This is a genomic window from Acinetobacter sp. BSP-28 (assembly GCF_044130285.1).
Taxonomy (GTDB): domain Bacteria; phylum Pseudomonadota; class Gammaproteobacteria; order Pseudomonadales; family Moraxellaceae; genus Acinetobacter.
In genome coordinates, this window is record NZ_JBIQOB010000021.1 from 1 (window position 1) to 57671 (window position 57671).

The 57671-nt window shown below is 41.8% G+C and carries 45 protein-coding genes and 4 pseudogenes (1 of these 49 running past the window's edge); 30 read left to right on the forward strand and 19 right to left on the reverse strand.

Translation table 11 applies throughout. The features are described from left to right. Both ACE01R_RS14005 and ACE01R_RS14010 read right to left on the reverse strand, forming a co-directional pair. Positions 1-131 (reverse strand): annotated as a pseudogene (locus tag ACE01R_RS14005) (electron transfer flavoprotein subunit beta/FixA family protein); the annotation flags it as partial. 1 nt (position 132) lies between these two features. Further along, positions 133-1488, reverse strand: coding sequence for an MFS transporter (locus ACE01R_RS14010; protein ID WP_395551917.1), 1356 nt, complete (start codon positions 1486-1488; stop codon positions 133-135). A gap of 296 nt (positions 1489-1784) precedes the next feature. On the opposite strand from ACE01R_RS14010, the gene ACE01R_RS14015 reads away from it, so the two are divergent. The 3 genes from ACE01R_RS14015 to ACE01R_RS14025 all read left to right on the forward strand — a co-directional run bounded on the left by ACE01R_RS14015 (position 1785) and on the right by ACE01R_RS14025 (position 3908). Beyond that, positions 1785-2552 carry an enoyl-CoA hydratase/isomerase family protein gene (locus tag ACE01R_RS14015; protein WP_395551918.1) on the forward strand — a complete coding sequence of 256 codons (768 nt, stop codon included), beginning with the start codon at positions 1785-1787 and terminating at the stop codon, positions 2550-2552. A gap of 64 nt (positions 2553-2616) precedes the next feature. Beyond that, the gene (locus ACE01R_RS14020) at positions 2617-3114 is read left to right on the forward strand and encodes a MarR family winged helix-turn-helix transcriptional regulator (RefSeq protein ID WP_395551919.1); all 498 of its coding nucleotides are present in this window, start codon (positions 2617-2619) and stop codon (positions 3112-3114) included. A 95-nt stretch (positions 3115-3209) separates the two neighbouring features. Next, positions 3210-3908, forward strand: a complete 699-nt coding sequence (locus ACE01R_RS14025) for a nitroreductase (RefSeq protein WP_395551920.1) — start codon at positions 3210-3212, stop codon at positions 3906-3908. Positions 3909-3946: 38 nt separating this feature from the next. On the opposite strand, the gene ACE01R_RS14030 is transcribed toward ACE01R_RS14025, so the two are convergent. The 9 genes from ACE01R_RS14030 to ACE01R_RS14070 form a co-directional block, all read right to left on the reverse strand. Next, positions 3947-5170 (reverse strand): CaiB/BaiF CoA transferase family protein, encoded by a 1224-nt coding sequence (locus ACE01R_RS14030; protein ID WP_395551921.1) that lies wholly within the window; start codon positions 5168-5170, stop codon positions 3947-3949. Positions 5171-5792: 622 nt separating this feature from the next. After that, positions 5793-5957 carry a hypothetical protein gene (locus tag ACE01R_RS14035; protein WP_237788169.1) on the reverse strand — a complete coding sequence of 55 codons (165 nt, stop codon included), beginning with the start codon at positions 5955-5957 and terminating at the stop codon, positions 5793-5795. 251 nt (positions 5958-6208) lie between these two features. After that, positions 6209-6826, reverse strand: coding sequence for a cytochrome b/b6 domain-containing protein (locus ACE01R_RS14040; protein ID WP_395551922.1), 618 nt, complete (start codon positions 6824-6826; stop codon positions 6209-6211). A gap of 240 nt (positions 6827-7066) precedes the next feature. Then, positions 7067-7402, reverse strand: a complete 336-nt coding sequence (locus tag ACE01R_RS14045) for a carboxymuconolactone decarboxylase family protein (protein ID WP_092819707.1) — start codon at positions 7400-7402, stop codon at positions 7067-7069. 47 nt (positions 7403-7449) lie between these two features. Further along, entirely contained in the window at positions 7450-7845 is a 396-nt protein-coding gene (locus ACE01R_RS14050; RefSeq protein WP_395552030.1) for a rhodanese-like domain-containing protein, read from the reverse strand. 246 nt (positions 7846-8091) lie between these two features. Beyond that, the gene (locus tag ACE01R_RS14055) at positions 8092-8871 is read right to left on the reverse strand and encodes a sulfite exporter TauE/SafE family protein (protein ID WP_395551923.1); all 780 of its coding nucleotides are present in this window, start codon (positions 8869-8871) and stop codon (positions 8092-8094) included. Between the two features lie 68 nt (positions 8872-8939). After that, positions 8940-9812, reverse strand: a complete 873-nt coding sequence (locus tag ACE01R_RS14060; RefSeq protein ID WP_395551924.1) for an MBL fold metallo-hydrolase — start codon at positions 9810-9812, stop codon at positions 8940-8942. 2 nt (positions 9813-9814) lie between these two features. Continuing rightward, a complete protein-coding gene (locus tag ACE01R_RS14065; protein ID WP_395551925.1) occupies positions 9815-10231 on the reverse strand; it encodes a DUF6691 family protein in 417 nt (138 codons plus the stop codon). Then, positions 10232-10648: a YeeE/YedE family protein gene (locus tag ACE01R_RS14070; protein WP_395551926.1), complete on the reverse strand. Its 417-nt coding sequence runs from the start codon at positions 10646-10648 to the stop codon at positions 10232-10234. Between the two features lie 112 nt (positions 10649-10760). Between ACE01R_RS14070 and ACE01R_RS14075 the strand changes: the two genes are divergently transcribed. Beyond that, positions 10761-11075 (forward strand): metalloregulator ArsR/SmtB family transcription factor, encoded by a 315-nt coding sequence (locus ACE01R_RS14075; RefSeq protein WP_395551927.1) that lies wholly within the window; start codon positions 10761-10763, stop codon positions 11073-11075. A gap of 151 nt (positions 11076-11226) precedes the next feature. Then, entirely contained in the window at positions 11227-11928 is a 702-nt protein-coding gene (locus ACE01R_RS14080; protein WP_395551928.1) for a VIT family protein, read from the forward strand. 161 nt (positions 11929-12089) lie between these two features. Here the strand turns inward: ACE01R_RS14080 and ACE01R_RS14085 are convergent, their stop codons facing one another. From ACE01R_RS14085 to ACE01R_RS14110, 6 genes and pseudogenes are all read right to left on the reverse strand, one after another. Beyond that, complete coding sequence (locus tag ACE01R_RS14085; RefSeq protein ID WP_395551929.1) at positions 12090-13217, reverse strand: ABC transporter permease; 1128 nt, start codon at positions 13215-13217, stop codon at positions 12090-12092. Position 13218: 1 nt separating this feature from the next. Next, the gene (rbbA, locus tag ACE01R_RS14090; RefSeq protein ID WP_395551930.1) at positions 13219-15975 is read right to left on the reverse strand and encodes a ribosome-associated ATPase/putative transporter RbbA; all 2757 of its coding nucleotides are present in this window, start codon (positions 15973-15975) and stop codon (positions 13219-13221) included. Continuing rightward, positions 15972-17033: an HlyD family secretion protein gene (locus tag ACE01R_RS14095; protein ID WP_395551931.1), complete on the reverse strand. Its 1062-nt coding sequence runs from the start codon at positions 17031-17033 to the stop codon at positions 15972-15974. Before ACE01R_RS14095 ends, rbbA begins: the two co-directional genes overlap by 4 nt. A gap of 178 nt (positions 17034-17211) precedes the next feature. Further along, a complete protein-coding gene (locus tag ACE01R_RS14100) occupies positions 17212-18126 on the reverse strand; it encodes a cation diffusion facilitator family transporter (protein WP_395551932.1) in 915 nt (304 codons plus the stop codon). 582 nt (positions 18127-18708) lie between these two features. Then, positions 18709-18930: pseudogene (locus tag ACE01R_RS14105) on the reverse strand (hypothetical protein); the annotation flags it as partial. A 476-nt stretch (positions 18931-19406) separates the two neighbouring features. After that, entirely contained in the window at positions 19407-20576 is a 1170-nt protein-coding gene (locus ACE01R_RS14110; RefSeq protein WP_395551933.1) for a RepB family plasmid replication initiator protein, read from the reverse strand. 949 nt (positions 20577-21525) lie between these two features. Here ACE01R_RS14110 and ACE01R_RS14115 point away from each other — a divergent pair. From ACE01R_RS14115 to ACE01R_RS14190, 16 genes and pseudogenes are all read left to right on the forward strand, one after another. Then, positions 21526-22232 (forward strand): annotated as a pseudogene (locus ACE01R_RS14115) (IS5 family transposase). A gap of 89 nt (positions 22233-22321) precedes the next feature. After that, complete coding sequence (locus ACE01R_RS14120) at positions 22322-23107, forward strand: ParA family protein (RefSeq protein ID WP_395551934.1); 786 nt, start codon at positions 22322-22324, stop codon at positions 23105-23107. An 18-nt stretch (positions 23108-23125) separates the two neighbouring features. Next, positions 23126-24025 (forward strand): ParB/RepB/Spo0J family partition protein, encoded by a 900-nt coding sequence (locus ACE01R_RS14125; RefSeq protein ID WP_395551936.1) that lies wholly within the window; start codon positions 23126-23128, stop codon positions 24023-24025. Positions 24026-24695: 670 nt separating this feature from the next. Beyond that, complete coding sequence (locus tag ACE01R_RS14130) at positions 24696-24902, forward strand: hypothetical protein (protein ID WP_395551937.1); 207 nt, start codon at positions 24696-24698, stop codon at positions 24900-24902. A gap of 754 nt (positions 24903-25656) precedes the next feature. After that, on the forward strand, positions 25657-26391 hold the full coding sequence (locus ACE01R_RS14135) for a thermostable hemolysin (protein ID WP_395551938.1): 735 nt from the start codon (positions 25657-25659) through the stop codon (positions 26389-26391). A 45-nt stretch (positions 26392-26436) separates the two neighbouring features. After that, positions 26437-27945, forward strand: coding sequence for an AMP-binding protein (locus ACE01R_RS14140; RefSeq protein ID WP_395551939.1), 1509 nt, complete (start codon positions 26437-26439; stop codon positions 27943-27945). Positions 27946-28007: 62 nt separating this feature from the next. Next, positions 28008-28859, forward strand: a complete 852-nt coding sequence (locus tag ACE01R_RS14145; protein WP_395551940.1) for a TauD/TfdA family dioxygenase — start codon at positions 28008-28010, stop codon at positions 28857-28859. Between the two features lie 48 nt (positions 28860-28907). Then, entirely contained in the window at positions 28908-29717 is an 810-nt protein-coding gene (locus tag ACE01R_RS14150; RefSeq protein ID WP_395551941.1) for an SDR family oxidoreductase, read from the forward strand. Positions 29718-30064: 347 nt separating this feature from the next. After that, the gene (gene ribA / locus ACE01R_RS14155; protein ID WP_395551943.1) at positions 30065-30667 is read left to right on the forward strand and encodes a GTP cyclohydrolase II; all 603 of its coding nucleotides are present in this window, start codon (positions 30065-30067) and stop codon (positions 30665-30667) included. A gap of 652 nt (positions 30668-31319) precedes the next feature. Further along, positions 31320-34277 (forward strand): EAL domain-containing protein, encoded by a 2958-nt coding sequence (locus ACE01R_RS14160; RefSeq protein ID WP_395551944.1) that lies wholly within the window; start codon positions 31320-31322, stop codon positions 34275-34277. A gap of 381 nt (positions 34278-34658) precedes the next feature. Continuing rightward, positions 34659-35918, forward strand: coding sequence for an MgtC/SapB family protein (locus ACE01R_RS14165; protein ID WP_395551945.1), 1260 nt, complete (start codon positions 34659-34661; stop codon positions 35916-35918). Between the two features lie 441 nt (positions 35919-36359). Beyond that, entirely contained in the window at positions 36360-38537 is a 2178-nt protein-coding gene (locus tag ACE01R_RS14170) for a TonB-dependent siderophore receptor (RefSeq protein WP_395551946.1), read from the forward strand. 349 nt (positions 38538-38886) lie between these two features. Further along, positions 38887-39954, forward strand: coding sequence for a maleylacetate reductase (locus ACE01R_RS14175; RefSeq protein WP_395551947.1), 1068 nt, complete (start codon positions 38887-38889; stop codon positions 39952-39954). Positions 39955-40290: 336 nt separating this feature from the next. Further along, positions 40291-40875, forward strand: coding sequence for a nitroreductase family protein (locus ACE01R_RS14180; protein WP_395552043.1), 585 nt, complete (start codon positions 40291-40293; stop codon positions 40873-40875). A gap of 121 nt (positions 40876-40996) precedes the next feature. Further along, positions 40997-41096: pseudogene (locus tag ACE01R_RS14185) on the forward strand (3,4-dihydroxy-2-butanone-4-phosphate synthase); the annotation flags it as partial. Between the two features lie 362 nt (positions 41097-41458). Then, entirely contained in the window at positions 41459-42700 is a 1242-nt protein-coding gene (locus tag ACE01R_RS14190) for an amidohydrolase (protein WP_395551948.1), read from the forward strand. A gap of 309 nt (positions 42701-43009) precedes the next feature. Here ACE01R_RS14190 and ACE01R_RS14195 read toward each other — a convergent pair whose 3' ends face one another. Then, positions 43010-44470 carry an MFS transporter gene (locus tag ACE01R_RS14195; RefSeq protein WP_395551949.1) on the reverse strand — a complete coding sequence of 487 codons (1461 nt, stop codon included), beginning with the start codon at positions 44468-44470 and terminating at the stop codon, positions 43010-43012. A gap of 748 nt (positions 44471-45218) precedes the next feature. Here ACE01R_RS14195 and ACE01R_RS14200 point away from each other — a divergent pair. After that, positions 45219-45803, forward strand: coding sequence for a TetR/AcrR family transcriptional regulator (locus ACE01R_RS14200; RefSeq protein ID WP_395551950.1), 585 nt, complete (start codon positions 45219-45221; stop codon positions 45801-45803). 15 nt (positions 45804-45818) lie between these two features. Here the strand turns inward: ACE01R_RS14200 and ACE01R_RS14205 are convergent, their stop codons facing one another. Further along, positions 45819-46175: a MarR family winged helix-turn-helix transcriptional regulator gene (locus ACE01R_RS14205; RefSeq protein ID WP_395551951.1), complete on the reverse strand. Its 357-nt coding sequence runs from the start codon at positions 46173-46175 to the stop codon at positions 45819-45821. Positions 46176-46398: 223 nt separating this feature from the next. Between ACE01R_RS14205 and mhpT the strand changes: the two genes are divergently transcribed. The 8 genes from mhpT to ACE01R_RS14245 form a co-directional block, all read left to right on the forward strand. Continuing rightward, positions 46399-47616 (forward strand): 3-(3-hydroxy-phenyl)propionate transporter MhpT, encoded by a 1218-nt coding sequence (gene mhpT, locus ACE01R_RS14210; protein ID WP_395551952.1) that lies wholly within the window; start codon positions 46399-46401, stop codon positions 47614-47616. 69 nt (positions 47617-47685) lie between these two features. Next, on the forward strand, positions 47686-49755 hold the full coding sequence (locus ACE01R_RS14215) for a 3-hydroxyacyl-CoA dehydrogenase NAD-binding domain-containing protein (protein WP_395551953.1): 2070 nt from the start codon (positions 47686-47688) through the stop codon (positions 49753-49755). A gap of 91 nt (positions 49756-49846) precedes the next feature. Continuing rightward, positions 49847-51502 (forward strand): long-chain-fatty-acid--CoA ligase, encoded by a 1656-nt coding sequence (locus tag ACE01R_RS14220; protein ID WP_395551955.1) that lies wholly within the window; start codon positions 49847-49849, stop codon positions 51500-51502. Beyond that, positions 51499-53289 carry an acyl-CoA dehydrogenase gene (locus tag ACE01R_RS14225; RefSeq protein WP_395551956.1) on the forward strand — a complete coding sequence of 597 codons (1791 nt, stop codon included), beginning with the start codon at positions 51499-51501 and terminating at the stop codon, positions 53287-53289. Before ACE01R_RS14220 ends, ACE01R_RS14225 begins: the two co-directional genes overlap by 4 nt. A gap of 5 nt (positions 53290-53294) precedes the next feature. Next, entirely contained in the window at positions 53295-53699 is a 405-nt protein-coding gene (locus tag ACE01R_RS14230; RefSeq protein ID WP_395551957.1) for a PaaI family thioesterase, read from the forward strand. Between the two features lie 224 nt (positions 53700-53923). Beyond that, entirely contained in the window at positions 53924-55183 is a 1260-nt protein-coding gene (locus tag ACE01R_RS14235; protein WP_395551958.1) for an OprD family outer membrane porin, read from the forward strand. Between the two features lie 374 nt (positions 55184-55557). Beyond that, positions 55558-56814, forward strand: coding sequence for a DcaP family trimeric outer membrane transporter (locus tag ACE01R_RS14240; protein WP_395551959.1), 1257 nt, complete (start codon positions 55558-55560; stop codon positions 56812-56814). A 148-nt stretch (positions 56815-56962) separates the two neighbouring features. Continuing rightward, positions 56963-57671 carry the 5' portion of an MFS transporter gene (locus tag ACE01R_RS14245; protein WP_395551960.1) on the forward strand. Its footprint extends 605 nt past the window's final position, so the window shows 709 of its 1314 coding nt (coding positions 1-709); its start codon is at positions 56963-56965; its stop codon lies beyond the right edge, outside the window.

The following is a 57671-nucleotide window of genomic DNA, read 5'->3' on the forward strand; positions in this document are numbered from 1 at the left end:
TCCACTGCGATTTCACAGAATGGGTTAATTGACATTTTAACGTTAGTAAGGTCAACCCCACTATTGTCCGGTTTAACGCGAACTTTAACGTTGGCATCAACCACACGTTTTACAGCAACCACTGCTTTCATTTTACGCTTCCTCAGCTTTTAAATTAAAATTGGTTTTACTCTGTATTTGCGCCATATCTGCACGTCTATGATTAATTAAAGATAAAGCCACAGCGCCAATTAAACCTGCTAAAGCAATCACAAAGAAGTTTTGCTGAATTGGTAAATTTAAAGCCACAATAAAACCAATTAATAGCGGTGCGCCAATCGCGCCTAAACGTCCAACACCTGATGCCATGCCAATTCCTGTTGAACGGATCACGCTTGGATAAAATTGACCGCAGTATGAATATGCAACGATTTGCGCACCTGTTGAACAAGCGCCCACAACAGCAATAATGAAATACAGCATGGTAATCGGCATAGGTAAGGTCATTAGATACAGAAAGACACTGCCCAAGGCATACATAATGACCAGCACCCATTTAATGTGGAAGCGATCTGCTAACCAGCCACCGCCGACTGCACCAACAATTGCGCCAATATTCAGAGCTATCACAAAAGTAAGTGCTGAACCTAATGAATAGCCAGACATTGCCATTAACTTTGTGAGCCAAGTGCTTAACGCATAAACCATAAACAGGCAGGTAAAAAATGCCACCCAAAACATCAGAGTACTGAAAGCACGTCCGTCACTGAATAACAGCCCCACCGTTGGTTTTAAATTATTATTTGATGAACCATTAACAAAAACTGCATCCGCAGGGAATTGTGCTTGCGGTGTAATTTGCTCTGCAATCTTACGTAGTTCGGCCTGTTTATTGTGTTTCACCAAATAAACCACAGATTCCGGCATAGATTTTAAGATAAAGGGTAGCAAAACGACTGGTAGACCTGCAGCATAGAACACCACCTGCCAGCCATGTTGCACAATAAACTGCTTGCCTAAAACCGCCGCTAAAATTCCGCCTACAGCATAACCCGAAAACATCAAGGAGGTCATAACATTACGCACTTTCTTCGGTGAATATTCCGTCATTTGCGCAACCACATTTGGCATCACACCTCCGATGCCTAATCCCGCAATAAAACGCACAATACTGAATGTCACGGGATCATCAGTTAAACCTGCTATCGCAGTAAAAGCACTGAATAAAAATACACAAATGGCAATGGTTAAGCGGCGGCCAATTTTATCGGCAAGACCACCAAAAAAAATAGCACCAATCATCATTCCAAATAGCGCTGAACTCGCCATAAATCCAGCAGTTGAAGCACTTACATTCATTTGTTCCATAATCGAAGGTAAAGCTGCTCCTGCAACAGAAATATCATATCCATCGAGAATAATAATCAGCATACACCACATTAAAACTTTGGCATGAAAACCGTTGAATTTAGCTGCACTCGCTAAACTCTGCATATCGACTTGACTCATCAATCAACTCCTTGATTGTTATTGTTGTTTTAGTTCATTACTGTTTTTAGCACTCCGTCAGCCATACGTATCCAATTGTAGTCTGGATATTTCTGACAGAAATCAAAACCCGAACTTGTTGAATAAACAGCCAGCTCAGATTAGTGAATGATTTTTTTTATGTCAATACCATTACATATATATAAATATAAAACCCTAATAAATGGTATTTTTTAAATTAATTTATATTTATATATTGACATAAAAACGATTCAGCCTATGCTTTTTATAAATTTGATTTTCCAAGGAAATGGGACATGCCTGTTAAACTTCACTATGAAAATAATATTGCGGTTATTCGATTGCACCGCCCTGAAGCAAGAAATGCATTAAATGCAGATATGATTGAAAATTTACAAAAAATTGTGTCGGAAATTTCAACACTGAATCTACGTGCCGCCATTTTCGTGGGTGAAGGCAAAGCCTTTTGTGCGGGTGCAGACATTACAGAATTACTGAATAAAAGTCCTGCAAAACATCTGCATAAAATACAAATAGGTCAGGCCTTATTCCAGCAAATACATGAATTAAAATTTCCAACACTAGCCTGTATTCATGGCATGGCTTTGGGCGGCGGACTTGAACTGGCTTTGGCTTGTACATTTAGATTATGCAGCCCTGATGCAGGTCTTGGACTTCCTGAAATAAAACTCGGTTTAATTCCTGGTTATGGCGGAACACAGCGCTTACCGCGTTTAATTGGGGTATCAAAAGCGCTTGAAATGGTTGCCAGTGGCAAAATTGTGTCTGCAGAAGAAGCCTATAACATCGGCTTGGTGAATCAGATTATAGACATGCAAGATCCGATTGAAAGCGGAAAAGCCTATTTAGATTCATTGGCAGCACAATTTCCAGCAGCGATTCAGCAAATTATTCAAGCGGTTCAATCCGCAACCGATTTAAATATCTATAAGGGGCTTGAATTGGAAGCCAAACTTTTTGTGGAATGCAGCCAAAGCGCTGATGCTGCTGAAGGCATACAGGCATTTTTAGAAAAACGGAAAGCGAATTTTTCTCAAAAATAGCTGTACTTATGTTTTGAGCCGATATACTAGCTGCAAATATCAATAGAAAACGTGCTTAATAACTATGTCTGATTCAAAACTTGGAATTTACGATCAATCTTTATATATGATTCATAATCGGCTGTTTTTCCGATTATTTCAGGTAGGCAATAGTCTTGATCGCCAATGTTTAAATGAACTTGGTATTTCACCCGTTCATTGGGCTGTGATGGGCGCTCTTTCACGCCCGCACCTCAATAATGCAGGCATGTCATTTTCCGATTTAACCGAATACTTAGGGGTTAGCCGGCAAAGTTTAGACAATGTTTTAAAACGATTAGAGCGTGAAGGCAGTGTACAACGTGTCACCTCTCATCAAGACAAACGGGCTAAAAATGTAGCTCTCACGCTATCCGGACAACAAAGCTGGCTCGACTTACAGGAACAATTTTTTCAGTTCTACCGTCAAGCAATGTCTGGCTTTGCCTTAGATGATTTAGCCAGTTTAATCCACTTACTCAACAAGTTGAATACAGGCCTCAAACAGATCCACCTTGCACAACCTGATGCTGACACGAATTAGTACGATTTTTATTTCTAGCAATGCACAAGGTTTTGGACTGATAAAATTTATGAAGTTACATAAAATCAAAATATGAAGATTAAAAGGAGTTTCAAATGCAGCAACATACCTTGGTGGATCAAGCCATTACCTCAAGGCATTCTGTACGTGCTTTTAAAAATACCCCACTTGATAAACAGACCATCAAAGATATTTTAAACATCGCCTGCCGTGCACCGTCAGGCAACAATATTCAGCCTTGGAAAGTTTATGTCGTGACTGGCCAAAAACGCAAAGAGCTGATTCAGCAGGTCTGTGCAGCGCAAAGCCAGATTTTTGAGCAGCCTGAAATTACAAGCCATCATCAAGAAACGTTTAAGTATTATCCCGAGCAATGGACATCGCCATTTATTGAGCGCCGCCGTGAAAACGGCTGGGGACTTTACGGTTTGCTAGATATTAAAAAAGGTGAACAGCAGAAAATGCAGCAGCAACATTTACGTAATTATCAGTTATTTGATGCTCCCGTAGGCCTATTTTTTACTTTAAGCACGACTTTAGAAACTGGCTCAAAAATGGACATTGCGATGATGATTCAAAATGTCATGATCGCAGCCAAAGCACGTGGAATTGATAGCTGCCCTCAAGCCGCATGGAACCCATTTCATCAAATTGTAGCCAAGGTTCTTGACATTCCGGAAAATGAAGAATTAGTTTGCGCTGTGGCGTTGGGATATGCCGATCAAACTCAAGCAGTGAATCAATTACATACACCGCGTGTTCCTGCCGAAGAGTTTGCTGTTTTCTGTGATTAAAATCAAAAGATTAAAAGGCACATAGCGTGCCTTTTACTTTAGCCTTGCTGAATGATATTTTTAAGCTTTAAAGCTTTCAATTCATCTTCAGAAACAAAACGGTTTAAAATTTTGTCAGTATCCTCACCCAAATAAGGGGGTGCTTTAACATATTGGACTGGGGTTTTAGACAATTTAATGGGTGAACCAATTGAAAGATAATCGGAACGTAATGGATGCTCCATCCTGACGAGCATTTTACGGGATATCACCTGCTCTTCTTCTAATGCTTGCTGTAAATCATTAATCATACCAACCGGAACCTTCACCGCATGAATACGTTCGACCCAATACTTTGCGGGTTGAGTCATAAAATGCTGCTGCAATAACGCGGTAATTTCTTCACGATGGGTCACACGGCCCATATTTTTTACAAATTTTGGATTTTGAGAAAGTTCTGGTAGGCAAATACTGTCACATAACATCTGAAACTGCTGGTCATTACCGCAAGCGATAATAAACTCACCTTGCTTCGCCTTAAAGACTTGGTACGGGACAATATTGGCATGTGCATTCCCTAAACGGCCCGGTATTTTTTCTGACGTTAAATAATTCATTGCTAATACCGAAAGAGAAGCAACTTGAGAGTCTAAGAGCGCCATATCAATATGCTGACCTTCACCAGTACTCACTCGTGAAAGCAATGCGGCCTGAATGGCAATTGCAGCATATAAGCCTGTAGTTAAATCTGCAAATGCCAGACCCGCCTTCTGCGGCCCACCTCCGGGTAAATCATCACGCTCACCTGTAACACTCATCATGCCGCCCATGCCTTGAATAATAAAGTCATATCCCGGTTCAATGGCGCGTGGACCTGTTTGTCCAAAACCTGTGATTGAACAGTAAACTAATTTCGGATTGAGTTGACTCATGCTTTCATAATCCAGACCGTATTTTTTTAATGAACCAGCTTTATAATTTTCAATCAGCACATCACAGTCTAAGACCATTTTTTTAATCAGCGTTTGGCCTTCTTCTGTTGCCATGTCAATGGCGACTGAATACTTTCCTCGATTCGCAGATAGATAATAAGCAGATTCACCAGTCTCATCACCCTGATTATTTTTTAAAAAAGGAGGTCCCCAAATACGGGTATCATCTCCCTGAAAAGGTCTCTCAACTTTGATCACCTCTGCACCCAGATCTGCTAGTATTTGACTACACCACGGCCCTGCTAGAATTCGACTTAAATCAAGAACTTTAAATCCTGTTAAAGCACCCATAATTTTCCTCAATTTTTCTAGTTAGTTTTTAGACTTCCATTCATTAGGTGTACTGAATCCCTAATTTACCATTAAAATTATAAAATTGTTTGAAAAAAAACTAACTGGCATAATCACTTAAATTGTGAAAACACATTAATTTATCAGGAATTAGATCAATAGATGATACAGTATAAGTACCTATTATTACTGCTAAATTTTTTATAAAACTGGATGTTTATTTATCTTTTGCAATGAGCCAGATAACTAAAATGTCTTTTTTTAATTGATTTAGCCCATTGCTTGATTCTTTGATACCTACTGGATATTAAAAAGCCATCGAGATCTAATCCTAAGAGAGTTTTCTTAAATGGATATATTTTTTGTTTTTTATTAAAAATTTATAAAATTAACACAATAGCTGTTATCTGAAATTCAATGGCTGGAAACCATTTAAAAACAATATATGCAGAATTTCCCACGTTTTAATGTAGGGATAGCCCATGCAGACCAACGGATTATGAGTGAATTCTGTCACAGCAGCGTACATGCAGTATTGTTGCTGTGGCTTCACCAATCCATAGCAGCAGACAGCGCAGATGGGGCGTGGCTTCAGACCCGTCATGCTACGAGTTAGGAGCGATCAATGATCAAACAGAGTATATAAAAGAATAATCAGGCCCATCAAAATGTACGGACATAAGTACAATGCCAAAGCCGCAGGCCAAGTCCAATCCCATCCATAATGTACCCCAAGCACACCTACAGTCGTGCCAACAACAGGAATCCCCGCTGTAATAATCGCCACGATTATTCCCACTATCCCATGCCAATCAAGTACCTCATTGAAATAGGTGTAAACGCCAAAGAACTGTATAATGGTGATTATCCAATAAGCCACAAACTTAATGACTTTCATTACTCCCCCCCTATCAGAACTCATCCCATTTAAACCATCCATTCCATCAATGCTTTGTCATTGGATGTTATGAACCATCTCAATGTGTCAAAGGAAATGTTTGAATATCATCTCCTTCTCTGTTCTGCGTTCATATAAGCTTAGCTAAAATAGAAAAACCAGAAAGCGATCAACACACCCAGTGAAAAGAGTGAAGCAAACAGGGTGAACCATGAATGGGTTTCGCTCCCCCAGAACATCCGTTTTGCCAGCCATTTTTTCAGCAAAACACTATTTAATATCAGTGCTGTCAAATGCAGCAACACACTGGCTAAAAACAGATTGGCGAATAATTCATGAATTTCTTTTAAACTGTGGCTATGCGTATAGTCGGTAAAAAATCCAGCCAGTACCGTTAAAGGCAACAGGAGAAAAATACCCACTATGCTGAGCTGAAACAGGCTGGAACTGGCTGCTTTTAAAAATGTTGGCGAAAGCCATTGCTGCGGCTGTGCCCAATAACGCTGCACAAAGGGCTTGATTACCTGTAATCGTCGGCTTGGCCCTGAAGGCTGAGTATGAGCTAGCCGAGGAGCGCAAAACTGCCATAAAATTCTTAATATCAGACTGATCCCGAGGGTATAGCCAAAGGCCATATGGATTTGATGCCATTCTTCTGCATCCCCAGTCAGATAAGCCCCGGTAAAACTCAACATGATGACAATATGCAGAAACCGGATCAGTAAATCCGTTGAAGAAGTGGTTGTACGCTGAAGCATAAAAAACCTGTGCTGACTTTATTTTAAGTACAGCATAGCAACTCAAGCTGAGTTGAATCTTAAGATACAGCCAAAAAAAGTGCGCTTGTTGAAGCACACTTTTTAGCATGAGGAAATCTGATCAAGATCAATAGTACGAAGCCTCAATCATCAGTTTTTTTGTGATTTATCCACCTGTTATTCAATCAGCTTGATTCTAACCTCTGCAGGACTGCCAGCCATCCATTGACCCGTATCCAATCAGCTGGAAAACTCTTTAAAGGCATCCAGTGCATTTGCGGCATACATCAATGAAGGCCCACCGCCCATATATACAGCAACCCCTAAAAGCTCTTCCAGCTCCTGCAGGGTCATCCCCATTTTAACCAGGGTTCTGACATGAAAACCAATACACCCATCACAACGCGATGCGACACCAATCCCCAGAGCAATCATTTCCTTGGTTTTGGGATCAATCACGCCATCACGCATAGCCGTCTGGGATAACTGATTAAAACTTTTCATTAAATCAGGTGAATCCTGAGTTAAGGTTCTTAAACTGCCTGAAATGTTCTGGGTTAATTCTTTGTATTTCATCACTGCCTCTCACATTAAACAATACGGTTTTTTACCTATTCTACGGCTTATTTTTCTACCGGATAACCCTGCTCCAGCCAGGCCTGATAACCGCCCTGCACAGACTTGACCTGGGTAAAACCCATATTCTGTAAGGTATCGGTTGCCAATGCGGAACGTCCACCCGTGCCACAGATCAAATAAATCGGCTGATCTTTAAGATGTTCCAAAGCCTGCAGGGTATCGCAATGATGGCTCGCCAAAGGATGCTGGTGAATCCTCATTTCTAAAACACCACGAGGATAATTCACCGCCCGGTCTATCGCTGCCGCCTGAAATTCATCCGGTTCCCGAACATCAATCAAAATGGTCTTATGGTTTTTCATCGCTTCAAACAGTTCAGCTACACTCACTTCCTGAATCCGGCTTTTTGCATTCAGAATCAATTGCTCTGCAGTTTTCATCATTTTCATTCTTCCTCAGCCATAAAATCATATTCATATTTTATAAACTATGACCAGGTAGATTAAAAGCTGTTTAGCTTCAATTTCCAACCGGCTTGTTTCAACCCTGTTGCCACGATCAGGCTATGCAAACCGTAGCTGTGCTCAAGTCTTTTCATATGCTACAGCTGTTTAATGTCCAGCCAGATGACAAATCTCATCCGGCAGGCATCAACTCAGGCATTTTTATCCAGACAGCGTACAGAACTAGCCCATGAGTGCTGAATAGATTAAATAGATCGCCACCCCAATCACAGTCGTGGCAAAAATTTTCTGCACCTGATTACTGTCTATCCGGTGCATCGCACGACGTCCTATTAACATGCCCACAATACAGGCCAGAACGAAAGTCAGCGTGACCGAAACAGGGTATTGAAAGCCATCCAATACGTGTACAGAAATACTGACACCGCCAATCAGGAAAATAATCATCAGCGAAGTTGCAACGATGCTGCGCATATCCAGGTCAGTCACTTTACGCAGTGCCGGGACAATCACGAACCCCCCACCCACGCCAAGCAAACCGGTCAGTAAACCTGCCACGACACCAATGGCGCCGAGAGACAATGCAGTTTTCATATTCCAGATCAGGCGACCAGTCGTTTGATTAACCTTGCACAGTGCATTTCCATGATCATGGACCTTATTAAAGAAGATCCGGTAAGCGATGATCAGCATCACCAAACTGAAAGCCAGCGTGAGCCATACAGGAGAGATAATTCCAGCCAAATGCACGCCATAACGCGCTGACGGAATACTGATCAGTGCAATCCAGAGCGCGGCACGATAACGTACGATGCGCTTGGACAAACCTTCAAATGTTCCAACCAGTGCTGATAGAGTCACCGCCAGCAAGCCCACAGGTGCAGCCTGTGCTACTGTCCACCCCTGACTCGCCATGAGTGCTGGCACAGCCAGAATACCGCCGCCAGCACCCGTTAAGCCCAGCAAGCCACCAATTGCCAGCCCTTCCAGTATCAACCACATCACCCCTGTACCTCTCTTGACTCAAGTGATTCGACAAAAGAACCTGCTTGTTTCATCTTAAAGCTTGCCTATTTGAAGTAATTCAGCGGAAGCTTTAAATAAGAAACCCCATTCTCTTCTGGTGCTGGAAACTGTCCACCTTTCATATTGATCTGAATGGAAGGCAGGATCAGCTTTGGCATACTCAGTCCGGCATCACGCTGGTTTCGCATCTGGGTAAATTCAGCCTTGCTGATTCCCTCGTGAATATGGATATTCTGTGTTTTCTGAGCCTGAATATTGGTTTCACACACATACGATTCACGTGTTTCAGGCAAATAGTCATGACATAAAAAGACCCGGGTATCTTCTGGGAGCTGATACAGGCTTTGTACCGAATCAAAAAGCTGTTCTGCACTACCCTTTGGAAAATCACAACGGGCCGTACCATAATCCGGCATAAACAGCGTGTCACCCACAAAGACAGCATCTTCAACCACATAGCTCAGGCAAGCAGGCGTATGCCCCGGTGTTGGGATGTTATAAACATCCAGCTCACCAATTTTGAAATGTTCGCCATCTTCAAATAAATGATCGAATGGCTGATTGGCATTCACCTGCTTGATATCCAGATGATAAATTGCAGCAAAGGTCTGCTGCACCACCGCAATTTTCTGGCTGATTGCAATCTTGCCACCCAGTTCCTGTTTCAGATACTGCGCTGCAGTCAAGTGATCGGCATGGACATGGGTTTCCAGAATCCACACAACGGTTAATCCCTGTGCCTGGATATAGGCAATAATCTGATCGGCATGAGTGGTCGAGGTCGTTGCAGAGGCGGCATCATAATCCAGCACGCTGTCAATAATGGCGCAGGCTTTCGTTGATGGATCACTCACCACATAACTGAAGGTATTGGTATCTTCATGGAAAAAGTCTTTTACAACTGGGGAATTTGACATGATTAAGCTCCTGCCCACTTACGGTGAATCAACACGCCCACAAGCATTGCGGCAATAAAATACAGGACCTGATAATGCCCAAGACCAATCAGGGTAAAACTTGGTGCAGGACATATCCCGGCAATCCCCCAACCGATACCAAAGAGCAGACTGCCCGAAATCAGTTTAGGATCAATTTTGTTATTCTTTGGCAAGTCGATCGGTTCATTAAAGATCGTTTTAGGTGCCTGGCTGCGTAGCGCTTTTTGAAAGGGAATAAATGCTACAGCAATTGCACCCATCATCACAAAAGCCAGGCTGGCATCCCAGTTCCCAAACAGATCCAGGAAGTCGAGCACTTTTTCCGGATTCGACATCCCGGAGACCATCAGCCCCACAGAAAACAAACCGCCGAAAATGAAAGCCAGAAAATTCTTCATTTAGAAAGCTCCTGTGATATGGCGAATGATATAAACTGTGACAAAACCAGCGAACATAAAACTCATGGTGGCCAGGATAGAACGTTTCGATAAACGGCTCATCCCACAAATCCCATGACCACTGGTACATCCTGAACCCAGGCGCGTACCAAAGCCAACCAGCAGACCCGCGATGATCATCATCAGAGGACTGGCATTCAACTCGATCTCAGGCTGGACAAATAACCCATAAATAAAAGGCGTGATAATCAAACCTGACATAAACCAGATAGCTGGAGTTTTAAATATGGTTTGTGGATTCAGTACCTGTCCAATCAATCCGCTGATCCCAGCAATACGGCCATGTACATAAAGATAACCAACCACGGCTACCCCCAGCAGTAATCCGCCTAGAAATGCGATGAGAAAATCATGCATGGTAAATCTACTCATTTACAATATATATTTTTATATTATATAATAAATAAAAATATTCAAGCAGCAAAGCTGAATTTTTTTGTATCTCATCATTGGTTATTAGGACACATGCATGAACACTACACCGTTAAAAGCGCGAATAGACTTTGCACAAGTCGATCTTGTCAGTGATTGTCTGAAAGTTTTATCCAACTCTGACCGTCTTAAAATTCTCTGTGTTTTGGTCGATGGCGAGCTGAATGTCCAGCAAATAGAACTTCGCACGGATATTCACCAACCCACCTTGTCACAACAACTGACTGTATTAAGAAGCAGTCAGATCGTATCGACACGACGGGAAGGTAAACAGATTTTTTATCAATTAAGCGATATGCGAGTGCTAAAAATCATGCAAACACTGTATGAGGTGTATTGTAGCCACGATTGATCTTAGCTTCATTGTGCAGGTTTGCTGGAAAGATTAGAGAGCCAAATCACTGAGGTTACGCAGCAGCTTTTTTTGAAATTAGTCAATAATAATGTCTGCAGTGAAAGAAATTTAACTATAATCATCATGATAACAACAAGGGGAATCCATCGTGCGCCATTCATATCATCTTGAAAAACATTACATCGAACGTGCTGGATGGTTACGTGCAGCGGTGCTGGGCGCAAATGACGGGATTATTTCGGTCACCAGTCTGGTGGTGGGAATCGCAGCCAGTGGCGCATCTACTCATACGCTACTGGTGACCTGTATCGCCGGATTGATCTCTGGGGCTGCATCGATGGCGGCCGGTGAATATATCTCAGTTAAATCACAACAAGACATTGAAAAGAATGATCTGGAGATGGAAGAACGTGAACTGCAACGCCATCCCGAGCCTGAATTAAATGAGCTCAAGAATATTTACATACAACGTGGCTTACAACCCACTTTAGCTGAAGAAGTCGCCCGCCAACTGACCGCACATAATGCTTTAGATGCACATGCTCGTGATGAAATTGGTATTTTGGATCATACCTCTGCCCAGCCCTTTCGTGCTGCATTCTCTTCAGCCATTGCATTTACTGTTGGTTCACTCTTTCCTTTAATTTCAATTATGCTGCTGCCCGAGCAATACTTAGAGAAAGGCGTGATGCTGATCGGAGTATTAAGCCTCGGCATTATGGGGGCATTGGCGAGTTATGTGGGCGGAGTCAGTATCTGGAGAGGCTCAATTCGGGTAATGCTTTGGGGAATTATCGCAATGTTATTCAGCTCATGGATCGGATCATTATTTAATGTGACAGTGGCATAAGATCGCTTTTTTATATGATCCGAACACGGTCAACCCATGATGGGGATAAATCCTCAGTCTATAGATAAGAAAGATAGGTTTGCTAGCAACCTATCTCTACTCAAAAATGCCAAAATTGACTTATCCTTAATTTTTCCTAAAAAGTACCGCTAGAAAAATGCTCAGGTCATGGTATGAATGGTGTCTTTAAAACGTTTCCAGGCCACATAAAAAAACACCACGGCAATTCCAACCAGCCAGACAAACGACGGCCAAACGATATTCAACCCGGCATTTCGATACAGAATGGCTTGGGCCAGCTCGACAAAATGCGTGGTCGGGGCGATCAGCATAAAATACTGTAAAAACTCCGGCATACTTTCACGTGGTGTCATCCCGCCTGAGAGCATTTCCATCGGGATCAAAATCAGCATCATCAACAGACCAAACTGCGGCATGGATTTCGACATGGTCGCAAGATAGATGCCCATCGAGGTGGTGGCAAACAGGGTCAACAAGGCGCCAAAGAAGAAGAGCCACAAATTCCCTTCAATCGGAACCTTTAAGGCCAGCTGTACCACCAGTTTCAGCCCGACAAATGCCGCGAGCAACACCACCAGACTCATGGACCAGACCTTGGACATCATAATTTCAAACACCGTCACCGGCATCACCATCAGGTGTTCCACCGTGCCATGTTCACGTTCCCGGATTAACGCAGCTCCGGTCAGAATGATGGAGAGCATCGCCACATTATTGATGATTTCCATGACACTGCCGAACCATTTCTGGTCCAGCGTCGGGTTAAAGCGGGCACGCATCTCCAGCTCGACCGGCATACTGCTCACTTCCCGGCTGTGCAGCACATATTCACTCACTTCGGACTGTACAATCTGCTGGATATAACCTGCCCCGGTCATCGCCTGAGACATGCGTGTGGCATCCACATTGACCTGAATCGCAGCCTCGTTTCCTGCGAGTACATCTTCCTGGAAATTAACCGGAATATTTAAGGCAAACGTAAACTCACCGGCATCCATTCCGGCATCCATGTAATTCAGTTCAGTGCTTTGTGGAATAAAATACGGTGGATAAAATGCAGAGGTAATTCGCTCCGACAAGGTTGAATGATCTTCATCTACAATTGCAATCGGAGCCATGTTCAGGCTATCGGTCATGGCGGTGGCCGCCGTATAAATCGCCACGGTAAAGGTGTAGATGATCAGAATCAGCATGACCGGATCACGCCATAGACTCCACAATTCCTTGCAACCGAGCTGGTAGATATTCTGTATTTTCTGGCTGAACATCCTAGGACTCCTGTTTTTTTAGTGCAAGGATTGCCGCACACATAATGACAGGCACCGATAGCAGGATGACCCAAAGCGACTGATGCAAATCCTCAAAACTTAAAGCTTTGTTAAACACGCCACGGCTGATATTCACCATATGTGTGGCAGGATAAATCCCGCCAAACCAGCGACCAAAGCCTTCCAGCGCAGAAACCGGATTAATAATACCGGCAAACTGCATCACCGGAATCAGCGTACCAAGCATTACCAGAAACATCGAAGCGATCTGACTCTTGGTCAGGGCGGAAGCCAACAACCCCGTACCCGTGGAAAAAATAATAAACAGGAATGAGGCCAGGGTCAGGGTCAGAAAACTGCCTTTAATCGGCACATCAAACATCACCACAATAATCAGGCACATCAGGAAATAGTTCAGCATGGCCAGTACGACATACGGAATCTGCTTGCCGATCAGGAATTCGCTACGGGTGACCGGGGTGACATACAAATTGACAATCGAACCCAGTTCTTTTTCCCGCACCACAGACAGCGCTGTCAGCATGGCCGGAATCAGCAGGATGAGCAGCGGAAATAAGGCTGGTGCCATCGCCGGCAAGCTCTTGATATCCGGGTTATAGCGGAATCGGGTTTCCACATTGACCGTACTCGACATCTTATACCCGCTTTGCTCCAGTGCCTGCTGCATCAACCAGTGTGCATGAATGCCCTGTACATATCCCTGGACCGTTTCGGCACGCTGTGGCATGGCCCCATCAATCCAGGCCCCAATCTTGACCTCTTCGCCCCGGGCCACATCCCGGGCAAAACCGGGCGGAATCTCAATGGCTAAAGCAATATCGCCACTGCGCATGCGCTGATCCAGGTCGTCATAACTTTGCAAAGGAGGCTTTTCAACAAAATAACGCGAACCGGCAATACTCATGCTGTAATTCTGGCTCAGCCCGGTCTGGTCCCGATCCAGCACTGCAAAAGTCAGATCATCCACGTCCATGGTAATGCCGTAACCCATGACAAAGAGCAGAATAATCGAGCCGACCAAAGCCATGGTAGCGCGAATCGGGTCACGGGCCAGTTCCAGCGATTCCCGCCAGGCATAACTAAGCAGGCGTTGCAGGCTAAATCGACTGGATTTTCTCTGCTGCGTCCGGGCAGGTTGACGCTCGGCTGGACTACTCTCCAGCTCTTCTTCAGCGGGAGTCTGGCTGCCTGCACCAGCATCCAGCAGATAGCCAATAAATGCATCTTCCAAAGATGCAGCCTGCCGGTTCTGCATCAGTTGCACCGGTGCAGCACTGTCCAAAACCCGACCGGCATGCATCAGCGACATCCGGTCACAGCGCTCAGCTTCATTCATAAAGTGCGTGGAAATAAAGATGGTGACCCCATCTTTGCGCGACAGGGTGATCAGATCATGCCAGAATTTATCCCGGGCAATCGGGTCTACACCGGAGGTTGGTTCATCCAAAATCAAGATTTCCGGATTATGGACCAGCGCCACCGCCAGTGACAGACGCTGGCGGATCCCGAGCGGCAAATCGTCAGGCAATTTGTCTTTCAGTTCCATCAGATCAAAACGCTGGAGCATCTGCTCAACACGCGCATCAATCTGTTCTTCCGGCACATGAAACAGTTTGGCATGCAGTACCAGGTTCTGGATAATCGTCAGTTCACTGTAGAGTGAAAAGGATTGCGACATATAACCAACACGCCGACGGGTAGCAATATCACTGCCTTGCACCGGTTGCCCGAACAGCCAGGCTTGCCCTTCCGAAGCCTCCAGCAATCCGGTCAAGACCTTCATCGTGGTCGATTTACCACAACCATTCGAGCCTAAGAATCCAAATATTTCTCCACGCCGAATTTGGAAATTGACATGATCCACTGCGGTAAAGTCACCAAATTTGACCGTCAGCTCCTTGGCTTCCAGCGCATAGCCATCCGAACCATCATCCGCTAAAGGCGGAATCACCACCGGTTCATAACCCTGTTTCTTTTGCTCTGGCAACAGCTTGATATAGGCTTCTTCCAGACTGTGACTGTCAGTCTCAGTCAGCAGTTCCTCGGGACTACCCGTTTTCAGGATACTGCCTGCATCCATCATCGCCAGCCAGTCAAAGCCCTGTGCTTCATCCATATAGGCAGTTGCCACAATCACACTCATCTGTGGGCGGACATTACGAATGCGGTTAATCAACTCCCAAAATTGTGCACGTGCCAAGGGGTCAACCCCTGTAGTTGGCTCATCCAGGATCAGAAAGTCGGGATCATGAATCAGGGAACAGCACAGGCCAAGTTTCTGCTTCATCCCGCCGGACAGTTTCCCGGCCGGACGATCGAGAAATTCATACAGCCCCGTACTTTTGGTCAGTGCATCAATACGTTTCCGGCTTTCAGCAGCATTATGCCCAAACAGACGCGCAACAAACTGCAGGTTTTCTTCAACCGAAAGGGTTTTGGATAGGTTCTTGCCCAAGCCCTGCGGCATATAGGCAATATGCGGGCAGACTTTTCTGCGGTGCTTGGCATCGGCAATATCACCACCGAGGACCATCAAGCGACCTTGCTGAACGACCTTGGCACCGGCCAGCAAGGCCAGCAGGCTGGATTTCCCCACGCCATCCGGGCCGATCAGACCCATCATGCAACCCGCAGGCAGTGACAAGGAAATGTCCTTTAAGGCCTGGGTTTTGCCATATTTCAGACTGACCTGCTGAATCTCGGCAACGATTGCGCCCTGTGCAGATACTGCTGTCATGATTGAACCAGATTGCTGAGGAATGCAGGCCAAGGCGCATTCTCGTCAATTTTGATATAGGCCACACCTGGCAGACCGGTTTTGACTTGCTGGATGTGTTTCTGTAACAACGCTGGATCAATTTTTGCCTTAATACGGAACATCAGTTTCTGACGTTCACTTTCAGTTTCCACCGTCTTCGGCGTGAATTGCGCAGTATCCGCGACAAATGATACCTTGGCAGGAATCACCACGTTTTTGGCCGCATCCAGTACGATACGGACTTCAGTGCCTATTGCGATACGTCCAGCCACGGTTTCCGGCAGGAAGAAAGTCATATACACATCAGACAGATCGATCAGATTCATAACCCGTCCACCTGCCGAAATCATTTCACCCGGCTGCGCTACCAGAAACTGGACACGCGCCTTTAACGGTGCCTTAAGCTGGGCATCTTCAATATCAAAATTGATCCGTTCAATTGTTGCCTTGATAGCATCGACTTGCGAACGGGCGCTCGACACCTGGCTGCGTGCCGCGACAATCGCACTTTGTGCGCTGTCCACTTGTGCTCTTGCCGCACTTAGCACGGCTGCGACACTTTTGACATCAGCCCGCTCATCATCCAGTTGCTGTTTCGATGATGCACCTTCTTTGGCCAGAATTTCGGTACGTGCCAAACGGTTCTTTGCAGCGACCAGTTCTGTTTCACGCTGCTCGACCATCGCTTTGGCTGCAGCTTTTTCACTGATGCGCATCGACACCTGAGCTTCTGCAGTCGCAATGCCATCCTGAGCCTGGCGCTGCTGGGCTTGGACTTCACGTAGTTGGGCTTCCAGTGCAGAGACTTTAATCCGAGCCAAAACTTGGCCAGGCTCAACAAAATCTCCCTCCTGTACCAGGATTTCTTCCAACTGGCCGGATAACTTACTGGATATATTGATTTCAGTCGCCTCAATCCGTCCATTACCACTGACTAAAGCCTCTGTATTAGGCTGGTTCATATTTTTCCAGAGCAGATAGGCCACCAACCCCAGAATCACTACTGCACCGACCAGCGTGAGTTTCTTCATATTCATATGCGTTGTTACTCAAATTTTATTCTAAAGACATTTTTGAAAATTATTTTATTGCTGTTATGTCACCTTCAATATGAAACACAAGGTGGCGCTGGACCCAATAAAGCTATTTTTCGATTTTCATTGATGCTGTTCAGCGCCCGGTCGCTTAGGCTGTTATTCACCATTTTAGGATAAATCAAACCGGATCCATATGGGTGATGACATCAATCACCTGATGCTTCTTCATCACCTGATTTCTCGCATTCACTGAAATATCATGTCCTTGACGAACAGTCAGATTGCCATCTACCTCAATATGTGCATCCACGATAATCATATCTCCCATTTTACGGGTCCGAATATTATGTACGCCCTGAATACCTTCAGTGGAAAGGAAGGTCTGTTCTATGGCCTGGATTTCATGTTCATCTGCCGCCCGGTCCATCAGATCACTTAATGCTTGCCAGCCAAATTCCCAACCCATTTTAATAATCATCAAACCGACCACCAGGGCAGCAATCGGATCAAGAATAGGATAACCCAACAGGTTTCCTGCAATCCCGACCAGCACCACCAAAGATGAAGCTGCATCAGAACGGGCATGCCATGCATTCGCTACCAACATACTGGATTTGACTTTTTTGGCCACTTTCAGCATGTAACGAAACAATAATTCTTTGCCTACCAGGGCCAGCATGGCGATATACAAGGCTACTGTCTGTACTTTCGGAATCTGTTCCGGATTGAGAATCTTGTTGGTTGCCATGACAAGCATTCCCATGCCGACCGCCAACAAAAGTAGGCCGAGAATAAAGGAGGCTGCGTTCTCAAAGCGGTAATGACCAAAAGGATGGTCGGCATCTGCCTCTTTTTTACTGTGATGGTTGGCAAACAGCACAATAAAATCAGCCACCAAATCACTGAGGGTATGAATACCATCCGCTATCAGGCCTTGTGACTTGGCAAAAATCCCGACCACAATCTGAAAGATCGATAAAACCAGGTTAACCCCTACACTCACCCAAGTGGTTTTACTCGCTGCCTGAGCACGCTCTTCTGGACTAATTAAATCATCTTCATGGGTGTCATCGTCAAAATGCTGTACAGACATCGCGGCTCCAGTCGCTCAGTTCATTTGATTGTAATCAATTATATATCAGTATGATGGGGTATGAGCTTTATCAAGTCCGCATTTTTCTTCAACAAGGCATCCCTAGGTATTTGCAAGTAGAAAAGAAAGAGGTACCCCCCCATTGTCCCAACCTACCTGAGTGCAACTTAATTTGAAGAATAATTGAGTATGTTTTAAATGTCAGTCTTTTCAACATTCCAATACAGAGGAATTTAATAAGCTCACAAAATAGCAGTTATTACTGGTCCGCTTTTATACATAATTTTTTCCTCTGTTTGAGTAATTGTCTGTCATACTTAGGCTATTTAGCATACAAAAAAATAAGGAGGCATCATGCCTTTTTGAGCCGTTACTTTTTACTTTCTTTTTTATCGGCACAAGTCAATCGATTGCTTATTTAGACACTAATAGCTGGCAAAATCGCTGTAAATCGAACGAGTATTGCAACTGGTACAGACATGTAATGCATTCGGTTCAATCCATGAACTGAGATGCATCTAGATAATAATTCACTGCTGTGACATGATCCCCTCCTGTCCCGGATCACATCACGGGCTGCTGTTAAAACCCTACATAAAACTTTTCGATCAACTGCCGGGTCTTGATCAGCAGATTACTAAACACATTATCCCATTCAAACAGCTTCACCTTATAATTTGGCAAGTCTTTCAGTTCTTCCTTACTCGGCAAATGCTTGGAGAACTCGTAATATTCCCGAACATTTTTCATCGCCTCTGGCTTCAGATTATCCTCTTCGCAAAGGTGCTGATAGGCCTGTTTTTTTCTTGTAATCCCGAAATTATTTTCTCCCCATAGTGCCATTCAAGGTATTGGCAATATTCCAGAGTCGTTTTTGTAGTTGTTACAGTTGGCTCATTATTATGAAAGTTCAAATTAGTAACTTATCAATCCGATGATTTCACCTAAAATTTTCAATCATGCAGTAATAAAAGGGTGGAAAAAGACATAATTTGTCGTGTGGTTATGGCATGAATAAGAATAGTAGATTTTTAATCCCAAGAAAAAAGTGTAGCAACTTACTACACTTTTTAAATATTCAGAATTTAGGTATTTTTTCCTTGTATGTTAGACAAGGTGAGTAAGTCCGAACTACGACATTTTCCCTATGAGCTTTCCCTCATCTCACTGAAAAGATGTACCAGAAATACTCTAGTCATTTGCGACAAATGTCAGACATGCAAAAATCAAATCATTCACCCGGAATGTTTTAAATGAGGTGTAGTAATTTGCTACACTTTTTAAATAATTTCTTTACCAAAAATCTCATTCAAACGCTCGCGATTTTCCTGAACAAAAGTCGGATCATTTTTGAGCTTATATTTCATCTCTTTCTTGAAATCATTCATGGACGCACCGGCCACAGCAAAATCCATTTGAAACATAATATCGTTCACAATGACATTCGCCTGGGAATCGGTCAAACAGCCTTCGGTCTTAAACCACTTGCTGAACTGCTTATAATTCGGATCATTGGCATAGATATACCAGGAACGTACAGTCATATCGAACTTTGCCCCCAGCTCTTTCACGATGGCATTATCATCGAAATCTACATCCAGATAGATTTGAGTCTTTTCGTTAGATTGTGGGATAACCGCTTCAGTATGTCCACTCACAATTTTAAACCGCACACCCACAACCGGACGGCCTTTCTTAATGGTGTCATATTCTAGCTGCAGACTGGTTTTACTATTAACTTCTTCAACAATTTTATCCAGAATATAACGCCTAAAATCTACCCAACGGTCATATTTTTTTTCACCGATGTCAATCAACGCTTTTAAATTCTCTAGCGTGAGTTCAACTTCATAGGCGTCGAGATTAGCATACTTGAACTCATTTTTAACAATATAAGAATATAGACTCATACTCGTGACAGAGTCTAAAGCAAATAAATCCTTCAACTGGTAAGTCGTAAAATTTCCGCTTGCCAGACGGGTGAAGTAAGGCAGCACTTCACTGGTAAAGCGAATCTGCAAGGCATTTTTGGCATCATCTTCCCAGCGTAGTTCCCGGATAATCGGTACCACAGAATGGACTTTTTTTACTTTCCGCTTGACGTCATCTACAGGCTCTTCAATCACAAAATGGGCAACCCGAGATGAAAGTTCCTTATAGATCCGGTCAATAGCAACATTAATGGAATTCTTCTTATTGAGTCCTAACAATTCCCCCAGATCTTCTTTATGCAGATAGATATAGGTTTGCTCGGTAATTTCACGATCTTGGTTATTTTTTTCACCATAGTTTGCAACCGCCATTGCATAAAGCAGTGCCTTATATTCATTAGAAGACAATTCAATAGGGCGGATTAAACGGTTACTGGTACTCACCACTCCATTCTGTCGAATATTGCCGATACAATAAGGTAAATATTCTATTTCTTCTTTTTCGTTAAAATCGCTCATAAGTGAAAAATTAAAAGTTATTCCCCCATATTTATACATAAAAGTGGAATAATATTCAACATATTCACCTTAAAGATTCATTTTAAGCGGTTATGCCTCTACAAGGATGTTCTAAAGACCAAGAGTGGAAAGCATGTCATCATTTTTTTAGATTTAGCTTAATCTTTAAGCTAAAAGTGGAAACTTTAAAAATATTTCCACTTATTAATGACAAGCTTTCCACTTTTATAAACTGAGGGTAGCTTAAATCGATTTCTTTTCTTTTTTTTGTGGCCAAAAAATACCGTTATAAGTGAAAAAATCCTTAGGTTTACCACTTTTCAATGACAAACCTTCCACCTTTAGAGAGAATCAAGTACTAAATCGGACTTTCTTTTGCAATTTTTAAGGGGAAAACATAACTTATCCACAAGTAAGAAAGTAAGCGTGACAAGTCTTCCACCTTTAAAGCTGGATAATCCAACTTATCAACAGATTAAAAGTTTGAATTTAAATAATTTTCTAACTTAAATTTAAGTTTTTTTTAAAACCAGTGACAAGTCTTCCACCATAGTGACAAGTCTTCCACCTTACAATGACAGCTCTTCCACCTTTCAGTGACAGCTCTTCCACCTTTCAGTGACAAACCTTCCACTTTTCGGTGACAAACCTTCCACTTTTCGGTGACAAACCTTCCACTTTTAAAATTATAAGATATTGTTTTTAAACAAAAAAAAATGTCTTAATTATAATTACTTAATTATATTAATTAATACTAATTATAATTAGCTAGCTATATTTTATATAAAAATTTGATTTGTTTTATCTTTTAGCAAATATTGATTAGTATTTTAAGGTCTGTTGACATTTGCTGTGCAAAAAAATAGCGAGAAAGTAGAATTCAATTGCCAAACCAAATCTACTCCTCGCTATGCTTCGTACAATCTTGACTGATTAGCACTGGTTAAAGCTGAAATCTAATGTCTATAATTTTGACATTTACCTCAAACAGAATCTTCGAAATTTTATTGAAGCTATTCTTTATCGAATTTGAACTGGATGCCCTAGCGTGATTTACCTACAGTTTTTGGTAAACCAAACTCCATTTTTAAGAAGTTCACGCGTTGGTGCAAAGACAGTAACTTAATAAAAATATTTAAATTATTGTCAAAGCATGCAGATCTGGAATGGGCATTTATTGATGCTAGCCATGTTCGTGCACATCAGCATGCAGCAGGAATCAAACATCAGGCTCTTTCAAAGAGCAGTTGCGGAAACAATTCCAAAATTCACTTAGCTGTAGATGCAAATGGCACTCCTATAGAATTTATTATTGAAGATGGAAAAACGTATGATGTAAAGGTTGCACCAGATTTAATTGATGGCCTGGACTTGAAAAATACAGAAATATTGTACGCTGAAAGAGGCTATGACTCAGAATCGCTCCGAGCAAAGATAAACAGCACAGGAACTCAAGCGAATATCCTTAGAAGATGCAACTCAAATATCAATAATACAGACGTAGATTGGTATTTATATAAAATCAGACACTTAATTGAGAATGCTTTTGCAAGACTTAAATAATTCAGAGGCATTTCTACTCGTTATGACAAGCTAAAGCGGAACTATGAAAATTCTGTCGCTTTAGCCTGCATATTTATTTGGCTACTATTATGAAATGTCAACAAACCCTAATATCATTCAAATAAAGTGTAGCAAGTTGCTACAAATTTAACTATATTAGAATAATTCGAATGGGGTCTGATATGACAAATAAATCGACTAAAATTATTGCTGTAGCAAACCATAAAGGTGGTTGCGGAAAGACAACCACGGTTGTTCATCTAGCCGCAGAGCTAGCAGACTTGGGTAATAAAGTATTGGTGATTGATTTAGATCCACAAGCCAATGCAAGTCTACATATCGGATTAAGACATCCGAGTGAGGTTGAAACCACTTCTGCTGAATTACTTGTAGGTGATTTGAGCCTATTGTCTGATGCATTAGAAGAAGAAACCAATTTCAAAAATGTTTCTTTAATTTATGGTTCACTTACATTAGGTAAAACAGAAGACCAACTTAAAGATGATGCCCCAAGACCATCTGAAGAACTCTCTAACAAGTTGGAACTATTAAACGGATTATATGATTTCATCCTGATTGACTGTCCTCCAAGCCTAAAACTTCTTACCAGTAATGCCTTGGCTGCATCTACACATGTTATGGTGCCGATTGAATCCGGTTCACAATATGGCCTATATGGTGTCACTGACTTAATTAACCATTTAAGTAAAATACGACGGGTCAATCCCGAATTGAAACTGTTAGGTGCTTTGCTGATTAAACATGATGAACGTCAAAACGTCTGTAAACTGATACGAGATGAAGCTTTAAGCCAGGTCGGCGAATTGTTAAAAACGACCATTCCAATGAGTACTAAAGTAAATCAAGCAGCGATTTTACAACAGCCCTTATTGGGCGTAGATAAAAACTCTAAAGTTCGTAAAGCTTTTCAAGATTTAGCGAAAGAAATCATCAATCGTGTTGAATAAAAGCACTCTGAGAATCCTATGGTAAGTACAAAAGAATTGTTGGCACAACGTCTTCAGCAAAATACTCAAAAGCATCAACAAGCTCAGCAAGAGCATGTCAACGATGTGAAAGAATTACGTCGTAATGTACAAATTACAGACATTCAGCCTAGCCCCAATCAGCCACGAAAAATATTCAATCAACAAGATATTGAAGACTTGGCGGCCTCAATTGAGGAAATTGGATTATTGCAACCGATTGCAGTTCGGCGAGTACAGGACAAATATGAGTTAATTGCGGGTGAACGACGCTTGAAAGCGCATCAAATTCTCAATAAAAACACTATTGAAGTGATTGTCATCGATGCATCAGATGAAGAAGTTGCACTGTTAACTTTAGCTGAGAATTTAAAACGGGAAGACTTAACGGATTATGAAATTTATGTTGGTCTGAGTTCTCTGGATGAGAAATTAAAAAAGAACAAGCAAAAGTTGGCAAAATCCTTAGGCATGAACCGGGAGGATATGTATAAATATTTATCTTTCGAAAAATTACCGAAAGAACTGATTGCCGATTTAGAACAACAACCGACATTGTTGGCACGCACTGCCGCTACAGCTGTGAAAAAGTTTCTTTCAGATTACGAAGAGAATTACAGTAATGCTAAAAAAGCACTGCTAGAAGCTTGGACGAAATTACTGAAAAAAGAAGTTGAGCAAACAAAACTGGCCCTATTGGCAGAAAAAATTTTAAAGTCGAAAGAAAGCAAAGAGCCAATTAAAACGTCAATCGTGCATAAAATTGAATATGATGGAAAAGTTGCAGGGAATATCAAATTTGATCACAATATTTTAAAAGTGTCATTAAAAATGAGTGAATTTGATGAGAAAAATTTACAAGAGTTGGAAAATTTGCTGAAAAAAATGCTGAAAAAATAAAATGAAGGAGCTGTAGCAACTTGCTACAGCTCCTTGCTAAATTGAATCGCTGATTACTGTGTAATTCAATAATAGACGATCCAGCAATAGAAACTAAACCATCCTCAAAGCATGCTGAACAAGGCACTCTATACCAATCATTTTTATAGTGGGCTGAGCATCTCAAGTAGTCTATAAAGTAAGTTCTTTAGAAAATTTTTCAGCCAAAGCTGCTTTTAATTTACATTTTATAAAAAATTTAATTTTTGTACATCAGGCCCAGAATGACGTAGCGTCTTGCATGCAGGGGAATCATGTAGAGATTTCTAGTAAAGTAATTGACCTAAGCTCAATTATCCAGACGACAATTTATGTAATGATGACCATCCTTAATCAGAATATGATGGATTCAACCGCCTTCAAAATAGCCTAAGGATAGTTATATATTATTCACATAAATGATAATTATGATGAATATCAAGGTCTGGTAACTCGATATTATTAGATGATGCCACAATGAAGAAATATAACAGCTTCTTACTTGAGTTGGTCTCGATGATATAATTTGTAAGATCCTAAGAAAAAAAGTTCATCTACAAAATAATTTTTTAACATTGAAATTTATAATATTTTTATACTTTTTGAATTTATATGCTATAAATATTGCTTGTTTTTTACTCGAGAATAAAAAATGTTAATTCAATTAAAAAAAGATTTTTTCCTTAACGCTGATCATATTGTTTCGGCAGAAATTATCCCACTTGAATCAAATGCTTTTTCAGTAGTGATTAAAAGCTCCTCGACGAATCAGGGAAATAAAGGTGTGATCAATATTGATTTTGAGGACTATGATGCAGCCAATGCATTGATCAGTAGAATCAAAAAAGCACTTAAATAAATTTCTGATCTTATTTGCATGATTGCAGGCTCGAGCTTTGATTCGTTGGAGCGTAAAAGCATGCTGTTTTAGTGGAAGGGCAGGTTTCATTTTTCTCAATACCCGATGCCTGTTCTGCCCAATTATTTGTTCTGTTCATCAACCAAATATACTGAAAATCATGGCAGTGTAAGTAATATGCAAAGCTCTGCCAATATGACAGATGTACAACTTGGAGTTAGCTTTATTGCTATATTCAGCTCAATATTTTGGAGAGGGTTTAGGCAGTAAATTGAGAGTGTTTTTCTGGTTTTTAGAAAGTGTTTTTGTAGCATTGGGTTTGCATATTTATAGATGAATTTTACCAAACCTCAACAAAAAAAATTGGACTAGTGATTTTAATGGGCATCATATTTCTTATCTTTCCCCTCGATTCTCATCAATAAAATATGTCGCCACGATTGCTGGCGTTCTATGTATTTTAATCCATGGCTTTTAGGTCTCGGACTCACAATCTTTTGGTGAATAAATCATCAATAACAAAAAGTTAAGAGCTAAAAATGTGATCATTGAAGTTTAAATGATAAATTTATCAACCAAAGATAAGCTCTGATTTTTGGATGAATGAGCTCCCTAGTTTGAGCTTTATTTATTCTAGATATCAACACTCCAAACCCATTATGACCTAAAAATACGCCTTTGCTAGAGTTAAGCGTTTTTTAAGTTTCGAGGCCTAACTTGATCACCAAGCTGTTTATGTGTGGTGAAAAAGATAATGATGAAATTTAATTGGGATTGTAGTTCATTCAGTAAAACTTACTATCTGGATCGAAATCACAGTCAATTAAAATATAAAAAAAAGATCAATATTCAAAAACTTGTAGAACAAAAAAAAATTCCGACTTACCCAGTTGTGACATCGAAGAATTCATCACTTAGCCTTCTGGTGAAAACTGTGGAACAAGGTGAAACCCCTGAACGGATGATTTTAGAAAACTTTATTCGTGAGAAATACCACCAAGTGCACCAGGCCTCCGTCTGTGAGTTTTCTTCGACCTTGTTCGCGGGTTATGCCGGCGCAGGAATACAGGTCGTGATCGGTATGGAGCATTTAAGCGTAGCTCAGGCTTTTCTTGAACAGTATCTGGATCAACCGATTGAACGGATACTCACTCAACTCAGCCATGCTCCAGTGAAAAGACAAAATATTGTTGAGATCGGAAATTTAGCAGCTTTGGACATGGAAAAAGCAAAACTGATGGTGGCTTTTTTGGTGTTTCATTTATCGCAAATGAATATTGATTGGGCAGTGTGTACCGGGACGGCTGCCGTGCGTTATGTACTGCAACAGATGGGGCTGCATTTTCATGTCATTGAAAAAGCGAATCCGGAAGTATTGGGGGAAGCAAAACTGCAATGGGGCAGTTACTACCAGCAGAAACCTTATGTACTGGCGATTGACGTGGCCGCAGCATTGCAGGTCACTCAGCAGTCTTACAGTTTTTCTTAATCAATTGATCGGTGGTTCACATTTGTAGAGGTACGGAATTTTAAAATGATGAATCATTTGTTTAAGGCTATTTCAGCCTATGCCCAGCAGGATCCGACACGTGAAGCGATTGTTACTGATGCGGATACAGTGAACTATGCGCAGCTGAAAAGTCTGGTTGAACAGCTGCATACCGAGTTGATGAAGCTGGAGATTCAACGCCTGGCACTGTGGTGCGTGAATAGTTCGGACTGGATTATCGTTGATCTGGCAGCCCAACTCGCGGGGGTGACCGTGATTCCTATTCCATTGTTTTTTACCCCTGAACAGGTGCGCCATCTGTTGCAAGACAGTCAGGCAGATATACTCTGCGTAACTCAAAAAACAGGGGATACACCGCAGTGGCTAATGGATGTCATCGGTGAAATTACGAATAGTCAGATAGCTTTACCTATTCACGCGCATGGCAAGTTTTTTCATTTAACACACCATCAAACACTGCAACAGGGCTTGGTTTCCTCACTAAACCAGCAACTGGCAAAAATTACCTATACTTCGGGCAGTACCGGCACACCGAAAGGGGTGTGTCTGGAGGAAGACACCATTGAGTCGATTACCCATTCACTGAGTCGTTCATTAGCTAGCAGTCAGCTCGGACGTCATCTGTGCCTGATTCCATTTGCCACTTTACTGGAAAATATTGCCGGTATTTATGTCGCACTCAATATGGGACGTTCAGTGGTCGTAGGCGAGGTGAGTCAGTTTGGGTTGATCTCTAACCATAGCTTTGATGCACAACGTTTCGTTGAAGCTGTCCGAAATTATCAGATTGAAAGTGTGATTTTGCTACCGCAAATGCTCAAGGCGATCGTGGAATATATTGCAAAACATGAGCTGGCAGATTACAGCACACTTAAATTTATTGCGGTGGGGGGAGGAAAGGTTTCCCCTGATCTGCTCAAGCAGTGTGAAGCGTTGAATTTACCCGTGTATGAAGGTTATGGCCTGTCTGAATGTGCCTCTGTGGTGAGTTTGAATTTGCCTGGAGCACGCAAAATTGGCAGTGTAGGACGGATCTTACCGCATGTGAAAGTCGAAATTGCAGAAAACAGTGAAGTGGTGGTCAAAGGTAATGCCATGTTGGGTTATGTTCATGAACCGGCAGCTACACCCTATATTCATACCGGCGATGCCGGCTATTTTGATGAAGATGGTTATTTGTACATTACCGGGCGCATCAAGCAGTTAATTATCAGTAGTTTTGGACGCAATATTTCCCCGGAATGGGTCGAGTCCAACAGTCTGACCGAGCCGGAAATCCAGCAGATCGCCATTTTCGGGGAAGCACAGCCCTATTTATCGGCAGTTATTTATGCAGCCGGTTCTACTCCGGATCAGCTGCTGGAAGCAGCCATTCAGCGAGCCAATACCCGGATGCCGGATTATGCCCAGATCAAACACTGGTGCCGTGCTTCCGAGCCATTCTCCCTGAACAACCAGATGCTGACCGACAATGGCAAGTTGCGCAGGCAGCAGATCCAGCAGCACTTTCAGACCGCTTTAGCACAACATTAACCGAGATATTTTTTGTCCATGTCATCTACACGGACTGATATACAGAATTAGAGAGTAAACCCATGAATACTGCACAACAGACTGTAACCACAACCCATTCGCAGATTAAACAGCGTCTGATTGAACAGGGCTGGGTCTTGTTAAGACATGAAAATTATGATGTGACGTCTTTCAGTGAGCTGATGAATGGTCTATGCCAGAGACTGACCTATGACCCTGCCCGGGAAAACATCACCCGCCAGTCGCAGAAAGTCGATGCCGGTAGTCAGGCTATGGGGCTGCATATTGAAAACGGCAGCACACCGCTCCCTCCGGACATCATTGCATTTTTCAGTGAAAAAAGTGCTTCATGTGGGTCTCAGACCACCTTATGTGATGGATATCAAGTGTGGCAAAGTCTGCCTGAAACACTGAAACAACAGTTTGCTGAGCCGATGACCATTAGCCGTTATTTGCCTAAACCCATCTGGCAAAAGTATGTGGCGACAGCGTTGAATATTGATGATGCGGAACAGGTCGGGCAGCAGGAGCTAGAGCGTTTTATCCAGATGATACCCGGGCAAAGTATCCATCCTGCACACGATGAAGGGGTACAGTATCATTTAAAAATGAAGATGGTTCGCAATGATAATTTAAAAGGGGTGCCTGCCTTTGCTAATACCTTGTTGGGTCCTTCTTATAATTACGAAAAGCCGCACTTTTATTTTGCCGATGGGTCTGAAATTAGTCAGGAACTGATTGCTGAATTGGCTGATCGTTGTGAAGCTTTTACTTCGGAAATCAACTGGCAGGATGGCGATCTGGTGATTATCGACAATAAACGTTTTATGCATGGTCGACGTGAAATACTGGTGCCACTTGAACAGCGCAAACTATATATCTGTATGGGCTTGGGAATTAATCCTGCCTTTTAAGCAGGATGTTCGCTTACATTAAAAATTCAACAAAAAGAGAAATGATCCATGGCTAATTTAACAGCAGTCATTCTAGGCGCAACCGGCGGTATCGGGCAGGCCATTGCCAATATTCTTGGACAAAACGGACTGAATCTCGTTCTGGTCGGACGCAATCAGCAGGCTTTGCAGCAGTTGCGTGACCAACTGGTGCAGCGTTATCCGCAATTACAACTACAGCTGATGCGCTGTGATCTGGCAGAACAGCAAAGCCGCGACGAGCTGATTCGTGCACTGGCGGCGCTGAATACCCCGATTCACTATTATATTAACAATGCCGGCATTAACGATTTCAGTCTGTTTTCCAAGCAGTCACAGAATACGATGGAACAGATGATGCTGATCAATGTGGTCTATCCGCTGCAGCTGGTGCAAGGCATTATTCCGCTGATGTCCAAAAGTCAGCCGAGCCAAATTATTCATATCGGCTCTACTTTAGGCAGTATCGGCTATCCGGGTTATGTGAGCTATTGTGCCAGCAAATTTGCCCTGCGTGGCGCGACTGAAGCCCTGGCACGAGAATATAGTAAGACCCCGATTAAATTCCGCTATTTCTCACCGCGGGCCACCAATACCGAAATGAATAACCCTGATGTGGTTGAAATGAATATCCGGCTAGGTACGAATATTGACACGCCAGAATTTGTGGCCCAGGAGTTTTATCAATTCTTGCAGAAGGATTGTCAATCCTATCAGGTGGGTTACCCTGAAAAAATCTTTGTCAAGGTCAATCAGGTCCTGCCAAACATCGTGGCCAATTCTCTTCGGAAAGATCTGGATATTATTTATGAATATGCAGAAAAACAAAAAGAAGGATGATTTTTCAACGCTGTTTGATGATTCAGTCTTTATTTCAGCTCTCTTGGCGTACGGTCACAGGCTTGATTTAAAGCCTGCTTAAACTTTTGGGTCGGGATTGGACTGCATCTTACTACTATCAACTTTGAGGTGATTGAATCAATTAATGAAGTCAAAGCAAGCACAAAATGTATGAGGCAATGGTTTCACATAAAATTCACTTTGAAATCACTATGATCAAATCCGAAATGTAATATTTCAAAGATACGAAAATGCTGAATCAATCTTAATTTAATTGATATGACAGATCTTTTACTTTTTGATGAACAGTGTTTTTACTGACTCTTAAAATATAATGGGATGAATCAGTGGCGATACAATTTGTTTCTAAATCTAAATTACCGACTGCCTTCGGTAATTTTGAGATTATAGCATTTCAAGATCAAACAACGGGCGAAGAACATATTGCTCTTGCTCAAGGATTAGAAACGGTTCCTGTAAAACCCGTATTAGTCAGAATGCATTCTGAGTGTCTCACAGGGGACGCTTTTGGTTCATTAAAATGTGATTGTGGCCCACAATTACATGCAACCATGAAAATGATTAATGATGCAGGGCAAGGGGTGATCTTGTATCTACGTCAGGAAGGTCGTGGAATAGGATTGACCAATAAAATTCGTGCATATGCACTGCAAGATCAAGGTCATGATACGCTTGATGCCAATCTGTTATTAAACTTGCCCGCGGATGCTCGTCATTATGACATGTGTACGGTTATGCTAGATTATTTACGAATTAAAGATGTTAATTTGATTACGAATAATCCACTTAAAATCAAGGCATTGACTGATTTAGGAGTTAATGTCGTTAATCGCATTCCTTTGACGGTAGGCTTAAATAATTTTAATAAAGCTTATTTGGAAACAAAGCAAAAGCGTATGTCACATCTGTATGAACATAGTGATTTTTAAGATAGAAAAAGAATCAACATCTAAAATTTTTATGATTTTTATTCAAAATAGAAGTCTGGAATGACTGATTTGGTGCTCATGTCGCTAGCCTTGAACTTTGTATTGTTGCTGTAAGCCTCTAATCTGACGTTCTGAAATATGCATAGCTAGACTGCTTGGGAGTGGGTTATGCATTGATCAGCGCTTCCCTCCAAGACCGACAATGGTTTAAATTCTTTATCTGACATCAATACCCACATAACAAACCGTTCGTTAACACAATTTTATAAGTCAATATTGTAAAAGTGGACACTTGTACCTTGGAGAAACTGCACATTTCTATTAGAGACGTAGAATTGCGTTTTGTATAGGGGAGACTGCCTGTTAAATAAAAAGACACTTTGAATGAAACAGTTTCTAAGAAACTCCTGATTACTTCAACTGTACTGGCAGAATCGCTAAAAAATTTATGAGATGATCGATTAATATATAAAAATATTTTTGTATGTTAGGTTGTAGTAAGTTTTAGATGATTTTTAATTCAATTCATCAACTAAAAGATTAAATCTGGGAACGTTGCATTTGCAGCGTAAAGAACACTCTATTTCACAGAGTAAATATGCTACACAAAAATAGATCAATTTTTATTCTTCTTGTCCTTGCTGCAGTGATCATGAATATTTTCATGATCAGCTTACTGGCTTATACCTTGCTTACTTCACGTGAGCGCGAAGAAGCTCAAGCTAGGACTGGTGTAGAAAATTTAACATCACTGCTTGAAAAAAGTGTGAGCAGCAGTTCACAAGAAATCGATTTGTCTTTGTACACTTTACAAACTTATATAGAAAAAGAATTAGGTGATAAAAAACAAATAAATGCTAGAGAAATCAATCTATTTATTCAGAAAGAAAAAGATTGGATCGGCTCTGTTACACGAATAGACATTACCGATGAAAAAGGTCAAGTCCAATTCGCTGATCATGATATTGGCGCTCAGACTTCAAATTATGCAAACTATAATTTTTTTAAAAATGCCCAACAGAAAAATACGGATCAGCTGTTTGTCACCAAGCTGATCAGAAATCCAAGTGGCCAAGGCTGGGTTCATCTATTTGCACGACGTTACAATCAGGCTGATGGAACTTTTGCAGGCATGATTATCACTGCATTACCTGCCAGCTACTTTAATCATCTGATTGCAGAACTGGATGTAGGCCCCAAAGGAGTGGTACTGGTACAAGACCTGGATATGCGAGTTATTGCACGCAATCCCGTGCTCAATACACCGAACGGCCAAGTGGGTTTTGTAGGGGGACCACCGGAACTGACACAACTGGTTCACTCCGGCGCACAGTCTGGCACTATTTATACCCGACGAACTACAGATAAAATCCCGCGTATTGGTAACTTTCGCAAGCTAAGCAGCATGCCTATCTTTGTTGTTGTTGCCTTCGGTGAAAAAGATTATTTGGCCCAATGGTATGAAGATGTTATCAAAGCCGTTTTGCTGGGATTACTCTTCATTGTGATGACCACGATTGCTGGATGGTTACTTTGGCAGCAAATTCGGGCGAATATGTTGACCAATCGTCGTAGCCGGATGCTGTTGCGCAATGCCCAAGATGGGATCCATATCGTAGATCTTGAAGGCAAGCTTTTAGAAGGCAGTGATTCCTTTTTCCGAATGATCGGCAGCACTCCGCAGGCAGCCTTAGGCAAAACCCTGTGTTACTGGGATAACGGCTATAATAAGGCGGAGCTGCAAGAGCTGATCAATAGAGGGATTTCTACACCAGGAGGTATTCGCTTTGAAACCTGTTATCGGAATGCCCAAGGTGAGTGTTATCCGGTAGAAGTCAGTTCAGTCCTGGTGCATCTTGATGATGATGAGGTGTTCTTCTGCTCGGCGCGTGATATTACCGAGCGTAAAAAAGCAGAAGAAAACCTGCGTATTGCCGCGACCGCGTTTGACTCTCAAGTCGGGATGCTGATTACAGATCCTCATTTGGTTATTTTACGTACCAATCGTGCTTTGACAGAAATTACCGGTTATAGCGAACAAGAGTTGATTGGGCACACACCTAAAATCTTGCAATCAGGGCTGCATGACAAAAACTTCTATTCCAGCATGTGGGATCATATTCGCACCACGGGATCCTGGCAGGGTGAAATCTGGAATAAGCGCAAAAATGGTGAACTGTATCCACAGCACATCTTGATTGCGGCTGTACGTGATGGGAATGGCCAAACCACGCATTATGTGGCTTCTGTTACCGATATTTCTGCCTATAAAGCTTCTGAAGAAAAAGTACGCTTACTGGCATTTTATGATTCTCTGACTAAACTTCCAAACCGCAGCCTCTTTTTGGAACGATTAGAACAAAGCATGAGAGAAGCAGAAAACAAAAAACAGCTCGGCGTGATTTTGTGCATTGATCTGGATAATTTTAAAGCTATAAATGATACTGAGGGCCATGAAACTGGAGATCGTTTATTACAGCAAGTCGCAACTCGTCTGTTAGAGTGTGTTGAAGCGAATCATATGGTTGCCCGATTTGCAAGTGATGAGTTTGTTGTGCTGCTCGAGCAGCTTGGAACCTCTGAGATGGAGGCTATCCAACAAGCTGAAAAGACCGCAAAATATATTTTACAGACGCTCGCTCAACCCTACTTTTTTGATGACTCTGAGTATCGTAGTTCTGCCAGTATCGGGATTAGCCTGTTTGGACTAGAAGCACATGAAAATGTCCAGGATCCGATTAAACGTGCTGATATAGCACTGTCCGAAGCAAAGAATTATGGCCGTAATATTTATCGCTTTTTCGATCCCCTGATTCAATCTCAGGTTAAGGAACGTGCGGAGATTGATTCCGGATTACGTCAAGCATTAGAAAAGAATCATCTGGTATTATATTACCAGCCACAAGTGAATGGAGCACAACAGGTGACTGGTGTAGAAGCCTTGTTACGTTGGCAGCATCCTGTCAAAGGCATGATTTCACCTGCTCGTTTTATTCCCGTGGCAGAAGAAAGTGGCTTTATCATTACCCTGGGGCAGTGGGTACTCGAAACAGCATGTCGACAATTGAGTGAATGGGCCAAATCTCCGCAAACTGCTCACCTCAGCATAGCTGTGAATGTCAGCGCTAGCCAATTTGCGCGTGATGAATTTGTTCAAGACGTGCTTGAAATTCTGGAACGCACTAAAGCCCCAACGCACTTACTCAAACTGGAACTTACCGAAAGCGCATTAGTGATGCGGGTAGAAGACATTATTGAAAAAATGATGATTCTAAAACGTTATGGCGTTGTCTTCTCTCTGGATGATTTTGGTACAGGCTATTCTTCCCTGACTTATTTACAGCGGATTCCTATTGATCAGTTAAAAATTGATCAAGGTTTCGTGCGGGATATTGTAGTGAGTGCCAATGATGCCGAGATTGCTAAAATGATCATTGTTTTAGCAAAAACTTTGGGAATTGCTGTACTGGCTGAAGGTGTAGAAACTGAAGCTCAACGTGAGGTATTGGAAAAATACGGCTGTTATCATTACCAGGGCTATCTGTTTGGTAAACCGATGCCAATTGATGAGTTTGAGCAGTATTTATTGCTTCAGCAAACTCGGTATTGAAGAAGCTTTGAACCAGTAAAGCTGAGTATAAAGTTAGAAATAATTTTAACGTTATTCTTGCCGTTTAACCTGCTCTAAATGAGTTTTATTTGTCTCATTTTCCCAATGTTGCAACTGCTGAAGATCTTTTAGGTTACTAAAAATCAGTGAATGATGGTCTATAGTCCTTTCTAGTCTTTGCAATAAGTTCAGCATATACTGCCTAACAAGCAAATTTTGTTGTTCTAAAATTAAAATCTGTTCTGGAGATTTGACATATCTACTGAAAAACCATTATGTCATCCAGATAAGCAACCCTTCGAGTCATGGAATGATGGACTTAAACAGGATCCGGGTTAGATAATAAAATAATAATCGCTTAATGATAATAGGTGAATTCACTTGAACCTACTTTTACAAAGTTTACCGTTTCAGGAGTTACTCACCATAATTCTGTCCGCATTTGGATGCGGTCTTTTAATAGGGCTGGAACGTGAGCGGAATAAAAGCAACAAGAATGAGCAAAGCTTTGCAGGGCTGAGATCCTTTACCTTAAGTGCCTTGTTAGGTGCTTTAAGCTTTCTTTTGCATGTGTATATTGGTGTAGTGGGTGCAATTGCAATAAGTCTGTTTTGTCTTTACAGCTTATTCCAGCAGAAGAAAGATATAGGCTCTACCACAGAACTGGCATTCTTAATGACCTATATTATTGGGGCCGTCTGTGTCTGGAATATTCCAGTTGCTGCAAGTATGGCGGTATTACTCACGATCATACTGATGAGTAAGCAGACATTGCATCATTTTGCTGGAATAACGATTCAAAGTTACGAATTAAGGGATGGCTTACTTTTACTGGCATTGGCTTTAATCGCTTTACCTTTAATCCCGAATGAACCCTTGTGGGGATCAGTTCTGAATCCCTACATCATCTTAAAGTTACTTATTTTAATACTCATCGTTCAATCCTTGGCGCATGTCGCAAAACGAATTTTATCCAATGATAAGGTATTAATTTTATCAGCACTGGCATCAGGGTTTGTTTCCAGTACGGCAACCATCGCGACTTTAGGAATGCAAGTGAGATCAGGGCAGGCGAATGCCAGAATAAATGCTGGAGCAGCTTTGATGTCATGTGTGGGGACTTTATTGCAATTATTGCTTATTGTTTTAGGAGTGAGTGTTGAATGGTTCAAGCTACTTGTTTTACCCGGTTTGTTTGGTATTGGAATACTGTGTGCTGCGGTTGCTTTTTTAATCTATAAAGCTCCAGAGCCTGACTCCACAACAATCGTTCATAAAATGAATGCAACCGACGGCCGTATGTTCAGTATTAAGGATGCTGTCATTATTGCTGTCAGTTTGACCCTAATACAAGCCGGGATTTATGGCGCAAATCTTGTATTGGGAGACAGCGGACTCATGTTAAGTACATTTTTAGCATCACTGTTCGAAGTCCATGCCACTGTAGCGGGGGTAGTGATGCAAGGGAATATCCATAATTTGACTTTAATTTATGCAGTCATCATTGGATTAGCGGCGCATGCGGCTTCTAAAAGTATAAATGCCTTTCTGACCGGCGGCTGGAAATTCTTTTTATATTTCGCACCTATTCAAATCCTGCATATGCTCTGTGTTATTTTTGTTTTACTAACGATAAGATAATGAGACCATGTGCCCATAAAATGATTTTATTTCTAAAGCTTAAATAAATTTCTATGCTTAAAATTAAAAATTTTGGACAAATTAGCTGAACTTAAGCCTTTAATTTTTAAAGTTCCTTGTTGAATTAAACCTGATGTGGTCAGCTAAATATCAACCCATAGAAGCATGAAAGGCATAAAAAAGGAAATCTTTGCAGGGGGTGAAATAAATGAACCAATCATAAAGATAGACTTTAATAACATAGCCTTTACCTGAAAATCTTCTTTGAATGATTGATGGAGCAATTTACGCCAGAAATTTTTGTGTCAAAAGCTGTATCAAGATCATTATGAAAAAATCCTAGATATATTGTAGAAATACTTGTTCAATCTAAGAAAATTGTGAATACTCATGCCCGCAAATTCATGCTGCAAGATTATCTTTTGGGGTTGGACAACTACTGTGAAAACGTATTCATTTTCTCATTTACAAAAAGCATTGCTGGCTGCGGGTTCATTTTCATGTCTAGGGCTGAGCCCAGTTTGGGTACATGCTGCAAATGAGAATGAAACAGCCCAACTTGCAACGCTCACAGTTACTGCGCAAACTGCGTATGATCAACCCAAGGTCAATTTATCCGGCTTTACCCAGCAAAATCTGGCTGAAATTCCTGCATCGATCAGCACAATAACAGCTGAGCAGATTGCGGATCAACATGCTAAAACCCTGACGGATGTGGTTAAAAATGATGCAGCGGTCGGGGAGGGCTATGCACCGATTGGCTATTATCCGAACTTTGTCATGCGCGGTTTTGCCTTAAATCTGGGATCCAGCTATTTACTCAATGGTCACTTGCTGCGCGGTGAGCAAAATGTGGCGCTTGAAAACAAAGAACAGGTCGAAATTTTAAAAGGCATCAGTGCGCTTCAAAGTGGCATGGCAACCCCGGGTGGTGTGGTGAACTATGTGACCAAACGCCCCAAAGACATTCACTCATTTACTGTTGAAGCCGACAGTCATGGTGGCAACCGCGTGGCAACGGACTTGGGTGGTTTACTTGGAGCAGATCAACAGTTTGGCTATCGAGTCAATTTGACACATGAAGAGATTCATCCTTATGTTGAACATGCCGATGGCAAGCGTGTGTTTGGTGCTTTGGCTTTAGACTGGAAAATCTCGGATCGATCAAAACTGGAATTTGATATCGAATCACAGCGCCAACGTCAACGCTCCGTACCTGGCTATCAGTTGCTGGATGGTAAAACAGTACCCACTGGCATTGAATGGGACCGTTTGCTGGGTTATCAAAGCTGGAGCCAACCGGTGACCAATGAAAGTTTGAATACCAGCTTAAAATATATTCACCAGATCAATGACAACTGGACTACCCATCTGAGTGCTTCGCAAAGCCGTGTGGTGGTGGATGATTATTCAGCATTCCCGTGGGGTTGCTATAGCAGCATTTGCCAATATTCAGGTGCAGGCAATACTTTTGATCAAAATGGCAACTATGATATTTATGATTTCCGTAGTCCGAATGACAGCTATCTGACCAATCAGTTTAAAGCTGGACTCAATGGTCAATTCAACACTGGAGCATGGCAACATACGCTTAGTCTGGAACTGTCACAGACCTATAAACGGCATGCACAATATGATGCTATCAACCTGCCTGTAACAGCTGGTGTTGAATCAACAGGAAATATTTATACTGACCCGATTACTTACACACCAAGTGATAAGACTTTAGGCAATCATTACAAATCATTGGACAGCCAGCACACGGCCTTGAACTTACTCGACCAGATTGATTTCAATCAGGCGTGGTCCGTTTTGCTGGGTGGCAAACTCTTGCATATCAATGAAAGTGCTTATAATGCGAATGGCAACAACATCCGCGATACCGATTTGACTCGCTTTCTGCCGCAGCTGGCCTTAATGTATCAGCCCGGGGAACAGACCCATCTGTATGTGTCTTATGCTAAAGGCTTGAGTGATGGGGGACAGGCACCTTGGTATGCCAACAATGCCTATGCAACTTTAACACCGGTACATTCCACTCAGTATGAATTGGGGATTAAACAGCAGTGGAAAAAGTTACTCTTTACTGCAGCACTGTTTGATTTAACCCAAGATAACCAATATACCAACTCAGACAATTATTATCTTAATGAGGGTGAGCAGCATAATCTGGGGCTGGAACTGGGTCTACAAGGGCGCGTAGGTCAGAATCTAGATCTGAACTCGACTTTGGCACTGACCCGTTCACATCTCACAGAAATACAAACAGCTGAATATCAGGGTCATCAAACTCAAAATATACCCACTGTCTGCTTCGCCAGTCACCTATCTTATCAAGTGCCGCAAGTAGAGGGATGGCGTTTATTGGCAGGCTTGCGGTACAGCAGCAGCAAATATGCCAACAAAACAGGTACAGTGAAAGTCCCTGGTTATACCGTATTTGATGCAGGTACAAGCTATAACTTCCGTGCTTATGGTTATGACAATATGCTTAGATTCAACATTGATAACTTGTTCAATAAGAAATACTGGCGAGATGCGGGTAGCTTCTTCGGCGATGACTATTTGTTCCTTGGTGCACCACGTACAGCACAATTATCCTGGACTGTGAATTTCTAATTTGACCATTTAAATTTTGCTATAAGAACTGTCTGGGTGTTTAGCTCAGGCAGTTTTTATTTTGGGTATGTTTTTCTACCTATAAACAGCTCATGAATGAGCCATTTTATTGAGCTACTCTCATTATTCGACAGATGAAGTATTAATAGCCACCAATTAAAACGGACACTTCACAATTAAGACCTAGTCATCGCACTAGGGTTGAGCCGTGTTTTTTTAAACTCAGCTAGCGTAACTGGAAGAGATTTATAAAAAGCTGTGGTTATTTATAATTTATCAAAATTAGAGCAACATCGATTTGGAGGAGAGAGGTGCTACACTCTCATCTGGCTTCCGAGGGGGATGAATAATGAAAAGTTTTAACTATAAGGCCTTACCAATTAATGTTCATTTTGGTCGAGGACGCTTTAAGGAAGTCAAAGAGATTCTCAAAGAATATCAGTTTTCTTCAGTCCTCATTATTACGACAGCTGGACAAGCAGCACAAGGGCAAAAACTTGCTGAGCAACTGGGTCATATATGTGTAGGCGTGCATGCCAAAGCCATCATGCATGTGCCAGTTGCAATCGCCGAAGAGGCTATTCATGAAGTTCAAAGACTAAAAGTTGATTGTTGTCTTGCTTTAGGTGGCGGGTCTACAATCGGTTTAGCCAAAGCAATTGCCTTAAAAACTTCAATACCGATTGTTGCTGTTCCGACAACTTATGCGGGTAGTGAAATGACAGCGGTTTATGGACTGACAGAAAATCGTGTTAAAACCACCGGTAAAGATTTAAAGGTGCTGCCTAAAGTGGTCATTTATGATCCGGAGTTAAGTCTACGGCTGCCTGCAAAAATTTCTGCCTGTTCCGGTATGAATGCGATGGCACATGCAGTCGAGGCATTATATGCTCAGGATAAAAATCCAATTATTACGATGATGGCTTTGGATGCCATTCGCGCTTTAAAAGATGCGTTGCCTGTCATTGTGGAAGATACACAGAATATTGAAGCCCGAGAAAAAGCGACTTATGGCGCATGGTTGGCTGGTATTTGTCTAGGGTCAGTCGGTATGGCGATTCATCATAAAATTTGTCATACTCTGGGTGGTACCTATAACTTGCCACATGCCGAAGCCCATGCCATTAGTTTAGCCTATTCAGTACATTACAACCGTAATGCCGATATTGAAGCCATGACCCAACTGGCTTGTGCATTGGGCGGCACAGATCATCAGCAAGTAGGTCATTTAATTTATCAATTAAATCAGAAATTGAATATTCCAATGGCCTTGAAGGACATTGGTTTGCCTGAGGACGGACCTCAAACAGTCACAAGAATTGTCTGTGATAGTCCTTATTACAATCCTCGAGCTTATGAATATGCAGAACTTGAGCAACTTATGCAACGGGCCTATATGGGATTACCACCAAATTAAGTTTGGTGGTATACACAGAGTACTGTGATCAGTAATCGCTGAAATGCAGATTTAAGACAAAGTTTTTATATATAAATACTTAAATAATATAGATATTTTTAATTGTTAAGTGTTTTTTTGCTTTTTAAGTAAATGAAAAGTAAAAAAAAAATTTTGATGATCATGGTTCTATAAATAGAACGCTGTGTGTAAATATCAAGGATATATTCCAAAAAGAATAGTAATTAATATGGCTCCATCTTACCGAATAACGCTGCTTTTAAAGCAGAACCTGGAGCATATATGTCATTTTTAAAAAGCCTTTTGGGTTGTAATGAAGTTGAGCCAACAACATTCATGGATCAGTTGGCACAACGTCGTACCATTTACAGCATTGGAAAAAACCTGAATGAAGAGCCACAAGAGGTTGATCAATTAATTCGATCAGCAGTGCGTTTAAGCCCTTCCGCTTTTAACTCGCAATCTTCTCGTATCGTGAACCTGTTTGGTCAAGCACATCAGGACTTTTGGAATATTGTCAAAGAAACTTTGCGTCCAATGATCCCAGCTGACAGTTTCCAGGCTACCAATGACAAAATTGACAGCTTTGCAGCAGGATTTGGTACAGTTTTATTCTTCGAAGATCAGGATATTGTAAAAGGTTTACAGGAACAGTTTGCAGCATATGCGGATAACTTTCCCATCTGGTCAGAACACTCGACAGCGATTGCACAGTTTGCTGTTTGGATGGCATTGTCAGAGCGTGGCTTAGGTGCATCCTTACAGCACTATAATCCGATTGTTGATGAACAAGTGGCTAAAAAATTCAATATTCCAGCAAATTGGAAACTTCGTGCTCAACTGGTATTTGGTTCTGTAGAAGCAGCTGCTGGTAAAAAAGATTTTATTGATGATCAAAAGCGCTTTAAGACTTTTTTCTAAATAATTGATATAAAAGTTAAATAATGGGTGATCACTGTGTCACCCATTTGAATGATCTATTTTAACTACTGATTTGAAAATATTGTGGGTTAAAACATTTACAAATAGTCATGCAGGAAAAATGGTCATCCTGATGGATGAATGAAGACCTTGAAAATGAAGGCGATTTAGCCATTGCTGCAACACATGTACTACGTCCAGAAGATATCAATTTCAAGTTAAATTAACGAGTTAACAGTTATTCTTATGGGAGCTATTATCGGAAAACAGGAGTTTGGATGAGTAAGAAATACGTGTTGATTAATAAAAATACACTACCTATATGTCAATGTTATTAACTGTTTTTTAAAATAAATTTATGCCATAAAAAATATTCCTGACTTAAAATAAAAATAGCTTGTTCTTTGAATTATGAAAAAAATATTATCTATTAACTGTTTAAATTCATTCACCAAAATCACACAAAATGATCTAGAAATAATGTGCCAGTCCAAGCTTTAGTTCTTTAAAGTTTTAATCAGTAGCAATGATGATCAATCCGTTTTTCAGCCCTCAATAAAACCAATTTTAAAAGGATAGTGCGATGAACAAGCGAATGAAAGCACTGGAAAAATCAATTATAGAGCTAATTCCAGAACTCACTGACATTTATAAAGATTTTCACCAACATCCGGAACTTTCCATGCAGGAATTCAGAACTGCTGAAAAAGTGGCGGAGTATCTGCAACCTTTAGGCTATGAAATTCATGAAAAAATTGGTGTCACTGGTGTTGTAGCTCTCATGTCCAATGGCATTGGTCATACGGTCATGCTAAGGGCAGATATGGATGCGCTGCCGATGCCAGAAAAAACTGGCCTGCCTTATGCGAGTCAAGTCACAGGCCAAACTGCTGAAGGAGTTAAAACCGATATCTCTCACATGTGTGGACATGATTTACATGTTGCATGGCTCATGGGCGTTGCAAAAATTCTGTCCCAGCATAAAGAAGTCTGGAGCGGAACCTTGATGCTGGTGTTTCAACCGGGTGAAGAAGTTGCTCAAGGCGCATTGGCCATGATTGAAGATATGCAAGATAAATTTCCTAAGCCCGATATTATTTTGGGACAGCATGTGATGGTAGGAAAAGCTGGCACGGTGGGCTATAAGGCAGGTGCCATTTTAACTGCGGGTGATAGTTTACATATTACCTTTCATGGTCGGGGAGCACATGGTTCGATGCCACAAAATTCGATTGATCCAGTCATGATGGCCGCCTATAGTGCAGTGCGCTTGCAATCGATTGTTTCCCGGGAAATTTCCCCTCAAGAGAGTGCCGTGTTAACCATTGGCAGTATTCAAGCAGGAACCAAAGAAAATATTATTCCTGATACTGCCGTGATGAAATTGAATATGCGCAGTTATAAAGATTCTGTCCGAGATAAGATGTTGAATTCGGTCAAACGTATCTGTAGCTGTGAAAGTCATGCTTCAGGCGCAAATGAGCCTGAGATCAAATTTATTAACAGTTATCCTGTCACTGAAAATGATCTACAGGCAACCGCTAAGCTGGAACAAAGTTTTATCGATTTTTTTGCTGAACGGGCTTATGTCACAGCACCTGTCACCGCCAGTGAAGACTTCAGTTACTTTGGCCGTAAATGGGGCGTTCCTTATGTGTTCTGGTTTGTAGGTTCCACAGAGGTCAATCAATGGGAACAGGCCGTACAAAACGATACGGTGGCAAAAATTCCTGCCAACCATTCATCTTTATTTAAAATAGAACTGGATCCGACTGTGAAAACGGGTTTGGAAGCCATGCTGGCTGCAGCATTAACTTGGCTATAATACTGGTCTGGTGGGTAGATGGAGACACATTGATGTTGAATATTTTACCTTGTATTAATTCAACTGGAACTCAATTGTTATCTTAAATGGAGCCTCGAGCTCAAGTTTTTTTCCCTGTTGCATATTTAAAAGGCCTAGTCGAAAGATTAGGGCCTTTTAATTTTTTGATTTAAAAACCTATGGATTCAAAAGCATTATGCATAAAATTCGCGTGCCTCATAGCACTCTAAATCCGGTAGAAGAAGGGAGTATGTAGACCTGATTACACCTGCAATCCTCTCCAACTTGGGCATGCTAACGATCTAAATATTAAGTTTTCTTCTTACCTTTTGGGATAGTGAGCATGATCGATATAATCGCAACCACGATCATCAGCACGTTGAATCCCAGTGCCATGATGGCGGCCTCACGCACGGCCAGGTTGTCCTGCCGGCCGGAAAAGGTAATCACGCCTTCCAGCCACATGATGCTTTCATTGTTGGCGCTAAATGCAGTGAAAATTGCTGCTGAGATCGCTACGCCAAAGGCGGCACCAAGTGACGAAGCCATTTTGTAGATACCTGAACCGGCACCCGCCTGGGCATCAGGCAAGTTGGCTAGGGCCGCATCGGTAGAGGGGGTGGCATAGAAAGCCAAACCTACACCAAATAGCGTATAGCCGATCATGGCGAGAATCTTGTAGTCTGTCAGGAGTAGATTAGCCGGTGATAGCAGTACAATTGACAAGCCGGTGATGAGGCAGCCCCAGATCATCGGTTTACGCGCACCATAAAGTTTCAATAATTTCTCGCCGACACGGATGAAAGCGATGATTGCAATTGCATAGCCTAAGGTCAGCATACCGGCAGCCTGAGCTGTCATGTTTCCACCGAATTGTACCAATTGCAAGGATACGATCAGCGTGCCAGCTACTGCGTTTAGTAGAAAGTTGGAAATTGTCGCGCCGGTGTAAGTGGTGTTCTTGAACAGGCTGAAGTCGAAGAAAGCATTGGGTGACTTCGATTCAATTTTTAGAAACATGGTGCCAACCACCACTGTTATAGCGATCAGTCCGAGCGATAATGGGCTGGCCCAGCCAAACTTATTGCCCTGAGTGACGACTACTTGCAACGCTACCATGGCAATCATGAAGGTCAGCACACCTGGTAGGTCAAATTTATAGTCACCCCTGGTTTCAGCCTTGCTCTCCGGTGTACCACGCATCATCCACAGGCCCAATAGGCACACTGAAATTGACACGAAAAAGATTGAGCGCCAGCCAAAGTTTTGTGACATCAGGCCGCCAAACAATGCACACAGGCCGGAGCCGCCCCATGAGCCGATGGACCACATACTGATCGCACGCTGACGGTCTGCACCGTCCCAATAGGCTTTTACGACCGCTAAGCTGGCTGGCATGATACATGCCGCCGAAAGGCCTTGCAGCGCACGTCCAATCAATAGGACTGGTAAAGCAAGGTCACCTGCCGGTGTCAGAGCAACGAGTAAAGAGCCAATGATGTTGAGGTAGAAACCAATGCGCACAATCTTCATGCGACCAATCCGGTCGGCTAGCCCACCCATGACGACAATGAAGATGCCAGAAAACAGGGCGGTGATTGCCACTGCGATGTTCATGCTATTGGCTGTCATACCCAAGTCACGACTCATGTCGGGTGCAATATTGAGAGTCGTTTGGGCAAATAGCCAGAAGGCTATAACCCCCATAATGATGCCAAACAGCAGGCGGTCATTACCTTTAAATGCTATGTTGCTTGTCGTGGAATTCATAAAAAACCCCTTTGTTATTTTAAACACAGCTCTGATTGATGCCTAGAAATAATAGCCTCGTTGTTACTGCCTCCGAATAACCTAGACCATATTGTGCATATCTACGATTTACTTTAAATCCATATTCAAAGGGTTTTGGATTGAAAGTATCATTTAAAAAATATAACTCATCTTGCTTTCAGTCTAAGTGAATCTTTGTTGTGTTTTGTAGTAGCCCTAAAGAGACATCTTTTAGTTAAATATTAGACAGTTCAAGTTTTCCATATGATTATAGTTCGATTTCAAGAGTAATATTTGTGTATGCTTTTCGATGTCTAGGAGAGTGGTGGCAGTCCATTTGATGGGTCTTTTCATAATCTAATGGAGAACGCTGACCATTGGAACCATGTCTGAGTTTTGAATTGTAGAACATCTCTCGATATATTTAAGACATCATCTTCAATATCAACCGTAACAATTCTTTGGCTGAATAGAAAATTAGAAATAGCCCATTTAATTTATATCTACTGATTTTGATTCTACTGTGAGTAATCACCAAGTTTAAGCACTGAATAAACCATTGATTGTAGGCTTACAAAACACGGTCTTTTAAAATTATATAAGAATGTTAAATTCCCTTAGTTCATTATTTTAAATACAGATATTATATATTTTGTCAATTAAACTTGACAAAATCCGGCGTGATTATTCAATATATGATGATATCAATTTATATCAGATTTATTGATTCGTATTGAGTTGAAATTGTATGACTATCACACGCCACCAAAAAATCTTTTTACAAAAGCAAAAGATCTTGGAGGTGACAGAACAACTCTTGCTGGAAAATAACCAGGATATTGTTGTTGGTGATTTGGCTACAGCCCTCGATATTGCCAAGGGTACGATTTATAAGTATTTCCATAGTAAAAATCAGCTGTACCTAGAATTACTGATCATGAATGAACAGCGTTTGCTAGATATTGCAAAAAATGATCAAACGGATGTAAAAAAAAGTATTACGACTTATATGCTTTATCATTTAGAAAATGCGAATAGAACCGTTTTATTTCATAATATTGAAGAACGAATTACCAGTCAGGAAAGAGGCCTTAAACATAAATTTGAACAACTCTATGCAATACGCGAGCAACGAATTTTAGAGGTTAAAGATATTACGGTTGATTTTCTAAAATCTTGTGGAAGTTCAATTGCTGTGCGCGATTATTTATCTTATGTTTGGACGATTACTCATGGTGCCTGCTTATTATTAAGCTCAACTTATTATCAAAAATCGGTAGGTGGGCGCACCGATTTAATGAACTTTTATATCAAACAGGCTTTGCATTTATAAATGGCTAGTGATCAATTAATCTTCTGGCCATTTTAATTCTAAAATTCGTCTTAGGTCCTGGACATTTTCAGCTCCAATATACTGTTTAAGTTCTTCTTCTGCCTTATTAATTTCAGCAATTGCAACGGACGCCATTTTTTGCCCTTCCAAACTGAACTGTACCATTTTGACCCTTTTATCATTCGGGCTGTCAAGCAATTCCAGAAAACCCGAATGGATCCCTTCATTGACTAATTGATGTACCGCTTGCCTGGAGATTTTTAATCTGCGCGCCAATTCAGACATTGGTACAGGGGCATTACCTAAATAACTATAAAGCCTTGCCATTGAGGGAGTTACGTACCCATAGCCGTTCTTTTCAGCATTCTGCATCAAATGCTCTTCAATCCATTCAAGGCGGGTGCGTAGTAATACTCTTAGTGATTTCACAATTTTTTTTACGTTAAGAAAGCCTTGATCAATATAACAAAAATTTCAGTTTTGTGACGCCTAATACCTTTGGCTAATTTAAATAAACGTCAAGCTTGCTTGACAATATATCCAGATCAAATTAATTTGTTTTTGCTAGGACAGCAAAACAAAAAGGGTATGTTGCATGGAACAACAACAAAATACACAGCGTAATGCTGTGATGACAATCTTGATCTGTTTCCTCATTGCATTTATTGAGGGAATTGATTTGCAATCTGCAGGTGTTGCAGCTGCCGGTGTCGGTGCTCACTTTGGCTTGGATAAATCTGCTTTAGGATTATTCTTTAGTGCCGCAATTTTAGGTTTATTACCTGGTGGAATTGTGGGTGGTCGTTTAGGTGACCGCATTGGCCGTAAAAAAGTTTTAATCATTTCAGTTGCGCTTTTCGGTTTATTTTCAATTCTGACAGCATGGGTGACCTCTTACTCAGGTCTGCTTTTCGCACGCTTTATGACTGGTGTTGGTCTGGGTGCAGCCTTGCCCAACCTGGTGGCATTGGCTTCAGAAGCAGTAAGTGAGAAAGCGCGTGGTCGCGCCATTTCACTGATGTATTGCGGTATGCCTATAGGTGGTATTGCTGTGTCGTTGTTGGCAAGTACATCACTGGCAGCTGATTGGAAAGTGATTTTCTATGTTGGTGGTGTGCTGCCGTTGTTGGTCATTCCACTAATGATGCTGTTTTTACCAGAATCACGCGCGTTCCTGGCAACCCAGCAAAATACCAATCAAATTGCAGCGACCAAATTCAGCGATTTATTCAACCAGTATTTCCGTATGCCAACACTCCTACTCTGGGTGGGCTATTTCTTCACCATGATGGTGGTGTACATGCTGCTGAACTGGTTGCCATCCTTACTCATGGAATTAGGCTTCAAGAAACAAGAAGCAACCATGGTGCAAATGTTCTTCTCGGTGGGTGCATTCATCGGCACGATTGTGCTCGGTATTTTAGTGGACCGCTGGAAAATGAAGAACGTCATTCTGTTGATGTATAGCGGCATTGTTATCGGTCTGGTGGCATTGAATAGCTTTGATACCGTCACAGCAATGTACTTTGCTGGTGCACTTGTAGGATGTTTCACGATTGGTGGTCAAATGGTGCTGTATGCCTTGGGTAGCCAAGTGTATCCAACACAAATGCGTGGAACAGGCGTAGGAACAGCCATGACAGTTGGTCGTTTTGGTGCGATGACAGGCCCAGCACTGGCAGGTCAATTCTTGGCTATGGGTAGTGGGGCTACAGGACTGATTGCGACCTGTATCCCAGGCATCATCATTGCTGCAGTTCTGATCCTCATTTTACTGGGCACCATGCAAAAACGTGCTCAAGCACAAGCATAAAACCCGTGATGCAGTATTGAGTCTGGATTTGGTACTGCAGTTTTTTAAATGAATAAATGGAAGATGAGCATGAGTTCTGTAAATCAAATTCTGATTGAAAAACAAGGTCAAGTTGGCATTGTCAATTTTCAAACTGAAAAATTAAATGTGCTCTCGCATGCACTGCGTGCAGATTTGTATCAAGCGATCCAGCAATTGTTGGCAGATGCAGAGGTTGAATCAATCGTCCTGGCAGGTTTAAACAAGGCATTTAGTGCGGGTGCAGATATTGCCGAGTTTTCCGCAGGCACTCATCTTCAGTTTCCATCTTTGCATGATTTAGTACATTTGCTATCTGATGCAGATAAACCAGTGGTTGCTGCAATTTCAGGAACTGCTTTGGGTGGTGGGTTAGAGTTGGCACTAGCCTGTCATCATCGTGTGGTGCATGCCAAAGCACAGTTGGCATTGCCTGAAGTACATCTAGGTTTGTTGCCAGGTGCAGCAGGCACGCAATTGTTACCGCGTTATATTGGGGCTGAAGCAGCATTAGATGCCATTTTAACCGGCAAGCCACTCAAGCTTGCCTTACTTGCTGAAACTCCATTACTAGATGTGCTGACAGATGCAGATGCAAAACAAGCTGCAATAGAATTTGCAGTTACTGTTCAAAAAGCACCGCATATTAAACATATAACCTTGGAACTCAACGATGCATTGGTAGAGCTTCTACAAGCCAAACGAGATGCTGCCGGGACTAAACCGCAAAATGTGGTCCAGCATGCCATTATCAATGCGGTAGAGGCGGCAGTCACTTTAGATTTTGAGCAAGGTTTTGCCAAAGAGCAGGTATTGTTCCAAAGCTTGACCACATCCTCGGTATCTAAAAGCTTAAGACATGCCTTTTTTGCAGAACGTGAAGCGAAAAATATTCCGGATTTAAGTGCAGATGCATGTGCCAAAAACATTGAAAAAGTTGCAGTCATTGGCGCTGGAACGATGGGGAGTGGTATTGCAATTTGTTTCTTGCAAGCCGGTTTCCCAGTCACTTTAATTGAAAAGCAGCAAGAAGGCCTCGAGCGTGGTTTAAGCCTGATTCAAAAGCATTTTGCATCTCAGGTCGCCAAAGGACGTTTAACCGAAGAAAAAGCCCAAGCCATCCAAGCTAATTTAAGCACTAGTCTTGAATATTCAGCCCTTGCACAGGTGGATTTGGCTCTAGAAGCCGTATTTGAGGATTGGGATGTTAAAACCTCTGTTCTCAAACAAATGGATCAATATTTGCCACCGCATGCTGTATTGGCCAGTAATACCTCAACACTCGATTTAAATGTACTGGCACAGCAAACCTCTCGTCCTGAGTCTGTGGTCGGGCTACATTTCTTTAGTCCAGCACAAGTGATGCCACTACTTGAAGTGATTCGTACCAATACCACAGATGACAGCACTTTGATGACGGCTTTAGAGATTGGTAAGCGTCTACGCAAAGTCGCTGTGGTAGCTGGCGTCTGTGATGGCTTTATTGGCAACCGGATGCTGAATGAATATTTGCGTATTGCAGGTTTGCTGATTGATGCAGGCGCATCACCATATCAAATAGACAGTGCGTTGGAAAACTGGGGCATGGCGATGGGACCATTCCGCATGTGTGATATGGCAGGCAATGACATTGGTTACCTGATCCGAAAACAGCAGCTAAAACTGGATCCAAATAAAAAATTCTCTGGGATCGCTGACCAGCTGGTAGAAGCAAAACGCCTGGGGCAGAAAACCCAAAAGGGCTGGTATGACTATAGCCAGGGTAACCGCCGGGGTGAGCATGATGCCGAAGTGTTGGCCATGATTGATGTCTACCGAACTGAACGTGGCATTCAAGTGAAAAACTTTAGTGATGAAGAAATTGTGGCACGTTGTATTTATGCTCTAGCCAATGAAGGATTCCGCCTGTTGGAAGAGGGGATTGCCTTACGTCAATCGGATATTGATGTGGTGTATCTGGCTGGCTATGGCTTCCCTCGTTGGCGTGGTGGTCCAATGTTCTACGCTACAGAGCAGGGCTTGGACAACATGATTGCAGCGATGCAACAGTTTGCCCAAGACCCGACAACAGATGCTTCATTCTGGCAAGTACCGGATTTGCTCGCTCAATTAGCATCTTAAAAAGATCAAAGGACAGATTCAAAATTAAAAGGATGTGGTGACTCCAGTAGATTTTGATATAGCGCTGGAGCACCCAGAGGGTAAATAAAAGATGAGCACATTACATTTTAATCATTGGCCACGTCATTTATCGAAACACTTGTCGTATCCGCAGACCGGTTTGTACGAGCATCTAGCAACCAATGCCAAACGTTATCCAGACAAAGTGGCAGTGAATTATTATGGCAGCCAAGTGGATTATGCGACTTTAAATGAACGTGTGAACCGTTTTGCTGGTTATTTACAGCAACAGGCAAATGTCCAAGCTGGCGACCGTGTCGTGATTAGCATGCAAAACAGTGTGTCATTTATTGTGGCGTACTATGCCATTTTACGTTGCGATGCCGTAGCGGTACCGGTTAACCCAATGAATAAGGCATTGGAGCTGGAATGGTATGTCTCGGACACTGAAAGCAAAGTCGCGATTGTCGGTTCAGAACTGGTTGCTGAATTTGAAAGTTTGCTCGGTAAGACCTGTTTGGAAAAAATCATTGCCGCACGTTATGGTGATGACATTTTTACCCCAACTAAATTTGTTATTCCAGAAACGGTACTACAAGCACCAGCAGTCACTGAAACGTCCTCTGTTATTTATTTCCAAACGGCCTTACAGCATGCCGAAATTGAGACAGAAGCCACGCGCTCAGGCGAAGATCTCGCGGTAATTTTATATACCTCTGGTACAACTGCACACCCGAAAGGCTGCATGCTCAGTCACCGTGCTTTGGTCGCGCAAATTCTGACCCAAATTAACTGGAGTCCGTGGAATAATACGGCAAAAGTATTGTCCGTGACGCCATTTTTTCATGTCACTGGCATGGTCAATGCCATGTGTCTACCGATCTGGCTGGGTGCAACGACTTATTTAATGACTCGTTGGGATCGTTTATGTGCAGCGCAAGTAGTGGATCTGCATGGTCTGACCCATTGGTGCTGTATCCCAACCATGGTGGTTGATTTACTTGCGATGCCAGACGTCAATAAATTCAACTTTAAATCGTTCACCCATGTTTATGGCGGTGGTACTGGTATGCCACATGCGATTGCCCAGGACTTTGAAACCTTAACCGGAATCGAGTTTATCGAGGGCTGGGGTATGACCGAAATGGCGGCAGGGGTGCATTTAAATCCGTATGGTCGTGGCAAGCGTCAATGTTTGGGTGTGCCTCTTTTTGATGTGGATAGTCGAATCATAGATCCGGAAACTGGTGAAGAGCTCGGTGTACGTCAAAGTGGTGAAATTATTTCCAATAGCCCATGCATGTTCAGCGGCTACTGGAAAAATCCTGAAGCAACCGAAGCCTCGTTTATTGAACATGATGGCAAGCGCTTCTTTAAAACTGGTGATGTTGGCTACTTCGATGAAGAAGGTTATTTCTTTATGGCGGACCGGTTAAAACGCATGATCAATGTCTCAGGTTATAAGGTCTGGCCATCTGAAGTTGAAAGCATTCTTTATCAAAACGAAAAGATTTTAGAAAACTGCATTATCCCATGTAACAAAAATGACCGTGGTGAAAGCGTCAAAGCTGTGGTGGTACTCAAGGCTAACCAGCACATGAATGAAGATGAATTAAGAAACTGGTGCCGTGACAATATGTCGGCCTATAAAGTGCCCAAAGTGGTGGAATTCACCACAGAACTCCCAAAAACCGCAAGTGGAAAAATTAACTGGCGTTTACTGCAAGACAAGGAAATGAGCGCATGAATAGCTACAAAGCCCCTTTAAATGATTTAAGCTTTATCTTCAATCATTTACTTGATCAAGAGCAACTGGCTCAACTTCCTGGACTCGAAGATTTAGGTGTAGAACTTTACGAATCTATTTTGGATGAAGCCGGCAAATTTGCCACGAATGTGCTGGATCCTATCAATGCCAGCGGTGACCGTGAAGGTCTGAAAATTACCGATGGTGTGGTCACTACACCAAAAGGCTTCAAAGAAGCATATACACAGTATACGCAAGCGGGCTGGAACAATATCTCACTGGATCCAGAATTTGGTGGTCAGGGCTTACCTTATATCCTGTCGACAGCTGTGAATGAAATCATGATGTCAGCCAACAAATCCTTTGTGATGTGTTCTGGCCTGACCATCGGTGCGATTGAAGCGATCAGCCATGCGGCATCGGATGAACTGAAACAGCAATACCTGCCGAAACTGGTCTCTGGTGAATGGGGTGGAACCATGAACTTAACTGAACCAGGTGCAGGTTCAGACGTCGGTGCATTAAAAACCAGAGCGATTGATCAAGGAGACGGTACTTACCGTATCCATGGTCAGAAAATCTTTATCACTTTTGGTGAGCATGATTTTACCGACAATATCGTGCATTTGGTCTTGGCACGTCTGCCAGATGCCCCTGAAGGTGTACGCGGTATTTCACTGTTCTTGGTACCTAAATTCCTTGTGAATAGCGACGGCTCTTTAGGCGAGCGTAACGATCTACGTTGTGTATCTATTGAACATAAACTCGGTATTCACGCCAGCCCAACGTGTGTTATGGCTTATGGTGACAATGAAGGTGCGATAGGCTACCTGGTTGGCGAGAAAAACAAAGGTCTGGTTGCGATGTTCGTGATGATGAACATGGCACGCTTGACTGTTGGTATGGAAGGTGTAGCACTGACCGAACGTTCTTATCAGGCGGCTTTAGACTATGCCCGTGAACGTGTACAAGGTACAGATGTTGAAACAGGCAAGCCAGTTGCAATTATTGAGCATGCGGATGTACGTCGTCAGTTACTTAGCATGAAATCGAATGTTGAGGCGATGCGTGCTTTATCTTTATTTATTGCCCAAGCCCAAGACATCAGCTTCCGCCATCCAGATTCTGCAATACGTGCCCACAATCAAGGTCTGGTAGATTTACTGATTCCAGTCTTCAAAGCATGGGCAACTGAAACTGCACTAAAAACCACAACTACAGGCATTCAGGTACATGGTGGTTTAGGCTTCATTGAGGAAACTGGTGTTGCTCAGTACTTGCGTGATGCGGTAATCAGCGTGATCTATGAAGGTACAACAGCGATTCAGGCAGCAGACTTGGTCGGGCGTAAAGTCGTAAAAGATCAAGGTAAAAACCTCGGTATCTTAATCGACCTAATGAAAAAATCACTAGTAGACATTCAAGCAAACCCTGAACTTGCTGATGTTGCAAAAGAATTTGCTGCAGCGATTGAAGTACTTTCTGAAAATAGTCAACACATTGCAGCTCAGTTTGTACAGTCAGCAAAGCAAGCATTGTCCGTATCTGTACCATACTTAATGCTGACCGGTCTTGTGGTTGGGGCGTGGCAGCTGGCGCAAAGCGCTTTGAAAGCTGCTGAATTGCTTGCTGCAGGTGATGCCAACAGCAACTTCCTGAAAGGCAAAATCCAGACCGCACGTTTCTATCACAGCATGGTCTTGCCAGAAATTTATGGTTTGGCTTACAGCGTGCAGCATGCGGGTACATCGGTGACGGCATTTGAAAATGCCTACTTTGGTGAGTAATCGATATGAGCTTTGATGTGCAGGCATTTCTTGAACACTTACAGCCCCCTCCAATTCACCATTTTTTGTGCGGCAAGGTACAGAAAGTGGAGCAGGAAGATGGTTGGAAAGTACGCTTAAGCTACCAGCCTCGTGCTGAATTTGCCAATCCGATGGGACATGTGCAGGGTGGCATGATTTGTTCCATGCTTGATGATGCCATGGGGCTATTTGCCATTATTGCGCAAGAGGGAACACCTTCGGCAACCGTGACGATGAATCTATCTTTCTTACGTCCATGCAATATTGCGGAGGTCGATGTTGAAGTTTACTTCGTTCGTCAGGGACGCAAAATTTCCAATATTGAAAGCGTCGCTTATCAAAATGGGAAAGAGGTCGCGAAAGCCAGTGCAGCATTTACGCTGGTATAAATCACAGCAGAGTATTTATAGAGATAAATACTCTGCTTCGTTAAATGCATCAGGATGATGTTTATCAGAATTCTATGGAGAGTGAGATGAAGTATTACAAGTATCGTAAATAATTAGGAAGTCGCCATCTAGGCCGTTTCCAAGCTGCTTTTGAAAACAATTTTTTTAAATCTCTATTGATTCAATTCAATGGAAGAGGGAACTTTTGTCTAAGGAAAATGACAATGAAATATTTTATTTTAACTGCGTTATCTATTGCTACCACTTTACCAACGCTGACATTTGCTGATTTTGTGAAGGACAGCAGTGTCAGTCTCACCGCACGCAACTTTTATTTGGACCGGAACTTTACTGACCCTGAGGTAACTCAGCCTGCAGCCAAACAATGGGTGCAAGGATTTATTTTGAATGCAAAATCAGGCTTTACTGAAGGAACTGTCGGTTTTGGTGCTGATTTGTACGCCGGTGCTGGCTTTAATTTATGGGGTAAAAAAGAATATTTTCCTGCTGTAGGTTTAACTCCTGCAGAAGATGATGGTGAGCCTGTAGATTCCTTTGGTGAAATTGGTGTGACAGGTAAAGCTAAAATTTCAGAGACTGAGGTCAAAGTAGGTACGCTGTTTCCGGTCAATCCGGTATTGGTCGGTTCTCCAGCACGTCTACTTCCACAAACGTATCGTGGGGTAGCACTTGAGTCAAAAGATATAGATAACATCAAAGTTGAGGCAGGGTATGTCAATCGCGTGAATCATCGTGACTCGACAAATTGGGAGAAAATCCGTTTATCTGGCGCCAATATGAAATACAAATCGGTGGAAACTGATGGTCTCTACTATGTCGGCGGCTATTACTATTTACGTCCTGAAACGACCTTTGCCTTGTATCATGCCAATTTAGATGACGTATATGATCAATACACTTTCTGGGCTCGTAATACCCACCATTTTAATGAACGCTATAATTTATTTACCGATTTCCGCTATTTCAGAACTGTAGATTCTGGAGCCGAGCTTGCTGGGAATATTGACAATCACCATGGTAATTTCGTAGTTGCGTTAGGTGTGGACAATCATAAATTTACTACAGGCTATATTCATAACTCAGGTGATACTGGTTTTCCATATCTAAGCGGTGGCGAAGCTAATACTTATATTGATGCTTGGGCAACTGACTTTTTGAACCCAAATGAAAAAGCTTGGTCAGTCCGTTATGACTATGATTTTAAAGACCAGATACCAGGATTAAAGTTGATGACGCGCTATACAAAAGGCACGGAAATTGAGCTTAAGAATCTTAAACCAGGTGAAGAGCTTGAGGAACGAAAGTTTGGTATAGAGGTGAGTTACCAATTCCAAAATACCCCAGTCAAAGGTTTGTTTGTACGTTTACGTCATGAAGATTATAAAAATGACTTTGGTCCAAAGGCAACCTTTAAAAGTGCTAAAGAGCAACGTGTAAACATTGATTATACTTGGAAATTTTAAGGTATTATTTTATAGCACTATAATAAAAAACGCTCTCAAAGGAGGGCGTTGATACAATAAAAATAAAGAATTTAATATTTAATGGTTTGTCAGTTATACGTGGGTGAATAGCCACCCATTTTGTAGATATCTTTTAGTTAGAGATGGACTGCTACAGCAGCATATCTGTATTTCTTATTAGAAAAAATATTAATCAAGTATTCATCATAATTTTGAATAAATTGACTAAATTATACTCGTCTATAAAAAAACAAATACTAAATCAATATTTAGATGATATCTAAACAATATTAGACACTAGGCCTGTATTTGTCTGATCTTATGTTTGTCTATGCAAAGCATAGAAATGGATAGAAAATATTAAGGAATATGTGATGAAGAAAAAACTCGTTATTTGTATGTTGGGAATTATGGTATCACCAGCATATGCTAATCAGGTCGACTCAAAGATTCTAGAATTAGAAAATCAAATTTTATTATTAAAACAGCAAATGGAGGAAGATCGTAAAGTTCGCCAGTATCTAGTTAGTCAACAGCAGGAAATTAAACAAGATCAACTTAAAAATAATAACTCTAAGTCACAATTTTCAGAACATGATTTGAAATTTTACGGACAATTACGTTTAGATGGAGCAATTGATTTTGAGTCATCTAACGGTGGTACATTTGGGAAGTTAAACTCTGTGCCGTTAGAAGGAACAAATGGAAACCGATCAGAATTTAACTTAACCGCCTCAAGACTAGGTGTGGATTTAAAGAAAAATATCAATGGTAAGGATTTAAACGCTAAGATCGAAACCGATTTTTGGGATGGTAGTTCAGGTGATGGCAAGCTAAGAATACGTCATGCTTATATTGATTATAATAATTGGCTATTAGGTCAAACTGTTTCTTTAACAGGGAATTTGGAAACAGCTACAGAAAGTGTTGATTACACGGCATTCCTTGGAACAGCATGGGTTCGCGTACCTCAGGTTAGATATAATTTTACTTTGGATGAACACCATAATTTAAAAACTGCTTTGGAGTATGTGAACAGCCGTTCTTCTGAACTACCAGCATTAACAGCAAAATATACTTATAAAAATGGTGACATTACAGGGCTTGTACAAGGATTTGTTAATGAAAAACGAGCACATTTAGCTGATAAAGATATAGACAAGTTGGGATGGGGAGTGGGTGCCGGTTTGAAGTACCAGATAACTCCATCTAGCTCAATTCAAGGAAATTATTATCACATTGAGGGAGATCAGAAATTTCTTCCTTACACAGCTCAAGGATCAACAGCAAATAATGCTTTAGCAGGTGGAGATTTTTCTGTGAATGCTGCTGAAGATGACTTGGATTTAAATGAGCTTGATAGTTATGTAATTGGCTTTTCACATAAGTTTAATCCTTTATGGCGGATGAACTTAGCAGCTTCGTTGTTTCAGTACGCTGATGATACGGCATACGCTAAAAACAATCCTTTAATGAATAAAACCCTCACGGATTATGCTGCAAATATATATTTCACACCAATTAAGAGTTTAGATCTAGGTGTTGAGTATCACTATGGCAATCGAGAAGTCTTTAATGGAAGTGATGTTGATGTGTCACGTCTGAATTTGGCTGCAATTTATAAATTCTAAGTTGATATCAAAATGATATGGATTAGATATTGAATCAGTATTAGACAGAAAGTCCACTTTTAACTGATTCTAATAAATGAGAAGTATCAAAAAAATTAATTTGCGCATTCCATAGGATTTGGATTGACCAAAATTAAGGAGTAGTGAAATGCAAAAAACAATTGATGCAAAAGCTCGTAAAAAAGCAATTACAGCAGCAGGGATTGGTAACTTTGTCGAATGGTTTGACTTTGTGTTGTATGCACAATTTGCCGCTATTATCGCAATACACTTTTTCCCTTCAGATAATCCAACAACAGGCTTGTTGGCGACATTTGCTGTATTCGCGCTTGGTTTTTTAGCTAGACCAATTGGTGGCGTAATATTTGGTCATTATGGAGATAAGCACGGACGTAAAAAAGCTTTATCTGCTGCAGTATTACTTATGAGTATTGCAACCTTAGCTATCGGTTTAACACCTACATATGAGTCTATTGGATTGATGGCTCCAATTTTATTGGTAGTTTGGCGAGTTTGTCAGGGGCTATCAGCTGGTGGTGAATATGCAGGCTCAAGTTCTTTTGTAATTGAGTTTGCTCCAAAGGGTAAAAAAGCACTTTACGGTAGTATTAATCCTATTGCAACGGCGTTAGGTATTATTGGTGGAGCATTAGTTGGTCTAATTATGACTCAACTGTTAGATCCAGAAGTAATTAACTCTTGGGGATGGCGAGTTCCATTTATGATCGCTGGTCCATTAGGAATTGTCGGTTTATATTTACGTAATAAAGTAGAAGAAACTCCAGAATTTCAGGCGATTCAAACTCAGGTTAAAGAAGAAAAGCATGCTCCTTTAGTTGAGGCATTCAAAGCTTCAA

Bases quoted from the DNA above. Each gene is read 5' to 3' on its own strand.
- ACE01R_RS14085 (WP_395551929.1), bottom strand. From the start codon at position 13,217: ATGTTCAGCCAGAAAATACAGAATATCTACCAGCTCGGTTGCAAGGAA.
- ACE01R_RS14125 (WP_395551936.1), top strand. From the start codon at position 23,126: ATGGTAAGTACAAAAGAATTGTTGGCACAACGTCTTCAGCAAAATACT.
- ACE01R_RS14010 (WP_395551917.1), bottom strand. From the start codon at position 1,488: ATGAGTCAAGTCGATATGCAGAGTTTAGCGAGTGCAGCTAAATTCAAC.
- ACE01R_RS14110 (WP_395551933.1), bottom strand. From the start codon at position 20,576: ATGAGCGATTTTAACGAAAAAGAAGAAATAGAATATTTACCTTATTGT.
- ACE01R_RS14025 (WP_395551920.1), top strand. From the start codon at position 3,210: ATGCAGCAACATACCTTGGTGGATCAAGCCATTACCTCAAGGCATTCT.
- ACE01R_RS14230 (WP_395551957.1), top strand. From the start codon at position 53,295: ATGAGCTTTGATGTGCAGGCATTTCTTGAACACTTACAGCCCCCTCCA.
- ACE01R_RS14050 (WP_395552030.1), bottom strand. From the start codon at position 7,845: ATGAAAACTGCAGAGCAATTGATTCTGAATGCAAAAAGCCGGATTCAG.
- ACE01R_RS14020 (WP_395551919.1), top strand. From the start codon at position 2,617: ATGTCTGATTCAAAACTTGGAATTTACGATCAATCTTTATATATGATT.
- ACE01R_RS14095 (WP_395551931.1), bottom strand. From the start codon at position 17,033: ATGAATATGAAGAAACTCACGCTGGTCGGTGCAGTAGTGATTCTGGGG.
- ACE01R_RS14190 (WP_395551948.1), top strand. From the start codon at position 41,459: ATGAACAAGCGAATGAAAGCACTGGAAAAATCAATTATAGAGCTAATT.
- ACE01R_RS14120 (WP_395551934.1), top strand. From the start codon at position 22,322: ATGACAAATAAATCGACTAAAATTATTGCTGTAGCAAACCATAAAGGT.
- ACE01R_RS14055 (WP_395551923.1), bottom strand. From the start codon at position 8,871: ATGTGGTTGATACTGGAAGGGCTGGCAATTGGTGGCTTGCTGGGCTTA.
- ACE01R_RS14140 (WP_395551939.1), top strand. From the start codon at position 26,437: ATGATGAATCATTTGTTTAAGGCTATTTCAGCCTATGCCCAGCAGGAT.
- ACE01R_RS14040 (WP_395551922.1), bottom strand. From the start codon at position 6,826: ATGCTTCAGCGTACAACCACTTCTTCAACGGATTTACTGATCCGGTTT.
- ACE01R_RS14075 (WP_395551927.1), top strand. From the start codon at position 10,761: ATGAACACTACACCGTTAAAAGCGCGAATAGACTTTGCACAAGTCGAT.
- ACE01R_RS14030 (WP_395551921.1), bottom strand. From the start codon at position 5,170: ATGGGTGCTTTAACAGGATTTAAAGTTCTTGATTTAAGTCGAATTCTA.
- ACE01R_RS14235 (WP_395551958.1), top strand. From the start codon at position 53,924: ATGAAATATTTTATTTTAACTGCGTTATCTATTGCTACCACTTTACCA.
- ACE01R_RS14160 (WP_395551944.1), top strand. From the start codon at position 31,320: ATGAATATTTTCATGATCAGCTTACTGGCTTATACCTTGCTTACTTCA.
- ACE01R_RS14135 (WP_395551938.1), top strand. From the start codon at position 25,657: ATGATGAAATTTAATTGGGATTGTAGTTCATTCAGTAAAACTTACTAT.
- mhpT (WP_395551952.1), top strand. From the start codon at position 46,399: ATGGAACAACAACAAAATACACAGCGTAATGCTGTGATGACAATCTTG.
- ACE01R_RS14015 (WP_395551918.1), top strand. From the start codon at position 1,785: ATGCCTGTTAAACTTCACTATGAAAATAATATTGCGGTTATTCGATTG.
- ACE01R_RS14195 (WP_395551949.1), bottom strand. From the start codon at position 44,470: ATGAATTCCACGACAAGCAACATAGCATTTAAAGGTAATGACCGCCTG.
- ACE01R_RS14200 (WP_395551950.1), top strand. From the start codon at position 45,219: ATGACTATCACACGCCACCAAAAAATCTTTTTACAAAAGCAAAAGATC.
- ACE01R_RS14225 (WP_395551956.1), top strand. From the start codon at position 51,499: ATGAATAGCTACAAAGCCCCTTTAAATGATTTAAGCTTTATCTTCAAT.
- ACE01R_RS14240 (WP_395551959.1), top strand. From the start codon at position 55,558: ATGAAGAAAAAACTCGTTATTTGTATGTTGGGAATTATGGTATCACCA.
- ACE01R_RS14150 (WP_395551941.1), top strand. From the start codon at position 28,908: ATGGCTAATTTAACAGCAGTCATTCTAGGCGCAACCGGCGGTATCGGG.
- ACE01R_RS14060 (WP_395551924.1), bottom strand. From the start codon at position 9,812: ATGTCAAATTCCCCAGTTGTAAAAGACTTTTTCCATGAAGATACCAAT.
- ACE01R_RS14070 (WP_395551926.1), bottom strand. From the start codon at position 10,648: ATGCATGATTTTCTCATCGCATTTCTAGGCGGATTACTGCTGGGGGTA.
- ACE01R_RS14215 (WP_395551953.1), top strand. From the start codon at position 47,686: ATGAGTTCTGTAAATCAAATTCTGATTGAAAAACAAGGTCAAGTTGGC.
- ACE01R_RS14065 (WP_395551925.1), bottom strand. From the start codon at position 10,231: ATGAAGAATTTTCTGGCTTTCATTTTCGGCGGTTTGTTTTCTGTGGGG.
- ACE01R_RS14220 (WP_395551955.1), top strand. From the start codon at position 49,847: ATGAGCACATTACATTTTAATCATTGGCCACGTCATTTATCGAAACAC.
- ACE01R_RS14145 (WP_395551940.1), top strand. From the start codon at position 28,008: ATGAATACTGCACAACAGACTGTAACCACAACCCATTCGCAGATTAAA.
- ACE01R_RS14130 (WP_395551937.1), top strand. From the start codon at position 24,696: ATGTTAATTCAATTAAAAAAAGATTTTTTCCTTAACGCTGATCATATT.
- ACE01R_RS14180 (WP_395552043.1), top strand. From the start codon at position 40,291: ATGGATCAGTTGGCACAACGTCGTACCATTTACAGCATTGGAAAAAAC.
- rbbA (WP_395551930.1), bottom strand. From the start codon at position 15,975: ATGACAGCAGTATCTGCACAGGGCGCAATCGTTGCCGAGATTCAGCAG.
- ACE01R_RS14100 (WP_395551932.1), bottom strand. From the start codon at position 18,126: ATGTCTGTACAGCATTTTGACGATGACACCCATGAAGATGATTTAATT.
- ACE01R_RS14205 (WP_395551951.1), bottom strand. From the start codon at position 46,175: ATGCAGAATGCTGAAAAGAACGGCTATGGGTACGTAACTCCCTCAATG.
- ACE01R_RS14045 (WP_092819707.1), bottom strand. From the start codon at position 7,402: ATGAAATACAAAGAATTAACCCAGAACATTTCAGGCAGTTTAAGAACC.
- ACE01R_RS14175 (WP_395551947.1), top strand. From the start codon at position 38,887: ATGAAAAGTTTTAACTATAAGGCCTTACCAATTAATGTTCATTTTGGT.